Raw genomic sequence first — 49065 nt, forward strand, 5'->3', positions numbered from 1 at the left:
GGCCGGCCAGCACCATCAGGAAGAACATCGGCTCCAGCCCGGCGGTGCCCGCGCCGAGCGGGCGCAGCGCGGCGCTGGCGGCGGCCAGCACACCGAGCAGGGCCACCGACTTGGCGTCCAGGCCGGGCGCGCCGCCGCCCGCCGCGCGGCCCTCGGAGATCTGGGCGACGAGCACGGCGAGCAGCAGCGGGAGCAGGAGGGCGAACAGCCAGGGGGCGTCGGCCGAGTGGCCGACCAGCGCGGAGTCCGTGGCGGCGAGCAGCGGCCAGCCGAAGCCCGCCACGCCGACCAGGGAGACCAGGGCGAGGGCGAGCACCGAGCGGCGGCCGAGCGGGACGGGGCGGGCCAGCGGGGCGTGCGGCGGGTTCACTCGGCGGCCTCCGCGAGGGCGTCGGCCACCTGGTGGACGGTCAGCCACGGGCCCGGCGCCAGGATCTTGGCGACCTGCGGGGCGAAGGCCGGCGAGCCGAGCACCACCTCCGGCGTCGGCCCGTCCGCGACGATCTCGCCGTCGGCCAGGACGGCGGTGCGGTGGGAGAGTTCGGCCGCGAGTTCGACGTCGTGCGTGGCGAGCAGCACCGCGTGGCCTGCGGCGGCGAGGTCGCGCAGGATCTCCACCAGCCGGGCCTTGGCCGCGTAGTCGAGTCCCCGGGTGGGCTCGTCGAGCAGGATCAGCGGCGGGCGGGCGGTGAGCACCACCGCCAGGGCGAGGGTGAGGCGCTGGCCCTCGGAGAGGTCGCGCGGGTGGGCGGTGTCGGCGAGGCCGGGCAGCAGCCGTTCGACCAGGGCCCGGCAGGTGCCCGGCTCGGCGCCCGCGTCGCGGTCGGCGGACGCGCACTCGGCGCCGACGCTCTCGCCGTACAGCAGGTCGCGCGGGTCCTGCGGGACGAGGCCGACCTGGCGGATCAGCTCGGCGGGCCGGGTGCGGTGCGGGGTGCGGCCGCCGACGGTGACCGAGCCGGCGGTGGGCGGGTGCAGGCCGACCAGGGTGCCGAGCAGGGTGGACTTGCCGGCGCCGTTGCGGCCCATCAGGGCGGTGACCTCGCCCGGGTGGAGGGTCAGGTCGACCCCGCGCAGGGCGGGGACGGGGCCGCGGCGGACCACCAGCCGGGAGGCGGTGGCGAGCGGCTCGCCGTGCCGGACGGCGGGCGGGGCGGGCGGGCGGTGCTCCGCCAGACGGTCGCGCAGCCCGGCGGCCCGGCGGCGGGCGTCGCGGACGGTGAGCGGCAGCGGGCGCCAGCCGGCCAGCCGTCCGAGTCCGACCACCGGGGGGTGGACCGGCGCGTTCGCCATCACCTCGGCCGGCTCGCCGAGCACCGGCGGCGCGCCGGGGGTCAGCAGCAGGACCCGGTCGGCGTACTGGACCACGCGCTCCAGCCGGTGCTCCGCCATCAGCACGGTGGTGCCGAGGTCGTGGACCAGCCGCTGGAGCACGGCCAGCACCTCCTCGGCGGCGCCCGGGTCCAGCGCGGAGGTGGGCTCGTCCAGCACCAGCACGCGCGGGTGGACGGTGAGCACCGAGCCGATCGCGACCCGCTGCTGCTGACCGCCGGAGAGCGAGGTGAGGGCGCGGCGGCGCAGGTCGGCCAGGCCGAGCAGGTCGAGGGTCTCCTCGACGCGGCGCCGCATCACGTCCGGGGGCAGGCCCAGGGACTCCATGCCGTAGGCGAGTTCGTCCTCGACGGTGTCGGTGACGAAGTGCGCGCGGGGGTCCTGGCCCACCGTGCCGACCAGGTCGGCGAGGTCGCGCGGGCGGTGCTCACGGGTGTCGCGCCCGCCGACGGTGACCCGGCCGTGCAGGACGCCGCCGGTGAAGTGCGGGACGAGGCCGCTCACCGTGCCCAGCAGGGTGGACTTGCCGGAGCCCGACGGGCCGACGAGCAGGCAGAGTTCGCCCTCGGGGATCGTCAGGTCGACGCCGCTGAGCGCGGGGGCCGCGGCGTCGGCGTACTGGACGCCGACCTGTTCGAAGGTGATCACGAGGTCCTCCGGGGCTGGGCCGGGTCGGTGTCGGTGGTGGCGGCGGTGTCGGTAGCGGTGTCGGCGGCGGCCGTGGCGGCCGGCGGGGGCGGGGCCGCGCATGCGGGGACGAGTCCGAGCAGGAGGGCCGCCGCGGCGGCGACCGGCAGGACGGGCGCGGTCGGCGGGACGACGGTGGGGGCGAAGGCGAGCGGGTCGAGCGCGGCGAGCCAGGCCGTCGACGCGGCGACCGCGATCCCGGACCCGGCGGTGAGCCACTCGGGCAGCGCCCACGGATCCGGCCGGTAGCGGGTGCGGACGGAGCGCCGGCCGCCGAGCAGGAGCCCGGCGAAGGCGGCGGCCAGGCCGATCACGAGCACCGGCAGCGCCCATCCGGCGCCGCCCGCCGTCAGCAGTCCGTACGCGGCCAGGCAGACGCCGAGCAGCCCGGACAGCGTGAGCACCGCGGTGAGCACGGCCATCCGGCGCGGGACCGCGGCGGTACGGCCGAAGCCGCGGGTGTCCATCGCGGCCGCCAGCGCCACCGAGCGCTCCAGCGCGCCCTCCAGGACGGGCAGGCCGACGCTGAGCACGGCGGCGATCCCGCGGTCGGTGCGTCCGCGCAGCCGGCGGGCGGCGCGCAGCCGCTGCACGTCGGCGACCAGGTTCGGGGCGAAGGTCATCGCGACCACGACGGCGACGCCCGCCTCGTAGAGCGCGCCGGGGAGCGTGCGCAGCAGACGGGCCGGGCTGGCGAGGGCGTTCGCCGCGCCGACGCAGACCAGCAGGGTGGCCAGCCGCAGCCCGTCGTACAGCGCGGCGAGCAGGCCCTCGGCGGTGACCCGGCCGCCGATCCGCACGCCCTGCGCCCAGGCGGGCAGCGGGACTTCGGGGAGGGTGAACAGGACGTGGGTGCCGGGGACCGGCGAGCCGAGGAGGATGGCGAAGAGCAGGCGGATGCCGAGCACGAGGAGGCCCAGGCGCAGGAACGCGCCGTAGGAGCGCGACCAGGGGGCGTCGCCGCGGCGGGCGGCGACGACGTAGCCGGCGACGGCGGCGAGCAGCAGCAGGACCAGCGGGTTGGTGGTGCGGGTGGCGGCCGCGCCCAGGCCGAGCGCCCACAGCCACCAGGCACCGGGGTGCAGGTGGCGCGGGCCGGCGGGGGGCCGGCGACGGGCGGCGCGGGATGTGGGCACGGTGGGGTCCAGGGGTGGGACGGTCGGTGGGGAGCGGGAAGTCGGACGGGCCGACTTTCCATGCCGGGCGTTCTGCCTCGGGCCTTCCGGGGCGGGGCCGCGCGGCGTGGGGCTCATCGGCGGTGGCGCACCTGCCAGGCGGCGCCCGCGCCGAGCACGACGACGAGCGCGAGGCCGGCGCCCACCCCGAGGGCGGGCCCGCTCGGGGAGGTCCGGGCGGCGCTCGCGCTCTCCGTGGGGCGCTCGCCGCCGGCGGGCGCGCCGGCCGCGCCGAGCTGGTCGGCACACCCGGCGCGCGGGAACCCGGCGATGGCGCAGAGCAGGCCGTTGCCGTCGTACCGCAGCGGTGGCGCGACGGTGGCCAGCACCTCGGCGGAGCCGGCGCGGGGCGCGACGACGGCACACGCGGTCCGCGGCGCGGGCGGGCTCTCGCCGCCCGGCGCGTCGGCGGCGCCGCCGAAGTCCAGGACCACGGCCACCCGCTTGCGCCCGTCCTGGGCCGGGGTGCCGGCGCAGAGGGCGGCGAAATCCCCGGCCGCGGCGGGCCGGGCGGCGTCCCGCCCGCCGTCCGGGCTGACGGCGAACCGCCAGCCCTCCACCGCGCCGTCCGCCGGGACGTGCACGGCGGGCCCCTGCTGCTGGTACGCCCAGCCGCCTGCGGACCACTGCCAGAACGACCAGTACCGGTACCCGGCGGCCTGGGCCGGGGCAGCCGCGAGCACCAGCAGGATCAGCAGCCCGGTGATCACCCCGGCCGCGAACCGCACGGCCGCCCGCACCACCCGCCGCCGCGCCTCGGACCCGGGTCCGGACGCGGCGGGGTCCGGCGGGGCCGGCGGCTCCGGCCGCGGGGCCCGGCCGGGGGTGGTCACAGCTTCGCGCCGCGCTTGCGCTGGAGGCTCAGCAGAAGGCCGCCGCCGATGCCGATCAGCAGGCCGATGCCGAGCAGCCAGTACGTGTTGAGGCCGCCCTTGTCCTCCTTCTTCGCCGGCGCGCTCGCCGGGGCGGACGCGGCGGCGGTGGCCTTCGGCGCCGGGCCGAGCGCGGTCAGCTGCTGGACCAGGTCGGTCCCGCCGAAGGCGGCCGGGTCGCGCTGCGCCGCCTGGGCGACCAGCAGCAGCGTGGCGGTGGCGGCGGCGTCGGTGCCGCCCTTGGTCCAGCTGCCGCCCTCCTTGGCCAGCCAGTCGACGGCGCCCGCGGCCTGCTGCGGGTGGCCGCCCTGGACCAGGCCCAGCGCGCCCCAGGCGGTGGCCGCGTAGTCGGGGGCGGGCGCGGCGCCGGGCAGGGTCAGCGTCAGGTGCTGCCCGCCCGCCGCGAGCTGCGCGGTGAGGTACGCGCTCGCCGCCTCGCCGGAGTCGGCGCGCGGGACGGCCGTGGCGGTGGCGCCGCCGTCCGGGCAGGCCAGGGCCTTGGGGGCGGAGTCGGAGCGGGTGGTGCCCACGACCGGCAGCCGGCCGCCGGTCGCGGCGAGCGAGGCCTGGCCGCCGGCCAGGCCGTTGGCCTCGGCGGGGGTGCCGTCCGGCGAGGTCTGGTAGACGAAGCCGCCGCGCTGCTCGGCGGGGGCGGCGCAGCCGAGCTGGAAGGCGGCGAGCCCGTCGAAGGCGCTCCGGCCGGCCTTGGCGACGGCCGCCGGGTCGGTCCCGGCGGCGAGCAGCGCGCTGACGGCGAGGGCGGTGGAGTTGGCGTCGCCCGGGTTGCCGGGGTTGTAGGCCCAGCTGCCGTCCGGGTTCTGGTTGGCCCTGAACCACTGGACGCCCTTGTCGACCGCCTCCTGGTGGCCGCCGAGCGCGACCAGCGCCTGGACGGCGACGGCGGTCGCGTTGCTGTCCTCCGTCTTGGCGTCGCACGCGGCCGAGGCGTCGGCCCGGTACGAGGGCCAGCCGCCGTCCGCGCACTGCTGGCCGGTGAGCCAGGCGACGGCGGAGTCGGCCGGGGTCACCTTGGCGGTGGTCAGCGCGGTCAGGGCGAGCGACTGCCGCCAGACGCCGTCGTAGGTCGGGTCGCCCTTGCCGTACAGGCCGTCGGGGACCGCGGCGGCGGGGGCCGTTCCGGCGCCGGGGGTGTCGGCCAGGGCCGGGGCGGCGGCGGTGCCGGCGAGCAGCGCGGCGGTCAGGGCGGCGGCGCCCAGACGGGCGGCGGTCAGCATGATCGGAGGTGTGCCTTTCGATGAGCGGTGCCGGCCCGGGCGGGCCGTCCCGTAGTCCTCGACGGTGCCCGGCGGTGGTCCGCCGGGCGTGGGGCCGCTCGCCCCTCCCCGGGCACTCCGGCTCGCCCGGCGGACGGGCGCCGGGCTCACGGTTGCGGGGTCAGCGCCGGATTCGCACCGGCTTTCCCCGGAGGAGGAACGGATGGAGTTGTCCTGCCCGTCGACTTTAGCCGCCGGTCCGGGCGGACCGGAGCGGGCCGGGTGAGAACAGGTTCCAGTTCGGCCGGTCGCGGGGCGGTGGAGGCGCCGGTCTCAGGGCAGCGTGAGCAGCCGGGCCGCCGTGTGCAGGTCGGCCCGTACCTCGGCGAGCGAGGCGCGGCCGGAGAGCCAGGCGACCAGCGCCGCGTGCCAGGTGTGCTCGATCACCCGGACGGCGGCGCGCTGCGCCTCGGTGGGCGGTCCGGACTGCCCGATGGCGTCCAGGATGAGCTGCCCGGTGGCGGCGGAGACCTGGTCCACCTCGGCGCCCACCGAGCGGTCGGCGAAGGACAGCGCGCGGACCATCGCCTCGGCCAGCAGCGGTTCGCGCTGCAGCGCGTGGAACGCCCGGGTGAGCGTCTCGGCGACCCGCGGCGCCGGCTCGGACTCGACCGGCGGGTGCCGCCGGACCTGCTCCTGGAGGCCGCGCAACTGTTCCAGCATCACCGCCACCAGCAGGTGCACCTTGGAGGGGAAGTAGCGATAGAGCGTGCCCAGGGCCACCTGGGCGCCCTCCGCGACCTCCCGCATCTGGACGGCGTCGTACCCGCCGCGCGCCGCCAGCGCGGTCGCGGTCCGCAGGATCCGCCGCCGCCGCTCCGCCTGCCGGGCGGTGAGCGGTGACTCCGGCGGCCGGGCCGGCGGGGACGGCGGGGGCGGGGGCGAGGGTGGTGACGACGGTGACGGCAAGGACACTCCCGGGCGTGGCGCGAATCACCAGCCCTGGATCCTGAGCGGAAGCTACGGGCCGGTATCTTCGAGGTCTCTCATTGTTCACATGGTCACCGGTGGACTCCACACCCACTGAAACCTGATCTACTTTACCGACCGGCAGCACAGACAGCAGCAGAGATGAGGGCCGACGATGACCGCGCAGCCGCTGCGGATTGCCCTGCTCTCGTACCGCGGCGACCCGTTCTGCGGCGGCCAGGGCGTGTACGTACGGCACCTCTCCCGTGAGCTGGCCCGCCTCGGCCACCACGTGGACGTGATCGGCGCCCAGCCGTACCCCGTCCTGGACGAGGTCGAGGGGCCGGGCTCGGTCCGGCTGGTCGAACTGCCCAGCCTGGACCTCTACCGGGCGGACGACCCCTTCCGCACGCCGGCGCGCGAGGAGTACCGGGGGCCGGTGGACGTCCTGGAGTACCTGACGATGCGCACCGGCGGTTTCCCCGAGCCGCTGACCTTCTCGCTGCGGGCCCGTCAGTACCTGGCCGCCCACCGCGGCCGCTACGACGTCGTGCACGACAACCAGACGCTCGGCTACGGCCTGCTCGGCCTGGAGCGCCACGGCTTCCCGCTGGTCACCACGATCCACCACCCGATCACCGTGGACCGCAAGGTCGAACTGGACGCGGCCACCGGCCGGCTCAAGCGGCTGTCGCTGCGCCGCTGGTACGCCTTCACCCGGATGCAGCGCCGGGTCGCCGCCCGGCTGGACCACATCATCACCGTCTCCGGCACCTCCAAGCGCGAGATCACCGAGCACCTGGGCGCCGCGCCGCACACCGTCTCGGTGGTGCCGATCGGCGCCGACACCCGGCTCTGGTCGCCGTCGGACGAGGTGGCGCGGGTGCCCGGACGGATCGTCACCACCTCCAGTGCGGACGTCCCGCTGAAGGGCCTGGTGCACCTGGTCGGGGCGCTGGCCAAGGTCCGCACCGAGCGGGACGCGCACCTGGTCGTGGTCGGCAAGCCGCAGAAGGAGGACGGGCCGATCGCCCGCGCCGTGCGCGCCTTCGGGCTGGAGCGGCACATCGAGTTCCGGCACGGCCTGACCGACCGTGAGCTGGTGGACCTCTACCGCTCGGCCGAGGTGGCCTGCGTGCCCTCGCTGTACGAGGGCTTCTCGCTGCCCGCCGCCGAGGCGATGGCCACCGGCACCCCGCTGGTCGCCACCACCGGCGGGGCGATCCCGGAGGTCGCCGGACCGGACGGCGAGAGCTGCCTGGCGGTGCCCCCGGGCGACCCGGACGCGCTCGCGTCGGCGCTCGGCCGGCTGCTGGACGACCCGGAGCTGCGCGCGACGCTCGGCGCGGCGGGCCGGGAGCGGGTGCTGGCGCGGTTCACCTGGGAGCGCGCCGCCGAGCTGACCGTCGAGGGCTACCGGGCCGCGATCGCCACCGGGGCCGGGAGCGCGGCCCGCTCCGGACCGGGCTGGCGCTACGTGGCCTGACGGCGTGCGCCGGCGTGCGGCCGGACGGCGGTCGGCCGCACCCGCTCGGACGGCGCGCGCCGCCCTGTCCCCGCCCCGTACGCGCGCCGAACGCCCCCGCGATGTCTCTGACCCGGCGTCAGGAACCTTGGGTACCGAAGGAATGGGAGTCCGCAGTGCTGACCGTTGATTTCTCGCGCTTCCCGCTCGCCCCCGGCGACCGGGTGCTCGACCTGGGCTGCGGCGGGGGGCGGCACGCGTTCGAGTGCTACCGGCGCGGGGCCAACGTGGTCGCCCTCGACCAGAACGCCGAGGAGATCGCCGAGGTCAGGAAGTGGTTCGCCGCCATGGAGCAGGCCGGCGAGGCGCCCGAGGGCGCGTCCGCGGTCGCGATGGAGGGCAACGCGCTGGCCCTGCCCTTCGAGGACGACCACTTCGACAAGATCATCATCTCCGAGGTGATGGAGCACATCCCGGACGACAAGGGCGTGCTCACCGAGATGTTCCGGGTCCTCAAGCCCGGCGGCCTGCTCGCCGTCACCGTGCCGCGCTGGCTGCCCGAGAAGATCTGCTGGGCGCTGTCCGACGAGTACCACGAGGTCGAGGGCGGTCACATCCGGATCTACCGGGGCGACGAACTGCTCGACAAGCTCAAGGACGCCGGCCTGGAGCCGTACGGCACCCACCACGCGCACGCGCTGCACTCGCCGTACTGGTGGATCAAGTGCGCGGTCGGCGTCGACAACGACAAGGCGCTGCCGGTCAAGGCCTACCACCAGCTGCTGGTCTGGGACATCGTCGGCACGCCCGTCATCAGCACCCTCACCAAGGCCGCCGAGCGGGCGCTCAACCCGGTCATCGGCAAGAGCTTCGTCGCCTACGCCGCGAAGCCCCACCGGGCCGGGGCGTCCCGCGGCACGGCCGACCGGGCAGCGGGCGGGGCGGAGTGACCGCCGCCGTCCCGGAGGTCCTGCTGCTGGAAGGGGTGCTGGACGCCGAACAGGCCGCCGACACCGTCCGCAGCATCCTCGCCGAGCAGCAGCCCGACGGCGCCGTACCGTGGTTCCGCGGCCACCACCTCGACCCCTGGGACCACACCGAGGCGGCCATGGCGCTGGACACCGCCGGCGAGCACGCCGCCGCCGAGGCCGCCTACCGCTGGCTGGCCGGGCGTCAGAACCCGGACGGCTCCTGGTACGCCGCCTACGCCTACGGCCGGCCGGACCACGCCGACGGCGAGGTGTGCAACGCGGCCAAGGAGACCAACTTCTGCGCCTACGTGGCTGTCGGCGTCTGGCACCACCACCTCTCCACCGGCGACGACGCCTTCCTGGACTGGATGTGGCCGACCGTCCGGCGCGCGCTGGACTTCATCGTCGCCCAGCGGCTGCCCGGCGGGCCGATCGCCTGGCGGGTCGACGAGCACGGCGCGGCCACCGACGAGGCGCTGCTCACCGGCTCCTCCAGCATCCTGCACGCGCTGCGCTGCGGACTGGCCGTCGCCGACTACCTGGAGGAGCCGCAGCCCGACTGGGAGCTCGCGGCCGGCCGGCTGCGGCACGCCGTCGCCCACCACCCCGAGCGCTTCCTGGACAAGGACCGCTACTCGATGGACTGGTACTACCCGGTGCTCGGCACCGCGCTGCGAGGCCCGGCCGCGCTGGAGCGGATCGCCCGGGACTGGGACCGCTTCGTCGTCCCCGGCCTGGGCGTGCGCTGCGTCAGCGACCGCCCCTGGGTCACCGGCGGCGAGAGCGCCGAGCTGGCCATGGCGCTCTGGGCGGTCGGCGAGTCCGACCGCGCGGTGGACATCCTGCGCTGGATACAGAAGCACCTGCGGCACGTCGACGGCTCGTACTGGACCGGGTACGTCTTCGAGGACGACGCGATCTGGCCCGAGGAGCGCACCACCTGGACGGCGGGGGCGCTGCTGCTGGCGGTCGCGGCGCTCGGCGGCCACCCGGCGACGGTCGCGGTCTTCGGCGGCGAGGAGCTGCCGGCCGGGCTGGTGGTTCAGGACTGCTGCTGACCGTCCGGCGGCAGCGACGCCGAAGGGGCGGGACCGGAGAGATCCGGTCCCGCCCCTTTCGGTGTGGTGGCACGGGCGTCACGCGTTCCGCGGGTCGGCCGGACCGGCCGGCTCCGCGGGTCAGCCGCGCTGGATGCCCGAGGTGTCGGCCAGCACGCCCTGGGTGCCGTCCTGCAGCTGGGCGACCAGCGCGGTGCCGCGCTGCTCGACCGCCAGGTACCAGGTGCCCGGGACGAGTTCGCCGACCGGCGCGCCGGCCGGGCTGTCCTTCGGGGCCAGCTGGCGCGGCGCCGGGACGGCGAACCAGAACGGCGCGAAGTCGGCCGCCGGGGCCGGCTGCGGCTGCGCGGCCTGCTGCGCGGCGGCCCGACGGGCGGCCTCGGCCTCGGCGGCCTGCGCGGCCGCGGCCTGCTGGGCGGCGACGTCCTGCGGCTGGCCCTGCACCGGCTGACCGGGCTGGCCGGCCTGCGGGGTCGGGTAGCCGTAGCCGCCGGGCTGGCCGCCGAACGCCGGGGCCGGCGCCTGGCTCGGGTCCTGGCCCGGGCCGGGGTAGCCGTACTGGCCGGGCTGTCCGGGCTGGCCCGGGGCCGGGTAGCCGCCGGCCGGGAAGGCGGCCGGGGCGGCCGGACGGTCGGTGACCAGCGGGGTCTTGAGCACGGGGAGCAGCTGGCCGCCCGCGGCCGCACCGGCCAGCACGATCAGCGCGATGACGGCGAGCCAGGCGCCGATGCCGTGGTTGATGCCCTTCAGGCCGCCGCCGAGCGACCACAGCGCCGCCCAGAGCGCGGCCACCGAGAAGGCGATGCCCCACTGGTCCAGGCGCAGGCCGAGGATCTGACGGTTCGCGGCCGCCTGGCCCTGGAAGCGCTGGACCAGGATGAGGGCGGCGGCGAGGATGCCGAGCAGGAAGACCGAGGGCAGGACGGGGAACAGGACGCTGTCCCAGGCGTTCGTCGAGGTGTCGCCGCAGTACTTGCCCTTGCAGTCGACGGTCCAGTACGGCAGGAAGGAGGCGATGAAGAGCAGGACGGCCGCACCTGCGACGGCGGCGTCTCCCTTGGTGAGAGCGCGCAGATTCACTAACGTTCCCCTCGTTGGTGTGTCGTGGTCGGCGGTTTTCGATTTCGGCGCTGGGCCGGTGTGGTGTCGGCGCCCACCGGTCGGCTGACCGGCCGGAAAACCCCGAACGGACCAGAAGCCTAGGGCCAACGGCCGCGCAGGTGCACGGCAGGGCTCGGGAAAGGGGCGAAGTCGTTGCAAACTGCGCGCTTCCGGCCCTCGGGCGCCGCACCCCGGCGGGCTCCTACCGGGTGGTGAGGAAGGTCGTCAGCGCGTCGGCGATCCCCTGGGCGGCCTGCTGGCGCCACTGAGGATCCGTCATCCGGCGGGCGTCCGTCGGGTTGCGCATGTTACCGCACTCGATGAACACCTTGGGCACGGTCGAGAGGTTGAGCCCGCCCAGGTCGGAGCGGGTGTCCAGGCCCTGGCTCGCGGTGTAGTCGGCGTACGGCTCGCCGGTCGCCGCGTGGAAGTTCTCGCGCAGCAGCAGGCCCAGCCGGTGCGAGGGGTCGACGATCGCCGCGGTGTTCGCCTTTCCGGCGACCACCTTGGCGGGCATGATCACGTGGAAGCCGCTGCCGTTCGCGGGCCCGCCGTCGCCGTGGACGGAGACCGCCGCGTCGGCGTGGGCGGTGTTGCCGATCCGGGCGCGCTCGTCGATGCACGGCCCCCAGGGGCGGTCGCCGTCGTGGACCAGCACCACGGTGGCGCCGCGGGCGGCGAGGAGCGCGCGGGTCCGGCGGACCACGTCCAGCGAGTACTCGGCCTCGGTGTAGCCGGCGTTGGTGCTGGTGCCGGTGGTGTCGCACTCCTTGCGGGCGTTGCCGATGTCGACCTGGCGGTTGATCTCGGCGGTGTGGGCGGAGTTCCCGGTGTTGTGGCCCGGGTCGAGCACGACGGTGCGGCCGGTCAGGGTGGTGGCCGCGGGGGCGGCGGGGAGCGGGGCGGGGAACGCGGGGTCGGTGGGGGCGGTGGACGCCGTCGCGCTCGGGGTGCCGGTCGTGCCGGTCGTACCGGTGGGGCCGATCGGGCTGGTGCTCGCCGGGCCGACGGCCGGAGGTGCGGCGTCCGGTGTGCTCCGGTCGGGGTTGCCGACGGCCTGCCAGCCCAGCCAGCCGGCCACCCCGAGCGGGGCCAGCACGCCGACCACGGTCACCGTGCGCAGCAGCGCGGACCGGCGCCGGGGCCGGGGCCCGTCCTGCTCCGCCCGGCGGGGCGGGTCGGCGGGCGCGGGGTCGTCCGTCGCGGGGTCACCGAGGGCCGTGGCGTCGTCGATCGGCTCGACCGGCTCGACCGGTTCGGCCGCTTCGAAAGGTCCGGCCGCTTCGGTCGGTTCGAGGGGCTCGGTGGGGTGCTGGGTGGTGCGTGTCACGGGTGGGTCAGATCCGGTCCTGGGTACGGGCGGTGAGTCCGAACTGGTCGGCGATCGTCTTCCACTTCGCCACGAAGTCCTTCTTCGCCTGGGTGGCCTGCGGGTTGAGCTCGTCGGCGCGCTTCTTGTCGGCGGTGTTCGGGGCGGTGCCCGAGCAGCCCTGGGTGGCGACGGTCCGGGCCCAGCTCGCGTACGCCCGGTCGATGTCGGCGGACAGTTGCCAGGCGGACTTCAGCGACTGTACGGCGTCCGCGCCGCCCGGCAGGTCGGTGACACTCAGGGTGGCCAGCTTGGTGAGCAGCTGGTCGCGCTGCTTGGCGCCGCTGTCGAAGACCTGGGCGGCGGTGTCGATCTCGGGCTTGGCCGGGCAGCTGTTCACCTTGGCGACCGCGTTGCCGATCGGGGCCTTGGCGCTCTCGCCCTGGCTGAGCAGCTCGTCCAGCGCCTTCGCCTGGGACTGCGCGTTGGGCCCGCCGGCGGAGTCGGTGGGGCTGGGCGTCGCGCTCGCCGCCGCGGTGTCGGAGGCGGCCGGGGCCGGCGCAGCGGCGGAGCCGTTGGGGGCCGGCGCGGGCGGCGGGTTCCCGGAGGCGTCGGCGCCGGCCGTGACGGAGGCGGACGGGGCCGCGGGGCCGGCCTGGTCGGTGCTGGAACCCTTGTCGCGGACCGCCCAGAGGATGCCGCCGCCCAGGGCCAGGACGAAGAGCAGCGCGAAGGCGATCAGCAGTGGTGCGCGCTTGCCCCCGCCGCCGTCCTCGTCGTCGGGCTCCGCGTAGCCGGTCGGGTAGTCGTGCTGCGGGTAGGTCTGCTGAGGATAGGGGTGCTGGGGGTAGTCGGGCTGGGCGTAATCGGGCTGCGGGTAGCCGGGCTGGCCGTGGGTGGGCTGGCTGTGGGCGGGGTGGCCGGGGTGCCCGTACGGGGCCTGGTCGCCGTAGCCCCGCTGGGGCGGGGGCAGGAACGGGGCCGGCTGCGGGGGCTGCTGCGGGGCCTGCGGCTGCTGCGGCGGGTGGTGGGGCGCGCCGTAGGACGGGCCGGCGCCCGGGGTGGCCTGCGGGAACGCCGGGGCGGTCGGGGGCGGCAGCGAGCCGGGTGCGGCGGGCCGCGGCGGCACCGGCTGCGGGATGACGGCCGTCGGGGCGTCGTCGGCGGGCGGCCCGGCGGGGGCGGTCGGCGGTGCGGCGGGAGGGGTGGAGGCGCTCGGGGCGGGGGGCTGCTGGGGACCGCGCACCCAGCCGCCCGCACCGCCCCGGGCGGTCGGGTCCCAGACCGCCGGTGCGGTGTTCTGCTGGTCCGTCATCTGTGCTGGCCCCCACGGTCGGCCCGGGTGCGCTCCGCCCGGATGTTCTGCTGGTGTCATGCGGCCGTGCCGCGACGCGGGCGTCCGCGATCGCGCGGACACCGTACCGTTCGCGCTCCCGCCCGGCAGCCCCGGCACGACGTTAGAGCATCCGTGATCGCCCGTGGGGCCGGTCGGCCGATTCCGGACACCCGTGCGGGGGCGGCGGGCGGAGCGCGGTCGGGGCCGGGGATCAGCCGGTGGTGGCGCGGCGGCGCAGGACGCGCAGCGACCCGGTCACCGAGACCTCCTCGAAGCCCTCGGCCAGCGCCCGCAGGTACACCCGGTACGGCGCCTGGCCGCCGTCGGCCGGGTCGGGGAAGACGTCGTGCACCACCAGCAGGCCCTCCGGGGCCAGGTGCGGCGCCCAGCCCTCGTAGTCGCCGGTGGCGTGCTCGTCGGTGTGGCCCCCGTCGATGAAGACCAGGGCGAGCCGGCCGCCCCACAGGGCCGCGATCTGCGGCGAGCGGCCGACCAGGGCGACCACGTGCTCCTCCAGACCGGCCGCGTGCAGGGTGCGGCGGAACCGGGGGAGGGTGTCCATCCGGCCGACCTCCGGGTCGACCAGGGTCGGGTCGTGGTACTCCCAGCCGGGCTGCTGCTCCTCGGAGCCGCGGTGGTGGTCGACGGTCAGCGCCACGGTGCCGGCCTCCCGGGCGGCGGCGGCCAGCAGGATCGCGGAGCGGCCGCAGTAGGTGCCGATCTCCAGGACGGGCAGCCCGGTCCGGCGCGCGGCGGTCACGGCGGCGGCGTACAGCGCGAGGCCCTCGTCGACGGGCATGAACCCGGTCGCGCCCTCGAACGCGGCCAGCACCTCGGGCTGCGGGCGCGTGGTCTCCAGGAGGTCGGACATGGTGCTGCTCCTCGGCGGGTGGTCTGGTGTTCCTGCTCGCCGTCGGACCCTACTCGACGGTACGCCCCCGCCCCACCCCGTGCCCCGGGCCCCTCTGTCTGCCCGAGCCCCCGTGATCGGTGGACCGGTCGACGTATTTCAGCCTCCCGACCGCCCGCTGCGGAGGAGCCCGGATCAGGAAGTCGGACCGGCCGACTTCCTGATCCGCGGGCGGCAGCGGCAGTCAGCCGGCGAGGAGAGTGCGGGCGATGCGGGTGCGGTGCGGGGCGAGCTCGGCGGCGATGGCGGCGGCCTCGTTCGGCGCGCAGGTGACGGCCGCCGGGAGCGTCGCACGCCGGGTGAGGAGCGCCAGCCGCAGGTGGGTCGGCGGGTGCGAGGCGTCCACGGTGTGGCCGTCCCGCCGCGAGCGGCGGAGCAGCCGCTCACGCTCCAGCGGCGGGATCGCCGCCAGGTGCTCGCGCAGCTGCGGCCAGAGCTCGGTGACGTCCGGCCGCGGAGCGGCGTCCCGCCGGCCGGAGCGGGGCCGCGACTGGATCTCGGCGCGCAGCCGCATGGTCACCGTCGCGGTCGCCGGGCCGAGCAGCAGCGCCCCCAGCATCCCGCGCGCCGCCGCGGTGGACGCGACCCGGGCGCCGAGTCCGTCGGCCCGGTACTCGGCCTGCTGCCCGGCGCGCGCCGTCAGCCGGTCGAGCAACAGGTAGGCCCGGTAGGGAAGTTGGCTGACAAGGTACAGGAGGGCGTTGGCCAGGAAGTCCCCGATCAGCGACAGCAGCGCGATCACGCCGTACCCTCCCCGGGACCGGTCGGCGGGCCGGGTGAGCTCGTACCAGTGCGCCAGCGCCCGCATCGCCGAGCCGAGCCACAGGCCGCGCCGGTTGTCGCCGTTGACCCGGTGGGCGAGTTCGTGCCCGAGCAGCGCGAGCCGCTGCCCGTCGTCCAGCGCCTCCCAGAGCGGCAGGCCCAGCGTGAGCACCGACGTCCGGCGCAGCCCGAGCACCGCCATGCCGGCGTTGAAGTCCTCGGTGATCCGGATCACCCCGACCGGCGGCGCCCCGAGTTCGGCGGCGACCCGGTCGGCCAGCCCGTACAGCGCGGGGGCCTCGGACCGGCTCAGCACGCCCGCGCCGGTCGGCACCCGGCCGAGCCGCGGACGGAGCAGGAAGGCGACGGCGAGGAGGAGGGCGCCCAGGCAGCGCACCGTCGTGTTGCCGGTGACGAGCAGCCAGCCGGCCGCCCCCGCCACGACGACGGTGACCGCGTGGACCGGGAGGGCCAGCGCCGAGGCGGCGAGCCAGTCCCGTCGGGTGGTGTCGGTGCGGCCGTCGGCGACCTCCTCGAACAGCCGCTCGGTCCGCTCGGCCGCGGCCCGTTCCCGGGCCAGCTCCTTCGCGGACTTGGCGCAGTCCTCGGCGGCCTCCTCGGGGGGGACGAGGTTCCACTCGCACGCCGGGCACCAGGCGGTGAACCGGGGGTCGGGGTCGATCGGGCCGGAGCACGTCGGGCAGGAGAGGGGGCGGACGGCGGAGGCGGACGGCGCCGGCGCCGACGCCGTCGTCAGTGCGGCCGACGACGGTGGGGGAGCGGTGGGGTTGGGCACGGCGGATGATCATGCCAGGCGCCACGGACATGGGGAACCCTCGGAGTTCGGAGCGTTCCACCGGCCGGGGAGGCATGGTGGAACACGTTCCACCCGCCCCTCGGACGCCGTGTCAGAATCGGCCGACCAGCGATCCGAGACGGACCCGGGAGCAGCCCCATGCGCGCAGCCATCCTGCACGAGACCGGCCAGGAGGCGCTCGACGTCCGCGACGACGTCGAGGCCGTGGGCTTCGGCCCCGGCAAGGTGCGGGTCCGGCTGCGCGCCGCCAGTCTCTGCCACTCCGACCTGTCCGCGATGAGCGGCGTCCTGCCCCAGCCCGCGCCGTTCGTGCCCGGGCACGAGGGGGCCGGGGACGTCGTCGAGGTCGGTGAGGGCGTGACGGACATCGCCGTCGGCGACCGCGTCGTGCTCTGCTGGATGGCGCCCTGCGGCCGGTGCACGCACTGCGAACGCGGTCGCTCGCACCTCTGCGTGGCCAGCCTGCGGCGGCTCGGCGCGCCCGGCTTCCGCTACGGCGCGGGCCCGAACGGCGCGGGCGGAGGCGGCGAGGCGTCCGGCTTCTACGGCACCGGAACCTTCGCCGAGGAGGTCGTGGTCGAGCGCGACGCGGTTCTCCCGGTGCCCGCCGACCTCCCCTACGACCTGGCCGCGCTGATCGGCTGCGGCGTCACCACCGGCATCGGCGCGGCCGTCCACACCGCGCGGGTCGAGCCGGGCGCGTCGGTCGCGGTGATCGGCGCGGGCGGTGTCGGCGTCGCGGCCGTGCAGGGCGCCCGGGTCTGCGGCGCGGGCCGGATCGCCGTCGTCGACCCGGTGGTCTCCCGCCGGGAGCGGGCGCTGGCCTTCGGCGCGACCGAGGCGCTCGCCCCCGAGGAGCTGAAGGCGGTGGCGAAGGGCCTGCCGGGCGGGGGCTTCGACTACGTCTTCGAGGCGGTCGGCCGCTCGGCCACCGTCCGGGCCGGGTACGGAGCGGCCCGGCGCGGCGGCGCCGTCGTGGTGATCGGTGCCGGGGCGCAGGACGACCTCGCGAGCTTCAGCATGGGCGAGCTGTTCTTCAACGAGAAGCGGCTGCTGCCCTCGCTGTACGGCGGCGCGCCGCTGACGCGCACCGTCGCGCTGGTGGTGGAGCTGTGGCGGGCCGGGCGGATCGACCTGGCGGGGATGATCACCCACCGGGTCGCGCTGGCGGACGTCAACGACGCGCTCGCGCAGATGCGCAGCGGCGAGGCGCTGCGCACGGTCGTGACGCTGGGCTGAGTGGCCGCCGCCGGGTGCACGACGAGGCCCGCCGGAGGGTTCCGGCGGGCCTCGTCGGGTGGTGGGGCTCAGCCCCGGCCGTTCCCGGCGGCACGGTGGCGGCCGTGCGGATCGGCCTCGGGGCTGTCGTCGGCGGCGGACCGGCCGCGGTGGCGGCCGTGCGACGCGGTGTCCTCGGCCGTGGTCTCGTCGGCGTCGGTCCCGCTGGCGGGTCCGGTGGTGTCGGTGAGGGTGTCGGACATCAGAATCGTCTTTTCCTTGCGAGGGTGCAGGTGTATCGGCGCCCGGCCGGCACATCGCGGGCGTGGTCGGGGCATGGCCGGTGATCGCGCCCGCACCCCGGCCGCCACCCTAACCGCCGGACCGGGCGAGATCCTATCGAGATCATGACGGCCATCCGGGGAACGGCACGGCCCCGAACGGTCCCGAACACGCCGGTGCCGCGCGACCCGACCAGGGCCGGGTCCGGCCCGGTGGACAGCGGCTCGGAGTGCGAAGTCGGCGGGGCCGACTTTCCACTCCGGGCATGGGAGGGGCGGGGGGGCTAGCCCGGGCGGCCGGTGCGCAGGAAGGCGGCGAGCAGCTCGTGCAGGACCGCTCCGCCCTCCTCGGCCAGGACCTCGTGTCCGGCGCCCGCCGCCTCGACGTAGCGGAAGTCGGTTCCCTCCGTGCGCCCGATGCGCAGCAACTCATCGCGCAGTGAACGCGATTGGCTCACCGGGACGACCTCGTCGCGGTCGCCGTGCACGATCAGCAGCGGTGCGCCGATCCGGTGCGCCAGCTGGAGCACGTCGCGCGGCCCCCGGGCGTCCGTGATCGGCTCGCCGCCGCCCAGCCGGGTGGTCAACGCCCGTACGGAGGAGGACGCTTCGGCCAGGAGCCGGCTGCCCGAGAGGAACGGTGCGACGACCGCGCAGCGCGTCACCTGGCCGGCCGGAGCGTGTGCGGCGGTGAGCAGGGCGAGGAACGCGCCGTAGCTGACCCCGAACAGGGCCGGCGGCTCCAGGCCGAGCGCCGCGCGCTGACCGGCGACGGCCTCCAGCAGGTGCAGCACGTCGTCGAGGTCGGGCCCGCCCCAGGTGCCCCGGATGGCCATCGCGTGCGCCAACCCGTAACCCGTGGAGCCGCGTTGGTTCGGTGCGAGGACGGCCAGGCCCTCGGTCGCCATCCGTTGCAGGGCCGGGTCGAACTCCAGCCGCCAGGCGTCCGCCGGGCCGCCGTGCAGGGCCAGCACCAGGTGCGGACTGCTCAACCAGGCGTCCCCGCCGTACACCACGGCCTCCAGCGGGCCGGCCGGGCCCGCGAGTTCGATGCTCTGGGCGGAGCGCCACCGGCCTCCGTCACCCGGCTCGGCCGATCCGTCCAGTCGCCAACCGGGCGGCGGCACCGACGTGTTGGCGCGTCCGACGGTGCCGGGCCGCCAGGGTGGCACGGTGTCCCGCCACGGTCCGGGCAGCCCGGAGCCGAGCGGCGCCAGTTGCAGCGGGAGCGGCACCGGCACGGGGCCGGCCGCGGTGGTGGCCGGGTCGTGCGCCAGTAGCGCGTCCACGTCCAGGGTGGCGAGCGCGGCCGGGTGGTCGGGCGCCGAGTACGGCACCCGCAGCCCGCCCGCCGACCAGCTCCCCACCGCGCCGAGCCGCCCCGGCGGGACGGGCAGCGGGTCCAGCCGTCCGGCGGCCGGCCGCCACAGGGCGAGCGAGCAGCCCGCGCCGTGGTCGACCTGGACGGCCACCCGGGGCCCGTCCGCGTCCGGCCGCAGTGCCACCGGCCGCAGGAACATGCCCGCGACGTGCAGGGCTTCCGGGAACCGCAGCGGTTCGCCGCCGCCCAGCACGCCCCAGCCGATCCGGTCGGCGCCGGGTGCGTCGCTGCGCACCATCGCGAACCGGCTGTCCGGGTCGAACAGCACCAGCCGGTCGTTGCTGTGCCCGCCGATCTCCAGCAGCGGGGTGACGGTGCCGCCGCGCAGGTCGAGCACCACGGTGCGGACCAGGCCGTCGCGCACCCGGTCGAGCGCCAGCAGCGCGCCGGTGCGGTCCAGCCAGACGCCGCCGCCGTGCAGGCCCGGGATCTCGGCGACCTGCTGCGGCGCGGATTCGTCGGCCCGTACGAGCCAGACGGTGGTGGCCGGCCGGGGGTCGCTGCCCAGGGCCACCGCGACCGGTGCGCCGGGGCCGGACGGCGCGCCCTCCGGGAGCGGCAGCAGGCGCAGGCCGGGCATCCTGAGTGTGGTCAACGGCCTTTCGACGGTGACGGGTCGACCGCCCGGGTCGGTGCCGGGGCGGAGTGTCACCAGCTGCTGCCGTTCGCCGTCGTGCCGGCAGACCAGCACCGAACCGTCCGGCAGGGCGACCAGTTGTGAGCGGAAGCTCTCGAAGCGGTTGCCCGGCAGTCGCAGGCCGGTCGGGACGGCGGGGCCGTCCAGTGGGAGGCGCCAACTCTCCACGTACCAGCCGCCGTCGGCGGCGGAGGCGAGGCAGGCGGCGTGGTTGCCGTCGGCGGCGAAGGTGAAGCCGAGTCGGCGCAGCGCCTGGGCGGCGGCTCGGGTGGCCACGGTCATGTCGTCACCCCCGACCTCGACCCGTACCCGCCGCGCGCCCCCGCCCCGGCCCGTACCCCTCGCGCGCCGCCGACCCGCGCGCCACCGACCCGTCGGCGGGCCGGCGAGGCGGCGCTGACGTGCGGCTTCCAGCCCTCGTCGGGGAGGTCGCCCGCGGACGGCCCGGCCGTGCACCAGAAGCCCTCGACGGTGACCCGCCGGTCGACCTGCCCGTCGACCCGCGCGCCCCCGCCGCCTCCCCGGCCTCCGGCGGCGGCCGGCGCCGTCCGCGTCAGCTCGGGCCACCGGTCGGCCGCATCCGGCCCGTGGCCCGCCGAGTCCGTTCCCCCGGCCGTACGAAGCGATGTGCCCGCCCCCATCCGCCACCACATCCCTTCGTCTGGTGCCGGCGCGCCCCGTCGGTGCCCACTGCTCCGGCACCGGGGCGCGCGGCCACGGCCTGACATCGGTTCCTCGGAACTGCCCGGTGTGCTGCCCCGGCGGCGGCCGACACCGTCGGCACCGCCCCGGCCGCGTCCGCCGCGGGCCCGGTCCGTCCTGCCTCACCCGGGCCCGTACCTCCGGCGGAGCGCCTCCCCGGCCCCCCTGGTCGGGCAACTCCCGTTCGCAGAGGAGAAGTTACTTTCGGTAGCGAGGGATGCTCAATCCGAAGCCGGTCACTTCACTCGTAAGGGTGATCCCGATGCGGTTTCGAATTCGTGCGAACGGCCGGGTGTGCCCGGCGTACGCCCCACCGTCCCGCGCGAACCGCCCCCGCGCGCCGGTCGAACGGGGCCGCGCCGACCGCCCGCGCACGCCGTACCGCGGGTTGACGCGCATCCGTACGCCCCGCCCGCCGAGGGGCACCGCCCCGGCGCGGGCCGTGGCGGCGAACCGGGCGGACCGCCGCCACCCCCGCGCACGGTAGTCTCGACAGGTGCCGAAACTGTCCGACGTCATCACCGCCCTCGAAGAGCTGTACCCGCCGCAGTGGGCGGAGTCCTGGGACGCCGTCGGCCTGGTCTGCGGAGACCCCCAGGCCGAGGTCCGCCGCGTGCTCTTCGCCGTCGACCCCGTGCAGGCGGTCGTCGACGAGGCCGTCGAGTGGGGGGCCGACCTGGTGGTCACCCACCACCCGCTCTATCTGCGCGGCACCACCACCGTCGCCGCGACCACCTTCAAGGGCCGCGTCGTGCACACCCTGATCCGCAACGGGATCGCCCTGCACGTGGCGCACACCAACGCCGACCACGCCGACCCGGGCGTCTCGGACGCGCTCGCCGAGGCGGTCGGCCTGAGCGTCACCGGACCGCTGGTGCCGGACCCGACCGACCCGCTGGGCCGGCGCGGCACCGGGCGGATCGGCCTGCTGGAGCCCCCGCTGACCCTCGCGGCGTTCGCCGCGAACGTCGCCAAGGGGCTGCCGGCCACCGCCGCCGGCGTGCGGGTCTCCGGCGACCCGAACCGCCTGGTCAGCCGGGTCGCGGTGTGCGGCGGCTCGGGCGACAGCCTGTTCGCCGAGGTGCGCGCGGCGGGCGTGGACGCCTACCTGACCGCCGACCTGCGCCACCACCCGGCGTCCGAGGCCGCCGAGGCGGCGTCGGTCGCCCTGGTCGACGCCGCGCACTGGGCCACCGAGTGGCCCTGGCTGCCGCTGGCCGAGCGGGCGCTGCACGGCGCCGCCGAGAAGCACGGCTGGACCGTGGAGACCCGGGTCTCCCGCACGGTCACCGACCCGTGGACCGCGCACGCCCCCATGTCCTTCCCCGCCTGACCCGATTCACAGGAGCTCTCCGCTTGAACGCCGCGCCCGCCGACCAGATCCGCCTGCTCGACCTCCAGGCCATCGACTCCAAGCTCGACCAGCTGGCCCACCGGCGGCGCAGCCTGCCCGAGCACGCGGAGATCGACAAGGTCAACGCCGACCACACCGCCCTCAAGGACCTGGTGGTCGCCGCCCAGGCCCAGCACGGTGACACCACCCGCGAGCTCACCAAGGCCGAGCAGGACGTGGAGCAGGTCCGTACCCGGGCCGCCCGCAACCAGCAGCGCCTGGACTCCGGTGCGATCACCTCGCCCAGGGACCTGGAGAACCTCCAGCACGAGATCGGGTCGCTGGCCAAGCGCCAGGGCGACCTGGAGGAGGTCGTGCTGGAGATCATGGAGCGGCTGGAGTCCGCCCAGACCCGCACCACCGAGCTGTCCGCCCGCCTGGAGCACTCCACCGTCGTGCTGACCGAGGCCGAGGGCCGCCGGGACGCCGCGTACGCCGAGATCGACGCCGAGGCGGAGAAGGTCAAGCGCGACCGCGAGGCCGTCGCCGCCGTCATCCCGGCCGACCTCATGAAGCTCTACAGCAAGCTGCGCGAGACCCAGGGCGGCGTCGGCGCGGCCCGGCTCTACCAGCGCCGCTGCGAGGGCTGCCGCACCGAGTTCTCGATCACCGAGCTCAACTCCATCAAGGCCGAGCCGGCCGACAAGGTGGTCCGCTGCGAGAACTGCTCGCGGATCCTGGTCCGCACCGCCGACTCCGGCGTCTGAGTCCGTGGCGGCGCGCAGGTTCGTCGTCGAGGCGGACGGCGGCTCCCGGGGCAACCCGGGGCCGGCCGGCTACGGCGCGGTGGTCCGCGACGGCGACACCGGGCAGCTCCTCGCCGAGGCGGCCGAGTTCATCGGGCACGCGACCAACAACGTGGCCGAGTACAAGGGGCTGATCGCCGGGCTGCGCGCGGCCCGGGAGATCGACCCGGGTGCCTCGGTGGACGTCCGGATGGACTCCAAGCTGGTCGTCGAGCAGATGTCCGGCCGCTGGAAGATCAAGCACCCGGACATGCAGCCGCTCGCCGCCGAGGCCCGCGAGGTCTTCCCGCGCGGGCGGGTCCGGTACACCTGGATCCCGCGCGAGCAGAACAAGGACGCCGACCGGCTCGCCAACGAGGCGATGGACGCGGGCAAGGCCGGCCGCCAGTGGGAGCCCCGGCCCGTGGCCGCCTCCGCGCCCTCCCCCGTGGAGCCGCCGGGGACCGAGTCGCCGGAGACCCCGCTGGAGACCGCCGTGCCCAAGACGGGCTGGGCGGCCCCGGCGGACCTCGGCACCCCGACCACCTTCGTCCTGCTCCGGCACGGCGAGACCCACCTCACCCCGGAGAAGCGGTTCTCCGGCAGCGGCGGCACCGACCCGGAGCTCTCCGAGAAGGGCCGCTGGCAGGCCGAACGGGTCGCCGAGGCGCTCGCCGCGCGCGGTTCGGTCCAGGCCGTGGTGGCCTCGCCGATGCGGCGCGCCCGGCAGACCGCGGAGACCGTCGCCGCCCGGCTGGGCCTGGAGGTCCGGTACGAGGAGGGGCTGCGCGAGGTCGACTTCGGTGCCTGGGAGGGGCTGACCTTCGCCGAGGCGCGGGAGCGGTATCCGGACGACCTCACCACCTGGCTCGGCTCCACCAAGGTGCGGCCGACCGGCGGCGGCGAGAGCTTCGCCACGCTCACCCACCGGGTCGGAGTGGCCCGGGACAAGATCCTCGCCCGCCACCCCGGCCGGACCGTGCTGGTGGTCTCGCACGTCAGCCCGATCAAGACGCTGGTCCGGCTGGCGCTCGGCGCCCCGCCGGACGCGCTGTACCGGATGGAGCTGTCCGCCGCCTCGCTCTGCGCCGTCCAGTACTACGCCGACGGCAACGCCTCGCTGCGGCTGCTCAACGACACCGGGCACCTGCGCTGAGAAACGCCGGGGGCCGGTCGGCTGATCCGACCGGCCCCCGGCGCGCGTACCCGCCGGTGCACCTGTTCGCGCACCCGCCCGTGCACCTGTCCGCTCAGTGCACCTCGGTGACCACCACGTCCAGCTGCCACGGCTTGCGCGCGGTGCCCTCGGCGGCGACCTCCACCCGGTGGCCCAGCCCGGTCAGCGCGTCCAGCAGCTCACCCGGCGTCTTCGGCTCGGCGCCCGCCGCCAGCAGATCGCGGACCAGCCGCCCCTTGGTGGCCTTGTTGAAGTGGCTGACGACGGTCCGCCGGCCGTCCCGCTCCTGGAGCACCCGTACGGTCGCCGTCCGGGCGATCACCTCGCCGGCCGGCTTCCAGGCCGCCGCGTAGGCGGAGGAGCGCAGGTCCAGCACCAGGCCGTCGGCGACCTCCGGCAGCACGTCGGCCATCGCCCGCCGCCAGTACGCGCCGAGCGCCCCCGGCCCGGGAAGTTTCACACCCATCGAGCAGCGGTAGGGCGGGATCCGGTCGCCGATCCGCACCGCGCCCCAGAGGCCGGAGAAGACCAGCAGGCTCCGCTCGGCCCGGCCGTACGCGGCCTCGTCCAGCGTCGCCAGCCCGAGGTTGTCGAACAGCACCCCGGTGTACACCTGCCCGGCCGGGAGCGCCCCCGCCGTCGGCAGCCCCGCGTTGCGCGCCACCTCGCCGCGCAGCCCCGGGCTCAGCCCCAGCACCCCGGCGGCGGCGTCCTCGTCCCCGCGGCAGAGCGAGACCAGCGCCTCCAGCACCTCCGCCCGCGCCGCCGTCAGCCCGGGCAGCGACAGCCCGTCGAGCGCCACCGGCACGCCGTCCCCGGACGCGGCTTTCCCCTCCGAGGGCGGCAACAGCACCAGCACGACGGACTCCTCCACACTCCACGGCCACCGACCACGCCACCCTACGCAACCCGCCCCCGCCCCGGGAAACGGCTGGTCACCCCACCCCGTCGAGCCCTGCGCGCTGCCCGGACGCCGAAGCGCCCGGCGCGCGGCACACCGCCCGGCACACCGCGTGGCCCGCGGCCCGGCGCGCGGCCCGGCGCTCGGCTCGTGGTGGCCGGCCCCGCCACCCGGACGGGCCGCTTCGACGCCCGTCGACGCCCGCCCGGGTGGGAGGATCGACGCGTGCGCGAAGCGACCCCCATGAGTCCGCCGTCCGCCGATCCCGGGCGGCGTCGCCGGCAGCTCATCCTGGCGATCTGCTGCCTGAGCCTGTTCATCGTCGGGCTCGACAACACCGTCGTGAACATCGCTCTCCCGCAGATCCAGCGGGACCTGGACGCCCCCGCCTCCGGGCTGCAGTGGATCATCGACGCCTACACCCTGGTGCTGGCCTCGCTGCTGATGCTGTTCGGCTCGCTGGCCGACCGCATCGGGCGCCGCCGGGTGTTCCAGACCGGCCTGCTGGTCTTCGTGCTTGGCTCGCTGCTCTGCAGCCTGGCGCCAGGCCTGGGCTGGCTGGTGGCGTTCCGGGCGGTGCAGGCGGTCGGCGGCTCGATGCTCAACCCGGTGGCGATGTCGATCATCACCAACACCTTCACCGAGCCGCGCGAACGGGCCCGGGCGATCGGCATCTGGGGCGGCGTGGTCGGCATCTCGATGGCGCTCGGACCGCTGCTCGGCGGCTTCCTGGTGCACGCCGCGGGCTGGCCGGCGATCTTCCTGATCAACGTTCCGGTCGGTCTGCTGGCCTGCCTGCTGACCTCCCGTTACGTCCCCGAGTCGCGCGCGCCCCGGGCCCGCCGGCCGGACCCGGTCGGGCAGCTGCTGATGATGGTGCTGCTCGGCTGCGGCACCGGCGCGATCATCGAGGGTCCCGCGCACGGCTGGACGTCCCCGCTGATCCTCGGCCTGGCCGCGGCGGCGCTCGCCGCGCTGGTGGCCTTCCCGCTCTGGGAGCGCCGGGTGGCCGAGCCGCTGGTCGACCCGCGGTTCTTCGGCAGCGCGCCGTTCACCGGCGCCACCGTGACGGCCGTCTGCGCCTTCGCCTCGCTCGGCGGCTTCCTCTTCCTGAACACCATCTACCTGCAGGACGTCCGCGGCTACAGCCCCGTGGAGGCCGGCCTGTGGACGCTGCCGATGGCCGGGATGATGCTGGTCTGCGCGCCGCTCTCGGGCCGGATCGTCGGCGCCCGCGGCCCACGGGTGCCGCTGGTGCTGGCCGGCCTCGGCCTGGTCGCCAGCGGCCTGCTGCTCACCCGGCTGGCCGCGGACTCCCCGCCGGGCCTGTTGCTGGCCGCGTACGGACTGTTCGGCTTCGGCTTCGGCTTCGTGAACGCGCCGATCACCAACGCCGCCGTCTCCGGCATGCCGCGCGCCCAGGCGGGGGTGGCGGCGGCCGTCGCCTCCACCAGCCGGCAGGTCGGCCAGTCGCTCGGCGTCGCGGTGATCGGCACCGTGGTCACCTCGGCGGTGGTCGGCACGGTCGCCTCCGGTTTCGCCCCGGCCAGCCACGCGGGCTGGTACATCGTCGCGGGCCTGGGCGCCACGATCGGGCTGCTCGGCCTGGTCACCACCTCCGCCTGGGGCACCGCCACCGCCACCCGGGTCGCCGCCCGCCTCGGCGGCGACCCGCCGCTGACCCGCCCCGGGGTTCGGGAGGCCCCGCCCGAGCGGCTACCATGACCACTACGGCGGAAGAGCCGGCCGGGCGGTCGCGACGGGTCCTCAGGACCCGCCGAGGAACGTCCGGGCTCCACAGAGCAGGGTGGTGGGTAACGCCCACCCGGGGTGACCCGCGGGACAGTGCCACAGAAAACAGACCGCCCGCCGCTTCGGCGACGGGTAAGGGTGAAACGGTGGTGTAAGAGACCACCAGCGACCGGGGTGACCCGGCCGGCTCGGTAAACCCCACCTGGAGCAAGGTCAAGATCGGTGCCTCACGGCGCCGTGCGCGGATGCTTGAGGGCTGCTCGCCCGAGTCCGCGGGTGGACCGCACGAGGCTGTCGGCAACGGCAGCCCTAGATGGATGGCCGTCTCCCCGGGCCGCGCGAGCAGCCCGGGTGACAGAACCCGGCGTACAGGCCGACTCTTCCGCCCCCTTCCCCCTTCGACCGGGCAAACCGCCCGGTCAGGGGGTTTTTTCGTACCGCGACGACCGGGTCAGCCCGGGTGGGTGCCGACGGCGTCGCGGACCTGGGCGCCGAGCCCGCCGTTGACGCGGGCGCAGTGGGCGCCGCAGAAGAACATGCCGGCCACTTCGACGCCGTGGCCGACGATCCGGACGTTGCACTGCTCGCAGTGCGGCGCGAGCTTCTCCATCGCGCACTCGAAGCTGTCGAAGGTGTAGACGTCGCCGGTGACCGTCTTGATCTCGAAGGCGAGCCAGTAGTCGTTGCCGCAGGTGATGCAGATGGCCATGGCGGCGTACTTCCTTCCGGGCGCGGGGGAGGGACCGGGCCGGCTGCCCGGTCCCTCCAGTCTCCGAGGCCCCCGGCGGGGCGGCCACCCGGACGCGTCAGGCGAGGTCCTCCAGGACACGGACGGCCCGGTCGGCGTCGTCGGCGGCGACGAACAGGTGGTCGTGGTGGTAGCCGGCGACCACGTTGCAGCTGATCCCCTCCTCGGCCAGCCGGGTGGCGACGGCGGCGGTCAGGCCGACGGCCTCCAGCGCCGAGTGGACCCGCAGGGTGATCCAGGCGGCGACGTACTCGTAGGGCAGGCCGAGGGCGTCGGCCTCCTCCTGGGCGACCACCACCGTCACCCCCTCGGGTTCGGCGACGGTGGCCACCGGCCGCAGTCCGGCGGGCACCTTGGTGGGCAGTGTGCAGTAGACGTACCGCCCCGGGTTGAGCTGGGGGCGCAGGTCGCGCAGCAGTGTCGTGAGGTCTCGTTCTCCGGCCATGCCCGCACCGTATCGGCCGGGCACCGGACGGTGGTGGACGGTGTATCGGAAAGCGTTGACGGTCGACAGTCACCGATATATCGTCGAGATATCGGGACAGTGACTCGACTGTCTCGAACGATCGTCTGGTGATCGACTAGTGGGCCGCCCCGGAGCGGCCCGATCGGGAGGTGGGTGCGATGCGCCCAGGACGATTCCGTGGAGAGGGAGGCCCCGGCGGTTGCCGCGGGCCGGAGTTCGCCGGGATGCCCGGTGAGCGCCCCGAGGGCCGGGGGGCGTTCGGCCCCTTCGGTCCGCCGCCGTTCGGCGGTGGGCCGGGTGGGCGGTCGGGTCCGCCGTGGGCCCGGGGCGGTTTCGGCGGGCCGCCGCCGTGGGTCCGCGGCCGGCGCGGTGGCCGGGCCCGGCGCGGGGACGTGCGCGCCTCGCTGCTGGCGCTGCTCAAGGAGCGGCCGATGCACGGCTACGAGATGATCGCCGAGATCGCCGAGCGGTCCGGCGGGGCGTGGCGGCCGAGCCCCGGCTCGGTCTACCCGACCCTCCAGCTGCTGGAGGAGGAGGGCCTGGTCACGGCGGAGGAGACCGGCGGCAAGCGGCTGGTCTCGCTCACCGAGGCGGGCCGCGCCGAGGCCGACGCCGGGCCGGACGAGCCGTGGGCCGAGGCCGGTCAGGAGATCGACTGGGCCGCGGTCCAGGAGGTCGGCCAGGCGCTCGGCGCCGTGGAGCACGCCGTCCGGCAGGTCATGGCGACGGGCACCGAGGCGCAGCGGGCCAAGGGCCTGGAGGTGCTCAACGAGGCCCGTAAGAAGCTCTACCTGATCCTGGCCGAGGACGCCTGACCGCGGGCACGGGCGTCACCGGCGTCACCGGCCCGGCCGGCGACGGGGTGCAGGGTGCTGCTGCTCAGGGGTGGACGACGAACAGTGCCACGCACGCGAGCAGCAGCACCGCCCAGCCGAACCAGAGCCAGCCGCTGGAGCCGAGCACCGCGCTGTAGACGCTGACCACCACCAGCAGGCCGACCGTGACCCCGGCCACCTGCCGGTTGTGGTGCGCCACCGCCTCGGCGCGGGTCCTCGGGTGCCGTACGGTTCTCGCCATCGCCGTCCTCCCGCGCGGGGAGGCGGCCGTCACCCGGAAGCGCGGACGGTGGCCGCCTCGTCGTACTCGTAGCGCCAGTACCAGCGGGCGCCCCGCTGCTGCTTGGCCCGGACGTACACCAGTGTGCGCGCCGGGGTGTCCCCGTGCGAAGGGACCGGCACGGTGTACTTCTTGGGCACGCCGTACATCGGCCCCAGCGGGACGGGGAGGATCCGGCCGTCCAGGGGGCCGCCGACGAATTCGGTGTCCGCGCTCTTCACCCCACCAGGGTCTCACCCCGCGGCGGCGCGGCGGAGACGGTGTGGCGGCCGGGTGCCGGGAGTGTGACCGGAGAGGCACCGCCCCCGGTCATCCACAGGGCCCGCGCACCCTTATCCTTCCTGTTACGCCCTCGGGTCCACCCGGGTCAGCGGGCCCGTACGGGCCGGGCGAGGCGCACCTCACCGTGCCCGCCGGGCCGCCGAGCCGCAGCCGTCGTGCCGCAGTGACTCCGTACCGTGACCCCGGCGTCGGCCGCCCGGTTACCCCGGCTCCGGCCGGCAGGGCGCGGGACTGCAGGGCCGAGCACCACCCGGGGAAGCAGCGGGGGGCGCCGTGCGTTGCGTCGGAGTGGTACGTCGAACGCTGTGTCGCACCAGGCACGGCAATGCGCGGAAGGGGCCCGATGGAATCCGGCGGCAGGTGGACGGCCTGGTGGCAGAAGCGTGATCGTGAGCGGGGCCGGTCGGCGGCCACCGACAGCCCTGCGGCCAGACTGGACCAGCTGCTCGGCGCGGTCCGCGCCGGGTTCCCGCTCGCCCCCGCCGCCCATCCGGCCGGCTACCGCTGTTCCTGTGACCGGGTGGCCTGTCCGGCCCCCGCCCAGCACCCGGTCTCCTTCGCCTGGCAGACCCAGGCCACCACCGATCCCGAGCAGCTCGCCCGCTGGCTCTCCCGCGACCCGCTGGCCAACTTCGTCACCGCCACCGGCCGCGTCCACGACGTGCTGGACGTACCGACCGAGGCCGGGCGGCTCGCCCTGGAGCGGCTGACCGCGCTCGGCGTCGAGGGCCCGGTGGCCGCCGTCGGCGAGGACCGCTACCTGTTCTTCACCGCCACCCGGGGCACCCCGGTGGACGAGGACGAGTGGTGGCCGAGCGCCCTGGACTCCACCCCGGACACCATGTCCGAGCACCCCGGCCTGCGCTGGCACTGCCGCGGCTCGTACACCCTGCTGCCGCCGGCCGCGCTGCCGGACGGCTCCGAGGTGCGGTGGCTGCGCGGCCCCGAGCAGCCGCTGCCGGACCCGCTGCGCGTCCTGGACGTGCTGACCGACGCCTGCACCGAGGTGGGCGCCGTCGCCGAGGAGCAGTGGCTCATCGGCTGACAGCGCCCCCGGGGCCGGGCCGCCGCTACGGCAGGGTGAGGATCTCCGCGCCGTCCGCCGTGACGACCAGGGTGTGCTCGAACTGGGCGGTGCGCTTGCGGTCCTTGGTGACGACGGTCCAGCCGTCCGGCCAGATCTCGTAGTCGTAGGTGCCCAGGGTGAGCATCGGCTCGATGGTGAAGGTCATCCCCGGCTTGATCACCTCGGTGGCCCGCTCGCTGTCGTAGTGCGGGACGATCAGGCCGGAGTGGAACGACGTGTTGATGCCGTGCCCGGTGAAGTCCCGCACCACGCCGTAGTCGAAGCGCTTGGCGTAGGACTCGATGACCCGCCCGATGACGTTGATCCGGCGGCCGGGCTTGACCGCCTTGATCGCCCGGTCGAGCGACTCGCGGGTCCGCTCGACCAGCAGCCGGGACTCCTCGTCCACGTCGCCGACCAGGTAGGTGGCGTTGAGGTCGCCGTGCACCCCGTGGATGAACGCGGTGGCGTCGATGTTGACGATGTCGCCGTCCTGGAGGACGGTCGAGTCCGGGATGCCGTGGCAGATGACCTCGTTGATCGAGGTGCAGACCGACTTGGGGAAGCCCCGGTAGCCGAGGTCGGACGGGTAGGCGCCGTGGTCGCACATGTACTCGTGGGCGACCGCGTCCAGCGCGTCCGTGGTGACGCCGGGCGCGATCAGCTCGGCCGCAGCGGCCATCGCCCGGGCGGCGATCCCACCGGCGATCCGCATCTTCTCGATGGTCTCGGCGGTCTGCACCTCGGGCCCGGTGTACGCCGCCGGGGCGGGCCTGCCGACGTACTCGGGGCGCGCGATGTGCGCCGGGACCTTGCGGGTGGGGGACTGGATGCCGGGAACGAGTGCCATGGCGGCGAGTCTAGTTGGCGGGGCCGCGGCGCCGTGGCCGGTACAGCGGCGCCGGGGCCGGTACCGCGGCGGGCGCCGGCGGGGTCCGGGTGTGCGGACGGCGCCGGGGCGGGGAATGATCGGGACGACGCGACGCCGCACCGGGAACGCGAGCCGCGACCGCAGACACGGAGGTGACCACACCATGCCCCTGGGATTCCGCCGCAACAAGCCGACCGGCCTGCCCGGCGAGTGGTTCTACTGCATCAAGCACGGCAAGGTCGAGGAGGGCCCGGAGTGCCCGGCGAAGGACCGCCTCGGCCCGTACGCCACCCGCGAGGAGGCGGCGCACGCGCTGGAGACCGCCGAGCTGCGCAACCGGGAGTGGACGAACGACCCGCGCTGGAACGACAAGCCCGAGGACGAGCGGGGGAAGTGAGCCAGGGGGAGCGGGGGCGGTGACGGGGGGAGCGGCGGGTCAGGACGCGCCCGCCGCCTGCTCCGCCGCGGCCCCCTCGGCGGCCTCCCGTTCCGCCGCCGCCCGCTCGTGCTCGGCGCGGACGGCGGCCGCGTTCGGGTCGGTGCGGTCGTCGTAGGAGAGCAGCCGCGGCAGCGCGGTGGCCAGGGCCAGTACGCCCACCACGCAGGCGACGCCGCCGATCCACACCGAGGCCCGGACGCCGACCACCCCGGCCATGCCGCCCGCCCGGACCTGGCCGAGCTGCGGCCCGACCGAGTAGCTGAGCAGCTCGACGCCGGCCATCCGGCCGCGCAGCTCGTCCGGGATCGACTGGTTCCACAGCGTGGAGCGGGCGATGCCGCTGACCTCGTCGGCGCCGCCGGCCAGGGCCAGGCAGAGCAGCACCGGCCAGACCGAGTCGGCCAGGCCCGCCAGCGCGATCGCGGCGCCCCAGCCGAGCGCGGCGGCCAGCAGCAGCCGGCCGTGGCGGTGCACCCGGGACGTCCAGCCGCTGGTCACCGAGACGAGTATGGCGCCGACCGCCGAGGCGGCGTACATCGGGCCGAGCGCCCAGTCGGCGTGCAACTCGGAGGCCAGGAACGGGAAGATCGCGACCGGGAAGGCGAACAGCATGGCGCACAGGTCGATCGCGTAGGTGCCCAGCAGGTCCTTGCGGCTCCAGGCGTACCGGATCCCGGTGAGCACGGCCCGCACCGAGGGCTTCTCGGCGCCGGTCGGCGGCGGGACGGCGCGGATCCGGGCGAGCAGCAGCAGCGAGGCGCCGAAGGTGGCGATGTCCAGCGCGTAGGCGGTCTGCACCCCGGCGAACGTCACCACGACGCCCGCCAGCGCCGGGCCGGCCACCGAACCGACGTTGCGGTAGAGCGAGTTGAGGGCGAAGGCGGCGGCCAGCTGATCGTGTCGCACGACCCGCGGGGTGAGCGCGTCCAGTGACGGGCGCTGCAGGCCGTCGGCGGCGGCGACCAGGGCGGCCACCAGGTAGACCGGCCACAGCACCGGCGTCGGCAGCAGTGCGTTGACCAGCAGCAGCACGCTCAGCAGGCCGAGGGCGGCCTCGGAGAACAGCACCAGCCTGCGGCGGTCCAGGGCGTCGGCGAGGGCGCCGCCCCAGAGGCCGAAGACGATCAGCGGGACCAGCTCGAAGGCACCGACCAGGCCGACCGCGAAGGAGGAGCCGGTCAGGTCCTTGATCTGCAGCGGCACGGCGACGTAGGTGAGGAAGCTGCCGAAGCTGGTGACACAGCCGGAGAGCCAGAGCAGGCGGAAGTCCCGCGAGGAGCGCCAGGGGGAGAGGTCGGGGATGACCGCGCGCAGCAGGGAGCTCGCCCGACCGTTCGGGGGTGGGTCGGCGTCGTTCACGAGCGACCATCCTGACGGGGCGTTCGGCCGGGCCGCAACGCATTTTCGCGGCCGGGTCCTGTGGACGTGCCGTCACCGGTGCCCTACCAGCGGTTGATCGTCGGCCCCGCCGTGAGCCGACCGGCCAGCGCCGCCAGCCGTTCCAACGCGGCCGAGCGCCGTGCGGGCCGCTGCCCGGCGGCGGCGCTGACCAGGTGCTGGGCCAGGTCGAACGGTTCCTCCTCGGCCGTGCCGACGGCCAGCCGCCGGTGCGCGAGCCCGGCCAGCTCACCGAGTCCGGCCGGCTCACCGGGCCCGCCCGACTCGCCGAGTCCGCCCGACTCGCCGAACCCCGCCGGGCCGCCGGGCCCGGTGCCGTCCAGCGCCAGCACCGTCGCGCCGTGCCGGCGGGCGTCGTGCACCCGCTCCAGCAGCACCTCCCCGGCCGCCGCCGGGGCGACCACCAGGACGGTCGCCCCCCGCCCGGCCTCGGTCAGCCGGCGCAGGCCGTGCGCCAGATGGGCCGGAGCCTGCGCCGGGACCCGGTGCCGCAGCAGGGTCGGGGCCAGCCGGGGCACGGCCGACCAGGCGGCCTCGTCCTGCAAGTGGGCGGCCAGGTGCCACGGTTCGTACGCCTCGGTGCCGACCAGCAGCAGCCCGTCCGCGCCCCGCCGGGAGACCGCCCGCCGCAGCTCACCGGCGAAGCCGCCGACGGCCTCCAGCCAGCCCGTCCCGGCCAGTTGCTCCCGTAGTGCCGAAACTCTCACCGCGTCCATGGCGGACAGGATGACGCGAGGGGCCCCGGGTTTGACAGGATCAGCCCATGACTTCCCTCGATTCAGCGACAAACCCGGCCCATGACCTGCCGGACGTCTCGCAGCTCGTGGTCGGCGTGCTCGGCGGCACCGGCGACCAGGGGCGGGGGCTGGCCCTGCGGCTGGCCAAGGCCGGCCAGCAGGTGATCATCGGATCGCGCGACGCTGCCCGCGCGCAGGCCTCCGCGGAGGCGATCGGCCACGGCGTGCGCGGCGCGGACAACGCCGCCACCGCCCGGGAGAGCGACGTCGTGATCGTCGCGGTGCCCTGGGACGGCCACGCCGCCACGCTCACCGCGCTCCGCGAGGAGCTGGCCGGCAAGATCGTGGTGGACTGCGTCAACCCGCTGGGCTTCGACAAGCAGGGTGCCTACGCGCTCGTCCCGGAGGAGGGCAGCGCCGCCCAGCAGGCCGCCGCCCTGCTGCCGGACTCCCGGGTGACCGCCGCCTTCCACCACCTGTCGGCGGTGCTGCTCCAGGACGAGTCGATCGAGCGGATCGACACCGACGTCATGGTGCTCGGCGAGGAGCGGGCCGCCACCGACACCGTGCAGGCGCTGGCCGGCCGGATCCCCGGCATGCGCGGCGTCTTCGCCGGCCGGCTGCGCAACGCGCACCAGGTGGAGTCGCTGGTGGCCAACCTGATCTCGGTCAACCGCCGCTACAAGGCCCACGCGGGTCTGCGGATCACCGACGTCTGATCACCGCTCCGATTCCCGTCCGACCACCGGCTCGCCGGCCTCACCCCTGGACCCGGTCCGGAGGTGAGGTCGGCGACAATGGAGGCCGTCCGTCCACCGGCCCCAGGAGTCTGCCGCCATGCCCCGCACGTCCCTCCTCGCCTCGATCGTCGCCGTTCTCGCGCTGGCCGCCGCCGTGGTCTCCGCGGTCCAGGGCTGGTGGATCGGCCTCATCTGGCTCCCGATGGCGGGCATCGCCAGCAATGTGCTCTGGATGAACCTGCGCCGGGAGAAGCTGACCCGGGCCGCCGCCGAGCAGTCCTGAGCCCCGGCCCTGAGTCCCGGCCCTGAGCCCCGGCCCCGAACCCGCTCAGTTCTTCCAGAACGTGAACAGCTCGTGGCCCACCTGCGCGTAGGCGCGGTCGACCCCCAGCAGCTCCATCACGCCGTACACGGCCTCGAAGAACCAGTGGTTCACCTCCGGCTGCCAGAGCAGCGCGAAGACGGCCAGCATGCCGTACGGCGCGAACGGCTCGATCGCCCGCCGGGTCTTGTGCGACAGCCAGGGCTCGACGATCCCGTAGCCGTCCAGGCCGGGCACCGGCAGCAGGTTGAGCAGGGTCGCGCTCAGCTGCAGCATGCCGAGGAAGCCCAGCGCGAGCGCGAACGGTGAGACGTTCAGCTCGATGCCGTTCCAGTCCGCGCGCACCGAGGGGTTGTCGAGCCAGCCCGCGCCGACCGGGATCAGCAGCAGTACGGCCGCCAGCAGGTTCACCAGTGGTCCGGCGGCCGAGATCAGGCTGTGCTTGAGCCGCCCCTGCACCCGGTGCCGCTCGATCCAGACCGCGCCGCCGGGCAGGCCGATGCCGCCGAGCAGCACGAAGACGATCGGCAGCACGAAGCTGAGCAGCGCGTTGGCGTACTTGAAGGGGTTGAGGGTCAGGTACCCCTTGGCGCCGACCGAGATGTCGCCGCCGTGCAGCGCGGTGCGCGCGTGCGCGTACTCGTGCAGGCAGAGCGAGACCATCCAGCCCGCCACCACGAACAGGAAGATTCCGAACCGCATGTTGCCGTAACCCTGGTAGACGGCCACGGCGGAGGTGACGAGGATCGCGAGCAGCGCCCAGAACACCGGACTGATCCGGCGGTCCTCGCTGCGGGAGCGCTGCGTGGCGGCGAAGGTCATGGTGTGGGTGCTCCGGTGGTCGGGGTCGCATGGGGACTGGGCAGAGGCCGATCATGCCGGGCGCGCCCGCGGCGGACAAGCCGCCCCGGGTGAACGTAGGGAACCGCGCACCGGTTCCTGCGCGGCCGCGGAATCAGGGTCCGGTCAGGGTAAGGGGCAGGACAAATCCGAGTGGGCGGCGGCGCCGATCCACCAGAATGGTGCAGTGCACTACGGCATCCTCGGTACCACCACCGCCCACCACGACGACGGCACCCCGGTCCCGCTCGGCGGCGCCCGGCTGCGCGCGCTGCTCGCCGCGCTGGCCCTGCGGCAGGGGCGGCCGGTGCCGGCCGACCTGCTGGTCGACGAGGTGTGGGACGCCGAGCCGCCGCAGGACTCCTCCGCGGCGCTGCAGACCCTGGTCGGCCGGCTGCGCCGCACCATCGGCCGCGACCGGGTGGGCTCCGGCCCGGCCGGCTACTGGCTGACCGACCCGGTGACCGACCTCGCCGAGTTCCAGCGGCTGGCCACCGAGGGCCGCGGGGCGCTGGAGCGGGGTGACCACGCCGAGGCCGCCGAGCGGCTGCGGGCCGCGCTCGCGCTGTGGCGCGGCCCGGCGCTCGCCGACCTGCCGGACCGCACCGGCCCGGCCACCCGGCTGGAGGCGCAGCGCGAGGAGGTCCGCCGGCACCGGATCACCGCCGACCTCGGCCTCGGCCGGGCCGCCGACCTGGTGGCCGAGCTCGCCGAGCTGTGCGAGCGGCAGCCGCTGGACGAGTCGCTGCAGTACCTGATGGTGCGGGCGCTGCACGAGAGCGACCGGACGGCGGAGGCGCTGCGCCACTACGAGCGCACCCGGCGCGCGCTGGCGGAGGAGCTCGGCGTCGACCCGGGCCGTCCGCTGCAGTCCCTCCACGCCGAGCTGCTGGCCCCCGTCGACGCCCCCGCCCCCGCACCGGTGGCCGCCGCGCCCGCGCCCTCCGCCCCGGTGCCGCCGGCCCGCGCCGCGGGCAACCTGCGCGGCCGGCTCACCAGTTTCGTCGGCCGGGAGAGCGACCTGGCCGCCCTGCGCTCGAAGCTGGCCGCCAGCCGGCTGGTCACCCTCACCGGCCCCGGTGGCTCCGGCAAGACCCGGCTCTCGGTCGAGGCCGGCCGCCTGGAGCAGGGCGCCGGGCACTGGCCGGACGGCGTCTGGCTGGCCGAGCTGGCCCCGCTGGAGCGCCCGGAGGCGGTGCCCGGCGCGGTGGTCTCGGCGCTCGGCCTGCGCGAGACCGTCCTGCACACCAGCGGCAGCATGGTCGCCGACGTGATCGACTCCCGCACCGACGACCCGGTGCGCCGGCTGGTCGAGTTCTGCGGGCACCGCCGGATGCTGATCGTCCTGGACAACTGCGAGCACCTGATCCAGTCCGCCGCCGACCTGGCCGAGACCCTGCTCACCGAGTGCCCCGGCCTGACCGTGCTGGCCACCAGCCGCGAGCCGCTGGGCGTGCCGGGGGAGACCGTGCTGCCGGTGGAGCCGCTGCCCGACCCGGTGGCGCTGCGGCTGCTGGCCGAGCGGGCCGCCGCCGCCCGCCCCGGCTTCGACCCGCGCAGCGACCCGGAGGCCTGCGCCGAGATCTGCCGCCGGCTGGACGGCCTGCCGCTCGCCATCGAACTGGCCGCCGCCCGGCTGCGGGTGATGACGGCCCGGCAGATCGCCGACCGGCTGGACGGCCGGTTCGCCCTGCTCACCGCCGGCAGCCGCACCCTGCTGCCGCGTCAGCAGACGCTGCGCGCGGTGGTCGACTGGAGCTGGGACCTGCTGGGCAAGCAGGAGCGCGCGGTGCTGCGCCGGCTGGCGGTGTTCGCCGGCGGCTGGACGCTGGAGTCGGCCGAGGCGGTCTGCGCGGACGGCACCGAGGTGCCCGGCGAGGACGTCGCGGACCTGCTGCTCTCGCTGGTCGACAAGTCCCTGCTGGTCGCCGACCTGGACGGGGACGGCCCGCCGCGCTACCGGATGCTGGAGACCATCCACGAGTACGCGGTCGAGCGGCTGGCCGAGGAGGGGGAGACCGGGGAGACCGAGGGGCGGCACGTCCGGCACTTCCGCGAGCTGGTCCGCACCGCCGAGCTGAACGTGCACGGCCCGGCGCAGCTGCACTGGCTGGCGGTGCTGGAGCGGGAGCACGACAACATCCGGACCGCGCTGCGCCGCGCCGTCGACCGCCGGGACGAGGACGGGGCCCTGGTACTGGCGCTGGGCATGAGTTGGTACTGGTCGCTGCGCGGCTACAGCCGGGAGGCCCGCGGCTGGTACGAGGCGGTGCTGGAGATAGGCCCGGACCCGTTCGGCCCGGACGCCCTCACGCTGCCGCTGGACCGGCGGGTGCTGGAGTACCCGTCGCCGATGCCGCCGGAGGTGGCCGCCGAGGCCCGCCGGGCGGTGGTCATCTTCCGGCTGGTCAGCCTGTTCGAGGGCAACCTGGACGTGCTGGCCGATCCGGACGCGGTCGGCACCGCCCGGAAGGTCATCGCGGCCTACCGGCCGGACCTGCCGCAGGCCTACCGCTTCCCCGGGCTGATGAGGGTCTTCGGCACCTTCCTGGTCGGGGAGCTGGACGCCGTGAAGGACCTGATGGACGAGGCGGTGGAGGGCTGCCGGCGGCACGGCAGCCCCAGCGACCTGGCGTTCATCCTCCAGATCCGGGCCAAGATGATGAACGACTGGCCGGACGGCGCGGAGCAGAGCACCGTGGACGGCGAGGAGTCGCTGGAGCTGTACCGGCGCTCCGGCGACCTGTGGGGGATGTCCCAGGCGCTGGCCGCGCGCGGCGAGTCGCTGGCCAACCAGGGGCGTTCGGCGGAGGCCGTCGAGGCGTACCGGCGGGCGATCGAGCTGGCCGAGGAGCTGGGGGCGCCGCAGGAGGTGCCGATGCTCCGGGTGCACCTGGGCCTGGCGATGCTGGACGAGGACCTGGACGAGGGGGAGCGCCGGATCCGCGAGGCACTGGCGGAGATCCGGCCGGGCGAGAACCAGGCGACCAACGGCGCGCTGCTCTTCGGGCACCTGATGCTCTGCGGCATCCGGGCCCAGCGCGGCGAGCACGCGGCGGCGCTGGGCGAGCTGGACGAGCTGCGCTGGACGCGGGTCGGCGGGTTCGCCCCGGACGTGGTGGGCGGGATGCTGACCGTCACCCGGGGCTGGGTCACCGCACGCGCCGGCGACCCGGAGCGCGGGCTCGACCTGGTCGACGAGGGGCGGGAGCTGCTGCGCGCGATGCCGCACAGCGCGGGCGGGTTCATCGAGCAGATGTCGGTGATGCTGCTGCCGCCGGTGATCGGGGTGCTGGAGGCCTTCGCCCTGCGCGACGGGGACCTGGACGCGGCCCGCCGGGCCGCCGTGCTGTTCGGTGCGCACGCCGGGATGAACGGGCCGCGCGGCGGCTACCTCGACCGGGTGGAACGCGAGCGGGCCGAGGAGAGCCTGCGCGGTCTGCTCGGTGACGCGGTGTTCGAGGCGGCCCTCGTCGAGGGGCGCGGGCTGTCCGTGCTGGAGGCCAGCGCGCTGCTCGACCGGCTGCTCGACTGACCGGGGCGCCGGCCGCCCGGCCACGGCTCAGGTCCGCTTGCGGAAGCGGGCGACGGCGAGCGGTGCGAAGACCGCGGTGACGCCGACCGACCAGGCCAGCACGACGAGCGTCGGGTGCGCGACGGCGCCCTGGCCGTTCATCAGCGCCCGGCAGGCGTCGGCCAGCGCGGACAGCGGGTTCACCTTGGTGAAGGCCTGCAGCCAGCCGGGCATGGTGTCGGTCGGGGCGAAGATCGAGCTGCCGAACTGCATCGGCATCAGCACCAGCATGGCGACTCCCTGGACGGCCTGGGCACTGCGCAGGGCCATGCCGAGCAGCATCGAGATCCAGACGATCGACATGCCGAACACCAGGGACAGGCCGATCGCCGCCAGCAGCTCCAGCACGCCGCCCTTCAGCTCGAAGCCGAGGATCAGCGAGAACACGATCAGGATGCTGAAGGACAGCATGGCGCGGCAGGTCTCCGCCGCGATCTTGGACAGCAGCACCGAGGAGCGGCCGATCGGCAGGGTGCGGAAGCGGTCCATCACGCCGGTCTGGAAGTCGCTGTTGAGGCCGGTGCCGACGGCCATCGCCAGGGTGAGCCCGGTCTGCCCGAGCAGGCCGGGGATCATGTACTGCTTGTAGGCGTCCTGGCCGCCGGAGATGGCGCCGCCGAAGACGTAGACGAACAGCACCGTGAAGATGATCGGCATCAGGACGGCGTCGAACATCGACTCCGGGTCGGCCTTGATCCGCATCAGGTTGCGGCGGGTCAGCGCGCCGACGTGCCGCAGGTGGCCGGCCAGGCCGATCCCGGTGTCCTCGGCCCGGACGGGGGCGAGCGTGGCGGTGGTCATGCGACGGGCTCCTTGGCGAGGCTGGGGGCGGTGTCCGCGCTCGCGGGACGGTCCGCGGGCTTGCCGGTGATGGCGAGGAAGACCTCGTCGAGGCTGGGCAGCTTGGTGTCGATGCCGGCGACCGCGAAGCCGCGGGTGCCGAGCACGCCGATCACGGTGGTCAGCTGCTCGTCGGCGGTGATCGGTACCGAGAGCAGGCCGGTGTCGGCGGAGAAGGTCGCGCCGACGCCGGTGTCCTGCAGGCAGCGGGCCATCTCGGGCAGCTCGGCCGGGTGCGCCGGGCGGACCTGCAGGGTCCGGCCGCCGACCTGGGCCTTGAGCTCGGATATGCCGCCGGCCGCGATGACCCGGCCGCGGTCGATGACGGTCAGCTCGCCCGCGAGCTGCTCGGCCTCCTCCATGTACTGGGTGGTGAGCAGCACGGTGGAGCCCTCGGCGACCATCCGCTGCACCTCGTCCCAGACCTCGTTGCGGGTGCGCGGGTCGAGGCCGGTGGTGGGCTCGTCCAGGTACAGCACCCGGGGGCGGCCGATCATCGAGGCGGCCAGGTCGAGGCGTCGGCGCATGCCGCCGGAGTAGGTCTTGGCGGGCCGCTTGGCGGCCTCGGTGAGCGAGAAGCGCTCCAGCAGCTCGGTGGCGCGGGCCTTGGCGTCCCGGCGGGAGAGGTCGAGCAGCCGGCCGATGAGGTAGAGGTTCTCGTAGCCGGAGAGCAGTTCGTCGACCGAGGCGTACTGGCCGGTGAGGCCGATGGTGCGGCGCAGCTGCTTGGGCTGGCGCAGCACGTCGTAGCCGCCGACGAAGGCGGTGCCGGCGTCGGGCTTGATCAGCGTGGACAGGACGCGGACCAGGGTGGTCTTGCCCGCGCCGTTGGGGCCGAGGACTCCGAGGACGGTGCCTTCGCGCACGGTGAGGTCGACCCCGTCGAGCGCCTTGGTGGTGCCGAAGTGCTTGACGATGCCGTGGACCTCGACGGCGTTCCCCGCGGCGGGCCCCCGGTCGTTCGGGGCGGTGGAGATTCGTGTCATGCCCCACAGACTGTCCGACCCGGCTGTCAGCCCGCTGTCAGCGGGTGTGCCGGTACGGGGGCCGACCGGCGGTCCGCTGTCACGCGGCTGTCGGTCCGCTGTCGCGCGGGCCGTCACGCGGGCTGTCGTCGGGGCCCGGCCGCGGTCCGGACCCCGACGACGGTGCGCGTCAGTGGAAGGTGTGCTCCGGCGCGGGGAAGGCCCCGCCGCGCACGTCCTCGGCGAACGCGCGGGCGGCGCCGCCGAGGACGGCCCGCAGGTCGGCGTACTGCTTGACGAACTTGGGCACCCGGCCGGCGGTCATCCCGGCGAAGTCGGTCCAGACCAGCACCTGGGCGTCGCAGTCCGCACCGGCGCCGATGCCGACGGTGGGGATGGCGAGTTGCTCGGTGACCTGCTGGGCCAGCTCGGCGGGCACCGCCTCCAGGACGACGGCGAAGGCGCCGGCCTGCTGCACCGCCTTGGCGTCGCGCAGCAGCTGGTGGGCGGCCTCGTCGCCGCGGCCCTGGACGGGGTAGCCGCCGAGCGCGTGCACGGACTGCGGGGTGAGCCCGACGTGGGCCATCACCGGGACGCCGGCCTCGACCAGCAGCTCGATCGAGCGGGCGCTGCGCTCGCCGCCCTCCAGCTTGACCGCGCCGACCCCGGCCTCCTTCATCAGCCGGGCCGCGTTGCGCATCGCCTGGGCCGGGGACTCCTGGTACGAGCCGAACGGCAGGTCGGCGACGATCATGGCCCGCTCGGTGCCGCGGACGACGGCGGCGGCGAGCATCACCATCTGATCCATGGTCACCGGCACGGTGGTCTCGTAGCCGAGGTGGCAGTTGCCGGCGGAGTCGCCGACCAGCAGGACGGGGGTGCCGGCCTCGTCGAAGACGCCGGCGGTGAGGGCGTCGTAGGCGGTCAGCATCGACCACTTCTCCCCGCGCTGCTTGGCGGCGGCGAGGTCGCGGACGGTGACGCGGCGGTTGGTGACCCCACCGTAGAGGGTGGTGGTCGTCGCCGCCCGGTTCTGGGCAGGCGAAGGCGAAGAAGCGTTCATCGAACGGGCTCCTGAAAGGTTGTCGTCTCGTGGCGCCGTGCGGCGTCCCCGGATCACCTCCATGCTTGCACGGCCCGGCGCGGGTGCAAAAGGGGCGGAGGCCGTTCCGCTTGCCCGGGCGGCCCCGGTGGGCCGGGTGGTCTTTGCCACGGCTTTACGATACGGATTCGTCTCGTATCGAAAATGCCGCTACCCTGACCGCAGGGGGGTTACGAGACGATCGCGGCTCGAAATTCCCGCCAGTGCCACGCCGTACCACGACGGGAAGAACCCATGACCACCGCCGCCGCGCCACCCCGTGTGCCGGAAGCCATCCACCGCCGCCGCTGGGCGATCCTGTGCACCCTGGTGCTCGCCCTGCTCGTCGTCGTGCTCGACAACTCGATCCTCAACGTCGCGATGAAGACCATCGCGTCCCCGGCGCCCACCGGCATCGGCGCCAGCCAGAGCGACCTGGAATGGTCGATCAACTCCTACACCCTGGTCTTCGCCGGACTGCTCTTCACCTCCGGCCTGCTCGGCGACCGGTTCGGCCGCAAGCGGGCGCTGCTGGCCGGCATGGCCGTCTTCGGCCTCGCCTCGCTGCTCTCCGCGCTCGCCGGCACGCCGGGCGAGCTGATCGGCTACCGCGCGCTGATGGGCGTCGGCGGCGCGCTGGCCATGCCGGCCACGCTCGCCATCATCATGAACGTCTTCGAGCGCTCCGAGCAGCCCAAGGCGATCGGCATCTGGGCCGGCGCCGTCGGCCTGGCCATCGCGATCGGCCCGATCACCGGGGGACTGCTGATCGAGCACTTCTGGTGGGGCTCGATCTTCCTGGTCAACGTGCCGATCGTGGTCGTGGCGCTGATCGCGATGGCGGTGCTGGTCCCCGAGTCCAAGGACCCCAACCCGGGCCGGATGGACCCGGTCGGCGTGCTGCTGTCCATCATCGGCCTGGTCGCGCTGATCTTCGGCATCATCAAGGGCGGCGAGCTGGCCGACTTCACCGCCGTCGAGGCCTGGGGCCCGGTGCTGGTCGGTCTGGCGGCACTGACCGCCTTCGTGCTCTTCGAGCGCCGCACCGCCCACCCCGCGCTGGACATCGGCTGGTTCCGCAACAAGGTGTTCAGCGCCTCGGTGGTCGTGGTCGGCGTGGTCTTCTTCGCGCTGATGGGCGTCTCGTTCTTCGGCGTCTTCTACACCCAGAGCGTGCGCGGCTACAGCGCGCTGCAGGCCGGCGTGCTGATGCTGCCGCTGGCCGCCGCCCAGCTGGTGTTCGCCCCGCGCGCCCGGTTGGTGGTCGACCGCTTCGGCATCCGCGCCACCTGCGCCGTCGGCATGCTGTCCATCGCGGCCGGCTTCCTCGGCTACCTGCTGCTGGACGCCGCCACCCCGATCTGGGTGCTGGTCGTGCTCGGCCTGCTGATGGGCACCGGCATGGCACACGTCATGCCGCCGATCACCGTCGCGATCATGGGCTCGCTGCCCCGCGAGAAGGCGGGCGCCGGCTCGGCGGTCAACAACACCTTCCGCCAGGTCGGCGGCTCGCTCGGCGTCGCGGTGCTCGGCGCGGTGCTCTCCACCGTCTACCGCGACGGGATGTCCGACAAGCTCGCCCAGCTGCCCGCTCCGGAGCTGCGGGAGAAGGCCGGCGAGTCGCTGGAGGCCACCCTGGCCGTCGCCGCCCGGCTCGGCGACCGCGGCAAGGAGCTGATCGGCCCGGCCAACGACTCCTTCCTCAACGCCATGCACGTGGTGGCCGGGCTCTCCGCCGCGATCACCGTCGGCGGCGCGCTGATCGCCTGGTTCCTGCTGCCCGGCAAGGCCCCGGCCGACGGTTCCGCCGGCGGCTCCGCCGCGGCGCCGGGCGGGCGGGCGGACACGGCGGCGCGCAAGACGGCGGCCGCGGAAGCCTGACCCGCGACCGCGCTGAGCGAGAATGGGGCCCTGGCACCGGGAACCCGCCGGTGACGGGGCCCACGAGCGCGTGCGACCCCCGCCCTCCCTCGGGCGGGGGCCCACAACCGGGAGATGTGAGATGAAGACCGAGCCGACGGCCGTGCCGTCCTGCACGGGCCCGCGCCGGGGCAGGCCCCGCAGCGAGGCCGCCGAGCAGGCGATCTTCGCCGCCGTCGAGGAGCTGATGACGGACGGCACCAGCCTGTCCGAGCTGACCATCGAGGGCATCGCCACCGCCGCCGGCGTGGGCAAGGCCACCATCTACCGGCGCTGGCCCAACAAGGAGGCGCTGCTGGTCGACATGGTCAGCAGGCTGGAGGAGCCGTTGCCCGCCGCCACCGGCTCGATCCGCGGCGACCTGGTCGCGATGATCGAGTACATGCGGCTGCGCGGGCTCGCCAAGCGCTCCCGCTGGGTGCTCAAGGCGGCGCTCGGCCAGATGCAGAGCTGGCCCGAGCTGAACGCCGCCTACCGCGAACGGGTGATCCTGCCGCGCCGGGAGGCCGCCCGGGACGTCATCCGCCGGGGCGTCGCCGAGGGCGAGCTGCGCGCCGACCTCGACGAGGAACTGCTCGGCGACCTGCTGATCGGCCCGATCCTGGCCCGCAGCATCCTGTGGGACGACTCCGACCTGGACGACCCGGAGCTGGCCGAGCGGATGGTCGACGCGCTGCTGGCCGGCCTGGCCGGCCCGGCCCTGCGCCCCGTTCCCGCCTGACCCCCCGTCGGCCCGGCCCCTTCTCCGGCAGCCCGAACTCCCCTTCCCCGGGCCGCCCCGTGCAGTGGCCTGGCTCACCAACCGGGCCACGCCGGAACCCCGGTCCACCGGCCGGACGTCTGTCCCGGCATAGGCTGAGCCGGGAATCCGACCAAACCCGCACCAGTCCGGCATGCCCTCCGCCCGCCCGGCGGCGGCCCGCGCCGGACCGGCGGCGGCACGGGCGGACGGCGCGAACGACGGGAGCCACGGCATGGCGCAGGCGGACAGGGCGGACCGGGTGTCCACGGCGGAGGCCGGCGACCCGGGATCCGGCCGGCGCCCCGCGGCCGGGTTCCTCGGCGTGCGGGGCTGGGGCCGGGACGCCCGGGGCGCCACCGCCTGGCGGCGCGGTCTGCTGATCGCCGCGGCGGCCCTGCTCGTCGGCGCCGTGATGGCCTTCCACGCCGAGGTGCCCAACAGCACCGGCAACCTCGGCAGCCTGCTGGAGACCTTCCTGCCGTGGGTGGGCCTGGCCGTGCCGGTGCTGCTGGTGCCCGCCCTGCTGCGCCGCTCCGCCACCGCGCTGCTCGCGCTGCTGGTGCCGTTGGTGATCTGGACCGACATGTTCGGCGGCGCGCTCACCGACAAGAGCGGCGGCGCCGGCGACTTCACGGTGGTCAGCCACAACGTGGCCGCCGCCAACGAGGACCCGCAGGGCACCGTCCGGATGCTGGAGAAGTCCGGCGCGCAGATCGTCGCGCTCCAGGAGCTGGCCGGCCGGCCGCTGCGCGCCTACGAGTCCGGGCTGGCCGACAGCTACCCGTACCACGCGGTGGAGGGCACCGTCGGGCTCTGGTCCAAGTACCCGATCGGCGACGTCCGGGTGGTGGACATCAAGATGGGCTGGACCAGGGCGTTCCGGGCCGAGGTCGGCACCCCGCAGGGGCCGGTCGCGGTGTACGTCGCGCACCTGCCGTCGGTCCGGCTCAGGGCCGAGGGCGGCTTCACCGTCGACCAGCGCGGCGTCAGTGCCCAGGCGCTCGGCGACGCGATCGAGGCCGAGCCGGTGAAGAAGGTGCTGCTGCTCGGCGACCTCAACGGCACCATGAACGACCGCAGCCTGGCGCCGGTCACCTCGCAGATGCGCTCGGCCCAGGGCGCGGCCGGCGACGGCTTCGGCTTCAGCTGGCCGGCGACCTTCCCGATGGCCCGGATCGACCACATCATGAGCAAGGGCGGACTGCGGCCCACCGACTCCCGGACCCTGGAGCGGGACGGCAGCGACCACCTCGCGGTGGCCGCCACCTACCGCTACCAGTGACGGCGCGCGCTCCGGTCAGCCGCGGCGCCACCGGTTGGTGATCGGCAGCCGGCGGTCCCGGCCGAAGCCCTTGACCGAGATCTTCGGGCCCGGCGGGTACTGCCGCCGCTTGTACTCGGCGGTGTCCACCAGCCGCACCACCCGGTCCACCACGGCCGGGTCGAAGCCCGCCGCCACGATCGCGTCCCGGCCCTGGTCGCCCTCGACGTACAGGTCGAGCACGGTGTCCAGCAGGTCGTAGTCGGGCAGCGAGTCGGTGTCCTTCTGGTCCGGCCGCAGCTCGGCGGACGGCGGCTTGGAGATGGTGTTCTCCGGGATCGGCGGCACCTCGCCGAGTCGCTCGGCCTCCTCGTTGCGCCAGCGGGCCAGCCGGAAGATCAGCGACTTGTAGACGTCCTTGATCGGGCCGAACGCGCCGACCGAGTCGCCGTACAGGGTCGAGTAGCCGACCGCCAGCTCGCTCTTGTTGCCGGGCGCGAGCACGATGTGCCCCTCCTGGTTGGAGATCGCCATCAGCAGGGTGCCGCGCAGCCGGGACTGCAGGTTCTCCTCGGCCAGGCCGGTCAGCTCGGTGGCCGCCATGTAGGCGTCGAACATCGGGGCGATCGGCACGGTGCGGAAGTTCAGCCCGGTGCGGTGGGCCAGCTCGGCCGCGTCGTCCCGGGAGTGCTGCGAGGAGTAGCGGCTCGGCATCGAGACGCAGTACACGTTCCCGGCGCCGAGCGCGTCCACCGCGAGGGCGGCCACCACGGCCGAGTCGATGCCGCCGGACAGGCCGATCAGCACCGAGCGGAAGCCGTTCTTGCGGACGTAGGCCCGGGTGCCGGAGACCAGCGCCGACCAGATCTCCGCCTCGTCGCTCAGCCGCGGCGCCACCCCGGCGGACAGCGGCGCGGCGGGCGCCGGGCCCGGCTCGCCGCCCAGCTCGGCGCGGACCAGGTGCAGGCCGTCGGCGAGCAGCAGCCCGTCGGTGTGGTCGCTGCTGGCGGCCGGCAGGTCGAGGTCCAGCACCAGCAGGTGCTCCTCGAACTGCGGCGAGCGGGCCAGCACCTCGCCGTCCGGGGCGACCACGATCGAGTCGCCGTCGAAGACCAGCTCGTCCTGGCCGCCGACCATGTTCACGTACGCGAGCGCGCAGCCCGCCTCGGCGGCCCGGCGGCGGACCAGCTCCAGCCGGGCGTCGTCCTTGTTCCGCTCGTACGGCGACCCGTTGATCACCAGCAGCAGGCCGGCCCCGGCCTCGCGGGCGGCGGTCACCCGGCCGCCGTCCTGCCAGATGTCCTCGCAGATCGCCAGCGCGATGTCCACCCCGTTCAGCCGCAGCACCGGCAGCTGGTCGCCGGGGACGAACCAGCGGTACTCGTCGAACACGCCGTAGTTCGGCAGGTGGTGCTTGGCGAACCGGGTGGCCACCTCGCCGCCGAACAGCACCGCGGCGCAGTTCTGCGGGGAGCCGGCCGGCCGGCCGAACCGCGGCGACGCCTGCTCCGAACGGCCGAGGTACCCGACCACGACGGGCACCCCGCCGAGCCCCTCCGCGGCGAGCCGCGCGGCCAGCTCGACCAGCCCGGCCCGCGACGCCTCGACGAAGGAGCGACGCAGCGCGAGGTCCTCGACCGGGTACCCGGTCAGGGCCATCTCGGGGAACGCGACCAGCTGGGCACCGGCCTCCACGGCCTGCTTGGTCCAGTGCACCACCTCATCGCTGTTGCGTGCGATGTCACCGACCCACGGGTCGGTCTGGCAGAGGGCGAGACGGAGATTGGGCATGCCACCGAGTCTAATCGTCGATCTGACGCAATGTCTCGGCCGGGGGGTGCCGTGCGCCGGTCGGTGCTCCCCTCCCCGGCTCCCGGCGGCCGGAGGGATCCACCGGGGCCGGCGGTGAACCCCTCCGGGCCGGAGGGACGAGGCCGTCCCCCGGGGGGCATCCCCGGCTCGATCCGCCATGATGGGCGTAACACGGGCGTAAAGAGCAGAGGTGAGACTGTCCCCATGGGCAAGCAGCAGGAGTTCGTGCTTCGGACGCTCGAAGAGCGTGACATCCGGTTCGTCCGGCTCTGGTTCAGCGATGTCCTGGGGTTCCTGAAGTCGGTCGCGGTGGCGCCGGCCGAGCTGGAGCAGGCGTTCGAGGAGGGCATCGGTTTCGACGGCTCGGCGATCGAGGGGTTCGCCCGGGTCTACGAGTCCGACATGATCGCCAAGCCGGACCCGACCACCTTCCAGATCCTGCCGTGGCGCTCGGAGACCCCGGGCACCGCCCGGATGTTCTGCGACATCCTGATGCCGGACGGCTCGCCCTCCTACGCCGACCCGCGGTTCGTGCTGAAGCGCACCCTGGAGAAGGCCTCCGCCCAGGGCTTCACCTTCTACACCCACCCCGAGATCGAGTTCTTCCTGCTGAAGAACCTGCCCGGCGACGGCACCCCGCCGATCCCCGCCGACCAGTCCGGCTACTTCGACCACACCCCGCGCGGGGTGGGCCACGACTTCCGCCGCCAGGCGATCACCATGCTGGAGTCGATGGGCATCTCGGTGGAGTTCTCCCACCACGAGGGCGCCCCGGGCCAGCAGGAGATCGACCTGCGGTACGCCGACGCGCTGTCCACCGCCGACAACATCATGACCTTCCGGCTGGTCATGAAGGAGGTCGCGCTGGAGCAGGGCGTCCACGCCAGCTTCATGCCCAAGCCGTTCTCCGACCACCCCGGCTCGGGCATGCACACCCACCTGTCGCTGTTCGAGGGCGACCGCAACGCCTTCCACGAGTCCGGCGCCGAGTTCCAGCTCTCCAAGGTCGGCCGCTCCTTCATCGCCGGCCTGCTGCGCCACGCCGCCGAGACCGCCGCCGTCACCAACCAGTGGGTGAACTCCTACAAGCGGATCTGGGGCGGCTCGCAGCGCACCGCCGGCGCCGGCGGCGAGGCCCCGTCCTACATCTGCTGGGGCCACAACAACCGCTCCGCGCTGATCCGCGTCCCGATGTACAAGCCGGGCAAGCAGGGCTCCACCCGGATCGAGGTCCGCTCCCTCGACACCGGCTGCAACCCCTACCTCGCCTACGCCGTCACCCTCGCCGCCGGCCTCAAGGGCATCGAGGAGGGCTACGAGCTCCCGCCCGGCGCCGACGACGACGTCTGGGCCCTCACCGACCCCGAGCGCCGCGCCCTCGGCATCCAGCCGATGCCGCAGAACCTCGGCGAGGCCATCGACCTCATGCAGCGCAGCGAGCTCGTCGCCGAGACCCTCGGCGAGCACGTCTTCGACTTCTTCCTGCGCAACAAGAAGCAGGAGTGGGAGGAGTACCGCTCAGAGGTCACGCCGTTCGAGCTGCGCAAGAACCTCCAGGTGCTGTAACCGCAGGTCGGGACGGGTTCCCGTCGTAGAGAGGGCCCCGGGGGGGGGGGGGGGGCCCCCCCCCCCCCCGGCCCCCCCCCCGAAACCCGGCCGCCCCGCGGGGGGGGGGGGGGGGGGGTGCGGGGCCTCACACG

At 75.1% G+C, this 49065-nt stretch carries 44 protein-coding genes, 1 other RNA gene and 1 riboswitch (1 of these 46 only partly in view); of the genes, 19 read left to right on the top strand and 26 right to left on the bottom strand.

Features of this window, described 5'->3' with window-relative positions; all coding sequences use genetic code 11:
- The 6 genes from ACFVUH_RS18000 to ACFVUH_RS18025 all read right to left on the bottom strand — a co-directional run.
- A protein-coding gene (locus ACFVUH_RS18000) for an ECF transporter S component (protein WP_387914224.1) crosses the window boundary here: on the bottom strand, positions 1-370 show its beginning. It extends 536 nt beyond the left edge of the window; only the first 370 of its 906 coding nucleotides appear in the window; the start codon lies at positions 368-370; its stop codon lies beyond the left edge, outside the window.
- On the bottom strand, positions 367-1980 hold the full coding sequence (locus tag ACFVUH_RS18005; RefSeq protein WP_355362017.1) for an ATP-binding cassette domain-containing protein: 1614 nt from the start codon (positions 1978-1980) through the stop codon (positions 367-369). The genes ACFVUH_RS18000 and ACFVUH_RS18005 overlap by 4 nt, the downstream gene beginning before the upstream one ends.
- Positions 1977-3155, bottom strand: a complete 1179-nt coding sequence (locus ACFVUH_RS18010; RefSeq protein WP_387914226.1) for a CbiQ family ECF transporter T component — start codon at positions 3153-3155, stop codon at positions 1977-1979. Before ACFVUH_RS18010 ends, ACFVUH_RS18005 begins: the two co-directional genes overlap by 4 nt.
- Positions 3156-3268: 113 nt before the next feature.
- A complete protein-coding gene (locus tag ACFVUH_RS18015) occupies positions 3269-3922 on the bottom strand; it encodes an SCO2322 family protein (RefSeq protein ID WP_387914228.1) in 654 nt (217 codons plus the stop codon).
- Positions 3923-4023: 101 nt separating this feature from the next.
- Positions 4024-5301 (bottom strand): prenyltransferase/squalene oxidase repeat-containing protein, encoded by a 1278-nt coding sequence (locus ACFVUH_RS18020; RefSeq protein WP_387914229.1) that lies wholly within the window; start codon positions 5299-5301, stop codon positions 4024-4026.
- Between the two features lie 116 nt (positions 5302-5417).
- Positions 5418-5483, bottom strand: a riboswitch (cobalamin riboswitch).
- 130 nt (positions 5484-5613) lie between these two features.
- Positions 5614-6249: a TetR family transcriptional regulator gene (locus ACFVUH_RS18025; protein ID WP_355362009.1), complete on the bottom strand. Its 636-nt coding sequence runs from the start codon at positions 6247-6249 to the stop codon at positions 5614-5616.
- Positions 6250-6424: 175 nt separating this feature from the next.
- Between ACFVUH_RS18025 and ACFVUH_RS18030 the strand changes: the two genes are divergently transcribed.
- The 3 genes from ACFVUH_RS18030 (at position 6425) to ACFVUH_RS18040 (ending at position 9743) form a co-directional block, all read left to right on the top strand.
- Positions 6425-7735, top strand: a complete 1311-nt coding sequence (locus tag ACFVUH_RS18030; RefSeq protein WP_355362007.1) for a glycosyltransferase family 4 protein — start codon at positions 6425-6427, stop codon at positions 7733-7735.
- Between the two features lie 155 nt (positions 7736-7890).
- Positions 7891-8664 (top strand): class I SAM-dependent methyltransferase, encoded by a 774-nt coding sequence (locus ACFVUH_RS18035; RefSeq protein WP_387914230.1) that lies wholly within the window; start codon positions 7891-7893, stop codon positions 8662-8664.
- Positions 8661-9743, top strand: a complete 1083-nt coding sequence (locus tag ACFVUH_RS18040) for a prenyltransferase (RefSeq protein WP_355362003.1) — start codon at positions 8661-8663, stop codon at positions 9741-9743. The genes ACFVUH_RS18035 and ACFVUH_RS18040 overlap by 4 nt, the downstream gene beginning before the upstream one ends.
- Before the next feature lie 120 nt (positions 9744-9863).
- Here the strand turns inward: ACFVUH_RS18040 and ACFVUH_RS18045 are convergent, their stop codons facing one another.
- The 5 genes from ACFVUH_RS18045 to ACFVUH_RS18065 all read right to left on the bottom strand — a co-directional run bounded on the left by ACFVUH_RS18045 (position 9864) and on the right by ACFVUH_RS18065 (position 15957).
- Positions 9864-10823: a hypothetical protein gene (locus ACFVUH_RS18045; protein WP_355362002.1), complete on the bottom strand. Its 960-nt coding sequence runs from the start codon at positions 10821-10823 to the stop codon at positions 9864-9866.
- 223 nt (positions 10824-11046) lie between these two features.
- Positions 11047-12078, bottom strand: a complete 1032-nt coding sequence (locus ACFVUH_RS18050) for an N-acetylmuramoyl-L-alanine amidase (RefSeq protein ID WP_387914455.1) — start codon at positions 12076-12078, stop codon at positions 11047-11049.
- Positions 12079-12181: 103 nt separating this feature from the next.
- Positions 12182-13468 carry a hypothetical protein gene (locus ACFVUH_RS18055; protein WP_387914231.1) on the bottom strand — a complete coding sequence of 429 codons (1287 nt, stop codon included), beginning with the start codon at positions 13466-13468 and terminating at the stop codon, positions 12182-12184.
- 232 nt (positions 13469-13700) lie between these two features.
- Positions 13701-14360, bottom strand: coding sequence for a class I SAM-dependent methyltransferase (locus ACFVUH_RS18060; protein WP_355361996.1), 660 nt, complete (start codon positions 14358-14360; stop codon positions 13701-13703).
- A 223-nt stretch (positions 14361-14583) separates the two neighbouring features.
- Positions 14584-15957 (bottom strand): M48 family metalloprotease, encoded by a 1374-nt coding sequence (locus ACFVUH_RS18065; protein ID WP_387914232.1) that lies wholly within the window; start codon positions 15955-15957, stop codon positions 14584-14586.
- Positions 15958-16116: 159 nt separating this feature from the next.
- On the opposite strand from ACFVUH_RS18065, the gene ACFVUH_RS18070 reads away from it, so the two are divergent.
- Positions 16117-17217: an alcohol dehydrogenase catalytic domain-containing protein gene (locus ACFVUH_RS18070; RefSeq protein WP_387914233.1), complete on the top strand. Its 1101-nt coding sequence runs from the start codon at positions 16117-16119 to the stop codon at positions 17215-17217.
- Positions 17218-17285: 68 nt separating this feature from the next.
- Here ACFVUH_RS18070 and ACFVUH_RS18075 read toward each other — a convergent pair whose 3' ends face one another.
- Complete coding sequence (locus ACFVUH_RS18075) at positions 17286-17459, bottom strand: hypothetical protein (protein ID WP_355361990.1); 174 nt, start codon at positions 17457-17459, stop codon at positions 17286-17288.
- Positions 17460-17761: 302 nt separating this feature from the next.
- Positions 17762-19777 (bottom strand): alpha/beta fold hydrolase, encoded by a 2016-nt coding sequence (locus ACFVUH_RS18080; RefSeq protein ID WP_387914235.1) that lies wholly within the window; start codon positions 19775-19777, stop codon positions 17762-17764.
- 916 nt (positions 19778-20693) lie between these two features.
- Between ACFVUH_RS18080 and ACFVUH_RS18085 the strand changes: the two genes are divergently transcribed.
- The 3 genes from ACFVUH_RS18085 to ACFVUH_RS18095 are packed head-to-tail and all read left to right on the top strand — an operon-like array spanning position 20694 to position 23471.
- Positions 20694-21530, top strand: coding sequence for a Nif3-like dinuclear metal center hexameric protein (locus ACFVUH_RS18085; protein ID WP_387914236.1), 837 nt, complete (start codon positions 20694-20696; stop codon positions 21528-21530).
- A 23-nt stretch (positions 21531-21553) separates the two neighbouring features.
- A complete protein-coding gene (locus ACFVUH_RS18090; protein ID WP_355361984.1) occupies positions 21554-22297 on the top strand; it encodes a C4-type zinc ribbon domain-containing protein in 744 nt (247 codons plus the stop codon).
- A gap of 4 nt (positions 22298-22301) precedes the next feature.
- A complete protein-coding gene (locus ACFVUH_RS18095) occupies positions 22302-23471 on the top strand; it encodes a bifunctional RNase H/acid phosphatase (protein ID WP_387914237.1) in 1170 nt (389 codons plus the stop codon).
- 94 nt (positions 23472-23565) lie between these two features.
- Here the strand turns inward: ACFVUH_RS18095 and yaaA are convergent, their stop codons facing one another.
- Positions 23566-24351, bottom strand: coding sequence for a peroxide stress protein YaaA (gene yaaA, locus ACFVUH_RS18100; RefSeq protein ID WP_355361980.1), 786 nt, complete (start codon positions 24349-24351; stop codon positions 23566-23568).
- Positions 24352-24636: 285 nt separating this feature from the next.
- On the opposite strand from yaaA, the gene ACFVUH_RS18105 reads away from it, so the two are divergent.
- The gene (locus ACFVUH_RS18105; RefSeq protein WP_387914456.1) at positions 24637-26118 is read left to right on the top strand and encodes an MFS transporter; all 1482 of its coding nucleotides are present in this window, start codon (positions 24637-24639) and stop codon (positions 26116-26118) included.
- Positions 26119-26131: 13 nt separating this feature from the next.
- Positions 26132-26530: RNase P RNA component class A (gene rnpB, locus ACFVUH_RS18110), an RNA gene on the top strand.
- A gap of 66 nt (positions 26531-26596) precedes the next feature.
- On the opposite strand, the gene ACFVUH_RS18115 is transcribed toward rnpB, so the two are convergent.
- Positions 26597-26854 carry a Prokaryotic metallothionein gene (locus ACFVUH_RS18115; protein WP_355361978.1) on the bottom strand — a complete coding sequence of 86 codons (258 nt, stop codon included), beginning with the start codon at positions 26852-26854 and terminating at the stop codon, positions 26597-26599.
- 97 nt (positions 26855-26951) lie between these two features.
- Complete coding sequence (locus ACFVUH_RS18120) at positions 26952-27338, bottom strand: ACT domain-containing protein (RefSeq protein ID WP_355361976.1); 387 nt, start codon at positions 27336-27338, stop codon at positions 26952-26954.
- A 179-nt stretch (positions 27339-27517) separates the two neighbouring features.
- On the opposite strand from ACFVUH_RS18120, the gene ACFVUH_RS18125 reads away from it, so the two are divergent.
- Complete coding sequence (locus ACFVUH_RS18125) at positions 27518-28174, top strand: PadR family transcriptional regulator (protein WP_387914239.1); 657 nt, start codon at positions 27518-27520, stop codon at positions 28172-28174.
- A 64-nt stretch (positions 28175-28238) separates the two neighbouring features.
- Here ACFVUH_RS18125 and ACFVUH_RS18130 read toward each other — a convergent pair whose 3' ends face one another.
- Together ACFVUH_RS18130 and ACFVUH_RS18135 are read right to left on the bottom strand one after the other, a co-directional pair.
- Entirely contained in the window at positions 28239-28436 is a 198-nt protein-coding gene (locus ACFVUH_RS18130) for a hypothetical protein (RefSeq protein WP_355361972.1), read from the bottom strand.
- A gap of 29 nt (positions 28437-28465) precedes the next feature.
- Entirely contained in the window at positions 28466-28696 is a 231-nt protein-coding gene (locus ACFVUH_RS18135; RefSeq protein WP_355361970.1) for a hypothetical protein, read from the bottom strand.
- Between the two features lie 404 nt (positions 28697-29100).
- Here ACFVUH_RS18135 and ACFVUH_RS18140 point away from each other — a divergent pair, with 404 nt between their 5' ends.
- Positions 29101-29802 carry a bifunctional DNA primase/polymerase gene (locus ACFVUH_RS18140; protein ID WP_355361968.1) on the top strand — a complete coding sequence of 234 codons (702 nt, stop codon included), beginning with the start codon at positions 29101-29103 and terminating at the stop codon, positions 29800-29802.
- Between the two features lie 25 nt (positions 29803-29827).
- Here the strand turns inward: ACFVUH_RS18140 and map are convergent, their stop codons facing one another.
- Positions 29828-30673, bottom strand: coding sequence for a type I methionyl aminopeptidase (map, locus tag ACFVUH_RS18145; RefSeq protein ID WP_355361966.1), 846 nt, complete (start codon positions 30671-30673; stop codon positions 29828-29830).
- Positions 30674-30857: 184 nt separating this feature from the next.
- On the opposite strand from map, the gene ACFVUH_RS18150 reads away from it, so the two are divergent.
- Entirely contained in the window at positions 30858-31091 is a 234-nt protein-coding gene (locus ACFVUH_RS18150) for a hypothetical protein (RefSeq protein ID WP_355361964.1), read from the top strand.
- Positions 31092-31130: 39 nt separating this feature from the next.
- Here ACFVUH_RS18150 and ACFVUH_RS18155 read toward each other — a convergent pair whose 3' ends face one another.
- Both ACFVUH_RS18155 and ACFVUH_RS18160 read right to left on the bottom strand, forming a co-directional pair.
- Complete coding sequence (locus ACFVUH_RS18155) at positions 31131-32492, bottom strand: MFS transporter (RefSeq protein ID WP_355361962.1); 1362 nt, start codon at positions 32490-32492, stop codon at positions 31131-31133.
- Positions 32493-32575: 83 nt separating this feature from the next.
- A complete protein-coding gene (locus tag ACFVUH_RS18160) occupies positions 32576-33247 on the bottom strand; it encodes a hypothetical protein (RefSeq protein WP_387914242.1) in 672 nt (223 codons plus the stop codon).
- A gap of 47 nt (positions 33248-33294) precedes the next feature.
- Here ACFVUH_RS18160 and npdG point away from each other — a divergent pair, with 47 nt between their 5' ends.
- Both npdG and ACFVUH_RS18170 read left to right on the top strand, forming a co-directional pair.
- The gene (gene npdG, locus ACFVUH_RS18165) at positions 33295-33987 is read left to right on the top strand and encodes an NADPH-dependent F420 reductase (protein ID WP_355361958.1); all 693 of its coding nucleotides are present in this window, start codon (positions 33295-33297) and stop codon (positions 33985-33987) included.
- 118 nt (positions 33988-34105) lie between these two features.
- The gene (locus ACFVUH_RS18170) at positions 34106-34291 is read left to right on the top strand and encodes a hypothetical protein (RefSeq protein WP_355361956.1); all 186 of its coding nucleotides are present in this window, start codon (positions 34106-34108) and stop codon (positions 34289-34291) included.
- 45 nt (positions 34292-34336) lie between these two features.
- On the opposite strand, the gene ACFVUH_RS18175 is transcribed toward ACFVUH_RS18170, so the two are convergent.
- Positions 34337-35152, bottom strand: coding sequence for a site-2 protease family protein (locus ACFVUH_RS18175; protein WP_355361954.1), 816 nt, complete (start codon positions 35150-35152; stop codon positions 34337-34339).
- Between the two features lie 205 nt (positions 35153-35357).
- Between ACFVUH_RS18175 and ACFVUH_RS18180 the strand changes: the two genes are divergently transcribed.
- Entirely contained in the window at positions 35358-38705 is a 3348-nt protein-coding gene (locus tag ACFVUH_RS18180; RefSeq protein WP_387914244.1) for a BTAD domain-containing putative transcriptional regulator, read from the top strand.
- Between the two features lie 27 nt (positions 38706-38732).
- Here ACFVUH_RS18180 and ACFVUH_RS18185 read toward each other — a convergent pair whose 3' ends face one another.
- The 3 genes from ACFVUH_RS18185 to panB all read right to left on the bottom strand — a co-directional run bounded on the left by ACFVUH_RS18185 (position 38733) and on the right by panB (position 41612).
- Complete coding sequence (locus ACFVUH_RS18185; RefSeq protein ID WP_355361950.1) at positions 38733-39545, bottom strand: ABC transporter permease; 813 nt, start codon at positions 39543-39545, stop codon at positions 38733-38735.
- Positions 39542-40570, bottom strand: coding sequence for an ATP-binding cassette domain-containing protein (locus ACFVUH_RS18190; protein ID WP_355361948.1), 1029 nt, complete (start codon positions 40568-40570; stop codon positions 39542-39544). Before ACFVUH_RS18190 ends, ACFVUH_RS18185 begins: the two co-directional genes overlap by 4 nt.
- A 169-nt stretch (positions 40571-40739) precedes the next feature.
- Positions 40740-41612 (bottom strand): 3-methyl-2-oxobutanoate hydroxymethyltransferase, encoded by an 873-nt coding sequence (panB, locus tag ACFVUH_RS18195; RefSeq protein WP_387914246.1) that lies wholly within the window; start codon positions 41610-41612, stop codon positions 40740-40742.
- Between the two features lie 273 nt (positions 41613-41885).
- Between panB and ACFVUH_RS18200 the strand changes: the two genes are divergently transcribed.
- The 3 genes from ACFVUH_RS18200 to ACFVUH_RS18210 all read left to right on the top strand — a co-directional run bounded on the left by ACFVUH_RS18200 (position 41886) and on the right by ACFVUH_RS18210 (position 45574).
- Complete coding sequence (locus ACFVUH_RS18200) at positions 41886-43511, top strand: MFS transporter (RefSeq protein ID WP_387914248.1); 1626 nt, start codon at positions 41886-41888, stop codon at positions 43509-43511.
- Positions 43512-43632: 121 nt separating this feature from the next.
- Positions 43633-44271, top strand: a complete 639-nt coding sequence (locus ACFVUH_RS18205) for a TetR/AcrR family transcriptional regulator (protein WP_355361943.1) — start codon at positions 43633-43635, stop codon at positions 44269-44271.
- A gap of 253 nt (positions 44272-44524) precedes the next feature.
- Positions 44525-45574, top strand: a complete 1050-nt coding sequence (locus ACFVUH_RS18210; RefSeq protein ID WP_387914458.1) for an endonuclease/exonuclease/phosphatase family protein — start codon at positions 44525-44527, stop codon at positions 45572-45574.
- 15 nt (positions 45575-45589) lie between these two features.
- Here ACFVUH_RS18210 and ACFVUH_RS18215 read toward each other — a convergent pair whose 3' ends face one another.
- The gene (locus ACFVUH_RS18215) at positions 45590-47344 is read right to left on the bottom strand and encodes an NAD+ synthase (protein WP_387914249.1); all 1755 of its coding nucleotides are present in this window, start codon (positions 47342-47344) and stop codon (positions 45590-45592) included.
- A 225-nt stretch (positions 47345-47569) separates the two neighbouring features.
- On the opposite strand from ACFVUH_RS18215, the gene ACFVUH_RS18220 reads away from it, so the two are divergent.
- Positions 47570-48931 carry a glutamine synthetase family protein gene (locus ACFVUH_RS18220; protein WP_355361937.1) on the top strand — a complete coding sequence of 454 codons (1362 nt, stop codon included), beginning with the start codon at positions 47570-47572 and terminating at the stop codon, positions 48929-48931.
- Positions 48932-49065: the final 134 nt, after the last annotated feature.

This window comes from Kitasatospora sp. NPDC058032, assembly GCF_042885845.1.
Lineage (GTDB): Bacteria > Actinomycetota > Actinomycetes > Streptomycetales > Streptomycetaceae > Kitasatospora.

Excerpts from the sequence above, each read along its gene's own strand:
- ACFVUH_RS18130 (WP_355361972.1), bottom strand. The coding sequence starts at position 28,436 with ATGGCGAGAACCGTACGGCACCCGAGGACCCGCGCCGAGGCGGTGGCG.
- ACFVUH_RS18055 (WP_387914231.1), bottom strand. The coding sequence starts at position 13,468 with ATGACGGACCAGCAGAACACCGCACCGGCGGTCTGGGACCCGACCGCC.
- ACFVUH_RS18060 (WP_355361996.1), bottom strand. The coding sequence starts at position 14,360 with ATGTCCGACCTCCTGGAGACCACGCGCCCGCAGCCCGAGGTGCTGGCC.
- ACFVUH_RS18150 (WP_355361964.1), top strand. The coding sequence starts at position 30,858 with ATGCCCCTGGGATTCCGCCGCAACAAGCCGACCGGCCTGCCCGGCGAG.
- ACFVUH_RS18115 (WP_355361978.1), bottom strand. The coding sequence starts at position 26,854 with ATGGCCATCTGCATCACCTGCGGCAACGACTACTGGCTCGCCTTCGAG.
- ACFVUH_RS18020 (WP_387914229.1), bottom strand. The coding sequence starts at position 5,301 with ATGCTGACCGCCGCCCGTCTGGGCGCCGCCGCCCTGACCGCCGCGCTG.
- ACFVUH_RS18185 (WP_355361950.1), bottom strand. The coding sequence starts at position 39,545 with ATGACCACCGCCACGCTCGCCCCCGTCCGGGCCGAGGACACCGGGATC.
- ACFVUH_RS18075 (WP_355361990.1), bottom strand. The coding sequence starts at position 17,459 with ATGTCCGACACCCTCACCGACACCACCGGACCCGCCAGCGGGACCGAC.
- ACFVUH_RS18030 (WP_355362007.1), top strand. The coding sequence starts at position 6,425 with ATGACCGCGCAGCCGCTGCGGATTGCCCTGCTCTCGTACCGCGGCGAC.
- ACFVUH_RS18070 (WP_387914233.1), top strand. The coding sequence starts at position 16,117 with ATGCGCGCAGCCATCCTGCACGAGACCGGCCAGGAGGCGCTCGACGTC.
- panB (WP_387914246.1), bottom strand. The coding sequence starts at position 41,612 with ATGAACGCTTCTTCGCCTTCGCCTGCCCAGAACCGGGCGGCGACGACC.
- ACFVUH_RS18170 (WP_355361956.1), top strand. The coding sequence starts at position 34,106 with ATGCCCCGCACGTCCCTCCTCGCCTCGATCGTCGCCGTTCTCGCGCTG.
- ACFVUH_RS18200 (WP_387914248.1), top strand. The coding sequence starts at position 41,886 with ATGACCACCGCCGCCGCGCCACCCCGTGTGCCGGAAGCCATCCACCGC.
- npdG (WP_355361958.1), top strand. The coding sequence starts at position 33,295 with ATGACTTCCCTCGATTCAGCGACAAACCCGGCCCATGACCTGCCGGAC.
- ACFVUH_RS18125 (WP_387914239.1), top strand. The coding sequence starts at position 27,518 with ATGCGCCCAGGACGATTCCGTGGAGAGGGAGGCCCCGGCGGTTGCCGC.
- ACFVUH_RS18160 (WP_387914242.1), bottom strand. The coding sequence starts at position 33,247 with ATGGACGCGGTGAGAGTTTCGGCACTACGGGAGCAACTGGCCGGGACG.
- ACFVUH_RS18120 (WP_355361976.1), bottom strand. The coding sequence starts at position 27,338 with ATGGCCGGAGAACGAGACCTCACGACACTGCTGCGCGACCTGCGCCCC.
- ACFVUH_RS18190 (WP_355361948.1), bottom strand. The coding sequence starts at position 40,570 with ATGACACGAATCTCCACCGCCCCGAACGACCGGGGGCCCGCCGCGGGG.
- ACFVUH_RS18205 (WP_355361943.1), top strand. The coding sequence starts at position 43,633 with ATGAAGACCGAGCCGACGGCCGTGCCGTCCTGCACGGGCCCGCGCCGG.
- ACFVUH_RS18175 (WP_355361954.1), bottom strand. The coding sequence starts at position 35,152 with ATGACCTTCGCCGCCACGCAGCGCTCCCGCAGCGAGGACCGCCGGATC.
- ACFVUH_RS18140 (WP_355361968.1), top strand. The coding sequence starts at position 29,101 with ATGGAATCCGGCGGCAGGTGGACGGCCTGGTGGCAGAAGCGTGATCGT.
- ACFVUH_RS18215 (WP_387914249.1), bottom strand. The coding sequence starts at position 47,344 with ATGCCCAATCTCCGTCTCGCCCTCTGCCAGACCGACCCGTGGGTCGGT.
- ACFVUH_RS18220 (WP_355361937.1), top strand. The coding sequence starts at position 47,570 with ATGGGCAAGCAGCAGGAGTTCGTGCTTCGGACGCTCGAAGAGCGTGAC.
- map (WP_355361966.1), bottom strand. The coding sequence starts at position 30,673 with ATGGCACTCGTTCCCGGCATCCAGTCCCCCACCCGCAAGGTCCCGGCG.
- ACFVUH_RS18210 (WP_387914458.1), top strand. The coding sequence starts at position 44,525 with ATGGCGCAGGCGGACAGGGCGGACCGGGTGTCCACGGCGGAGGCCGGC.
- ACFVUH_RS18080 (WP_387914235.1), bottom strand. The coding sequence starts at position 19,777 with ATGACCGTGGCCACCCGAGCCGCCGCCCAGGCGCTGCGCCGACTCGGC.
- ACFVUH_RS18105 (WP_387914456.1), top strand. The coding sequence starts at position 24,637 with ATGAGTCCGCCGTCCGCCGATCCCGGGCGGCGTCGCCGGCAGCTCATC.